Origin of the sequence: Schlesneria sphaerica, from assembly GCF_044336245.1 — a bacterium.
GTDB lineage: Bacteria > Planctomycetota > Planctomycetia > Planctomycetales > Planctomycetaceae > Schlesneria > Schlesneria sphaerica.
Genome location: NZ_CP172346.1, coordinates 6,366,784 through 6,424,454, shown reverse-complemented (window position 1 = coordinate 6,424,454; position 57,671 = coordinate 6,366,784). Strand labels below are relative to the sequence as shown.

Sequence of the window (57,671 nt, the reverse complement as noted above, 5' to 3'; positions counted from 1 at the left end):
CAGGGATCGACTGCCCGGCTCGGGCGGGCTCCAGCGCCTTCAACAAATCTTTGGCGTAAAGAATTCCCAGAACGTCATCGGTCGAGTCCCCGATGACCGGGATGCGGCTATGTCCGGATTCGATCAGTTGCTGACGGGCTTCTTCCAACGTCAGATCGGCGCTCATACAGTCCATTTCGGTTCGAGGGGTGATGATCGCTCCGACATCTTCATCCTGAAGCTGCATCACCCGCTGGATCATCGCCGTAGACCCCGATTCGAGCACCCCTTCGCGTTCCCCTTCCTCAACTACCGAGCGTATCTCTTCTTCGATCTTCGACGAATCATCCGATTCAAGTTCGCTTTGCCCGGCCAGGCGATGGACATACCGGTCCATCTGCAAAGCGATCCACAGCAGGGGGGCGAGAATCGCCTGCAGCCCCTCGATCATCGGCCAGAACCTGCAGAGGTATTCTTCCGACGCCACGCGGGCGATTGTCCACGGCAGAAGGTCCGCTGCGATGAAGGCGAGTACCGCGAAGCCAGCGTACTTCAGCAGGAATTCCAGGGGGCCGCTGTACCATGGGTCTGCGTCACTATACTGGGGCCACCCGATCCAGCAGCACAAGATGGTCGCGAGTCCCAGCGTTGACATCGTCAACATGAACTCCAGGGCAAGCAGCACCTCGCCCTGTTGTTTAAGAATCTTTCCGAACCGCTCTGGTACCCCTCGTTTCGCGCAGAGCATTTCCAGACGACTGTAGGAAAACTCGCGGAGAGCGTCGCATCCGAGGGCGCTCCAGCAGGCGATCGCCATCAGCACGAACACCATTACAGGGAGAATGATCACGTCACGTTTCCAATCCGGTCGGATAGTATTCCCAGAGCGAGAGAATTTCCCGCTCACGAGCTCGCATCACCGGCCGCGACTCGTCAGTCAAATCGTCGTATCCACAAAGATGAAGCAAACCATGAACGACATAGAGTAGCAACTCCGCTTGCAGACTCCATCCATGACCGACCGCTTCGCGACGGGCTGTTTCTAAACTGACGACCAGTTCGCCGTCGAGGAATGTGCTGTCCGGCGAGACATCGAATTCCTCCCCGTCCTCAATGTCGTCCGTGTCCGACTCGTAGAACGGGAATGTTGATTCGTCGTCCGGTGAATTCAGCAAAAAGCTGATGACATCGGTCGGATAATCGTGGTTGAGAAATTCCCGATTCACGCGGTGAATTTCGGCGTCAGTGACAATCGCCAGACTGATCGTGGCCCCCGCAATCCCTTCTTCGACCAGCACGCGACGGATCGCGTCCCGCAGCATCGCCTGATCGACGGGCGAATCGGGGAAGTGATCGTTAATCTCGATTGTATAAGCGGTCATGGGCGATCATTGGGGCACGACTGTCAGCAGTCTCGTTACGGAATCCAGGTCGGGGGTCAGCAAGTAACCTTCGCAGCAAAAGGGGCTTTTTTCAACGCCCCCCGGTCCGTTATGCCGCCAGCCGGATCTGTTCGCGCGTTTCATCTCCGTCCATGTCGTTGTCGTGATCTTCCATCATATCGTCGACTTCAGGCTTTTCGTCGTGGCCGTAGCCATAGCCGTAGCCGTAACCATAGCCGTACTCTGAACCGCTGCTGGTCGCAATATGGTTGGCGACGATCCCCACGACCTGAACGCCTGAGCCGCGGAACGACTCGACGGCGCGAAGGACCAGTTTGCGGCGATTCTTGTCGGGACGAATCACCACCACAGCGCCATCGACCAGTCGACCAATGATTGCCGGATCGGTCACTGCCAGAACCGGCGGGGCGTCGATGAGAATCTGTTCGTAATTGGACTCAGCCCAGGCGATAATGTCGTTGAACCGCTCGCTGGCCAGAAGCTCGGACGGGTTGGCAGGTCGAGGTCCAGACGGCATCACGTCCAGGTTCTCGATCCCCAGATTGAAGATGTTTTCGAGGCAACTTTCCGCGACCGGTTTCGAGTCGCGAAGGATCTGGGACAATCCTCGCGGACCTTTCAGATCCAGCAACTGTGTCATCCCCGGACGACGAAGGTCAGCATCGATCAGCAACGTCTTTTTCTTGGCCTGGGCAAAGGCAACCGCCAGGTTCGCCAGCGTGGTCGTCTTACCGTCCCCAGGCTCGGTACTGGTCATCACCAGTCGCTGGGTGTTTGCCGTCGAGAACGTAATCGAACTTCGCAGCGTTCGGAACGATTCCGATTCCAGACTGTCGGGTCGGGCAAACGTGACGATTCCATCCAGTGCATCGCCCTCCAGCGGTTCCATCTCGCGAATCATCGCCAGGATTGGCAGACCAAGCTGTGCCTGGAGTTCATCCGGTGACCGGAACCGGTCGTCCAGAACATCGCCGACGTAGATAACGCCCAGGCCGGCAATGACACCCAGGAATGTACACAGGAAAACCGTCGTCGAGATCTTCGGAGCCACAGCCCCCAGGATCACTTTTGCAGGCGAGGGGACGCTGATCGTCAGACCCGAATCAGCACCAATGTCAATCTTCTTCATCTGTTCCAGCACGAAGTCGTAGTAGGCACGGGACCGCTTCAATGCCATCTCCACGATATCAATCTGCGCGATCTGACCGTTCAAATTGAGCGCCTGTCGATTGACCGCTTCAAACTCTTCTCGAATTGCAGCTTCGTGAGCACTTGCCTGATAGAGCCGTTGCTTGGCCATTTCGAGCAATTTGGGGGCGAGCTTTTGTTCCCGGGCGTCTCTCATGCTTTCAGACACCACTTCAGCCCGTCCGTCCAGCCATTGTTGCGTCTGTCGGATTCGTTCCTGCAACTGTTTGACCTGAGGGTGCTTGGGACCGTAGATCTGCAGGCGGTTTTCAAGCTCCGCCTTGTCCATCAACAGTTCGTCCTCACGTTTTGCGACGGTGTAGGCGTCATTCGCGCCGATCCCCAGATCCCGCAGAATAAATTCTCGCGAAATGTCACCCGCCACCTGCTGCAGGAACGGCTGGATATCCGTGCCGGTTTCGAGCGCATATTCGACGGATGTCAGCAAAGCACGACATTCCAGTGTCTTCTTTTGAGCTTCGCTGAGCGCGTCATTCAACGTCATCGTCTGTTCGATGATCAAGTGAGTGCTGCGGTCGCCTCCTTGAAAGAGGATTCCGGATTCGCGTTGAAGCGTAAGAAGTTCGGCTTCTTTCTCGCGAAGCGAACTTTCGATCTTGGCCTTTTCCTGATTCAGCAGCGCCAGACTCTCTTTGGCGTTCCCTTTGTGGATTTCCCGCATGTATTCCACGTAAGAACCGACGATGGCGTCCACGACGAACTTGGCCGTCTTGGGGTTCTTGGAAACATAGCGAACCGAGATCAGGTTCGTGAGTCGCGTCGACGAGACCGAGAGGTTCTTTTTCAGTTCGGCCGGCCAGCGAGACTTGGGAATCCCTTTCAGATCGCCGCGATGAGCCGTGGGCAAGCGCGAGATCGCTCCGATCAGTACCCGATCGCTCATCAGAACTTTCTGGTACGTCGGCATGATGTCCTGAATCGAACGCTGGTTCGACTGGTTGCTTCCCTCAAGCACGTTACCTTCCGTCTTGAGCACCATGATTTCCGAAGAGGATTCGTACTTTCTGGTCGCGGTGACATACCACGCGGACCCGATAATTCCTCCCAGAATCGTGCAGACGATCAGGGTAGCGAGCTTGCGCCGTACCACCTGGAGGAAGCGGACCGCTTCGTTAAGCAGGTTTGGACTGGTCGCCGAGGGCTCGGACGATCGTGTCGGACGTTCAATTGTATTCATGCAGCTAGACCAGTGGGAGAAACAAGACCAGCAAGGGGAAACAGCAAAACCGAGCCGGGAACTTCAGCCACTGGCCCCAATCCAGGGCCAGCAGACTGACGTTCGGGGTTCGGTTATTGCGACATCGTGCATCGACAGGATCAATCAGCAAATCAAGGACATTAACTGAACCGTTAGAACAACGGTGTGCCTACCAGTGGGAAGGATCCGCCGATGTTCATACCAACCCGCTTAAACAGATCGAGTGTGAACGTCAGTGGTGTCTGTTCGACGCTCACAACATCACCCGGCTGCAGCCGGATGTTGGCATCAGCTTTCTGCTTTGCGTTCGCAAGTGTGGTTTCAATGATGAAGGTCTGGACGCGGTCCGGATTCTTGGGATCAATCGGCCCCAGGTCACTTCCCGGTTTCCGACGGATCACGTAGACCTTATTCGCCCCCAGCGAGTTCGTACCGCCTGCAAGTGCGATGGCATCCAGAACGCGAACTTCTTCGGCAATCGGGAACTCGAACCGGCCCGCACGCGTCACCAGTCCGGTCACATGCAGCGGTTCGGGATCACGTCGTTCAACGTAGACGACAGCACCGTCTTCAAGCTGGTAGCCATTCGTTCCGTTTTTCGTCGCCGAGACCAGGTCGACCGTGACCGTATCATTGCCCGCACCGGCCAGTTCGATACTGTGCCCTCCGATCGTCCCATCTTCCGAAGTATCGATGTGATTGACCGTCTGCAGACCTTGATCGGAAAGGCCAGCGAACTTGCCTCCCGCCTCACCGAACGGACTGCCCGGATTACGAATAACGACCTGAGTTCCCGCAGTTTCATCCAGACCATCCGCTTCGCTGATCGCCGCGAGCAAATCAGATTGTCCCCGCGGCAGATGATAGGTAGAAGGCTTTTTAACGGCTCCCATCACGACAATCCGGTTAGTCCGCTGACTTTTCATCGTCATCGTCACATTCGGATTTCGATAGAGACCTTGTTCGATGCATTCATAGACGATTGCCGCTTCGGCCGCTTCCAGCTTCAGACCAGCCAGTTTGACCCGTCCAATTTCGGGAATGTTGGCATAACCGTCTTCTTCAATTCGCAGCGGAATCCGGGTGGTGTCTTTTTCGTTCAGGCCTGCGGCAATCACGACCTCCACCACATCGCCCCGGTCCAGCACATCAGACTTTCTGGCAGTACTTGCCAGTCGGCTCAGATCCACGGTTTGCGGGTTCTCGCGTGCTCCGGCGATTAAGTCGGGTGGCAAGTCTTTGGTCGTATACTTTTCACCCTTAATCGTCGCACAACCCAGACTCGTCAGAGTAAGAATCACCGTGAAAAGTAATCCGATCGAAAGTCTCTTCAGTGGAGACATGGACTGTTCCTTCACGCCTGGCAGACACGGATTGATCTGCCTCGCAGGCAGGCCCCTCAACAACAAAACGTCAGTACAGCCGCGCACGAGGAACGGTCCACGAGACGACGTTGACTCAGGCGATTTTGCCAGCGGAGTCACTGTTGATGTACATCCAATTGAGGGACTGAGAGATGGGAAAAGGACCGGCCGAGTCAATGGGAAGGCCAAGTCGCGCGGAATCTAGGCGAATACAAAATTAGCGTCAATACGAGTCAGCCCGTTCAATAGTCGATCACCCCCCAATATCCTCTGCGGGATTCATAATCCCTTTCGTTTCGTCTTGCAGCGGCAGAAACTGCCGACCATCCAGCGACAAAATTGGTCGGAATCTCCCCTCATACAAGCCACAACGAGGAGTGAGAGTTCGGCGCAATGACATGCGAATCGGGGCCGGTGGGACAGAGAGCCCCAGGACGGGTCAAGCAGCGAAATCAGTAAGGCTGGGCAGCCCCCTGCAACGAGCCAAGCTGCGTTGACGAGATTGTCTTGTTGCCGAATCGAGGTTCGACGGAAAGCCCGATACCGACGTTGTTCTTACTGACGTCGACGTTCGCTCCCATATGGATGAGCAACCACTCGCCGATTCGGGTCAGTGTAAAGCCCTGACCACGGCTCATCCCTTCGCCCAGGTCGAATGCGGTTGTGGCCGTCGACACCCATTTCGGACTGAGCACGTAACTATACGTGGCTGTGGCGATCTGACTGTCGAGGGTCCCCCCCTTAACCTGCCGCAGACCAAGATAGATGCTGCCGCGAAGACTGCGCTGACTGAGAACACCCAGACTCCATAACTGCTGCCCTTCCGGGAAGAAGTCATACAGGCTGCTCGCCAGAATCGAAGTCCGGTCACCGACGTGCCACGCATATCGGGAACTGACCAGACCGATTGTCTCTCCAAAGTTGTCTCGATCAGCATCCGGGAAGATCGACGCACCAAGGTCCAGTGTCATCCAGTCTTTGATTCGTTGATGCTCTGGTGGTCCGACCTTCGTTTGCCAGCGCTGATTCCAGTTCAGGCGCACGACCTGCTGCGAGTCGACCAGTTCGCTGTAGGGTGCCGTGACCGTTGACCCGGCCCCCTGACGGACAGCGTAGAACCGTGGATCAAACTGCACAGGCAGTACACCACCGAAGGTATTCGTAACAAATCGCATCCGGAATCGTTCTTGCGCGTTGTCGTCGAATTCGTTCCACTGTGCGATGTTGTTCAGTGCCTGGTTTGAACTGGCAAATCCATACTCAGCCGCCACCAGTGACTTGTGTGCGATTCCATTCAGATTGAAGATGTCACTCTGAATGCCGGGCATAATCCGCTGGAACGAAATACTGCCCCGCAGACCCGCTCGACCATACAGACGACTGACCGAATCGCCGTTGAAGCTATCACCCCAGAACGCAGCTTCACCCAGGACGAATGGTGCCAGCCGCAGGGCTCCCAGACTGAAGGGGAGTTCCAGTTGATGGCGAGTCTGGGCAACAACACCTTGCCCGTTGATCATCCAGGGAAGGGGGGTGGCGACATCGTTCGGATCGGTCGGCGCTGCAGCCAGATTCGAAATTCCGTAGCCTGCCGAAGAGTGGCTGCTGTAGTTCAGCATTTCATTGAGCAGCGGTTCACCCAGGAAGTAAAGGTCTGCCTTAGGTAACCACTGCGTATTGTTTTCATAGTCATTCAACTGCGGACGACCGATGAGTGATCCACCGATATTATCGCTGAACCGCTGCTTAATCAGCAGTTTCGACTCGAGATCCTTCTTTGTATCGAAGTCCCTCTCGCGGAATGATTCGCGGAAGTTTCGGTCAGAGACGTCCGACAGCTCGCCAAAAATTGTGGTCCCGGACGGGGTGAAATCATGCCGGTGTTCCCACTGGAACAGGTAACGATTCTGGGTCGCGGGGATTAGAGCGCGACGATCGAAACCGAGGTTATCCAAGCCACCGTCATTGACGTACAGACCAAACAGAGAACCGGCATACGGGTTGCCGTACGCGTCCGACCCCTGATAGGTCCCCAGCGTCCCAACGCCCGGACCTCGCATGCTGTAGTAGTCTGCCAGCAGGCTCAATTTTGTCTGCGGATTTTCAGGCCGTGGAATACCGAACAGCGAGAACGCATCCCAGGTGGTCTTTACCTGGGTTCCGAACACGCGGTCGACACCAAATGTGACCCCCTGAATAGGAATCGTCGCCGTGATGTCTTCAGCGGGGACGGTCACCTGGGGAGCGGTAAACAGCGGGAACTGATCGACCAGAAACTGTGAATTGAGGGCAGTGACCCAGTAGTAGTCTTCGGGAACAAGTGCTCCGGTCCGAGGATCAACACGCGGAGGTTTGTTTGTGAACAGGCCGTGATCGCGATTCTCGACGAAGATGTCACTGGCCTGCACCCGGTAACCGGGAACGCCGTACTGACTGGTTGTAATCCAGGCATTCTGGGCGTGGTAATTCTTCATCGAGTTCTGACGAATTCGCTCTGCCCGCATCCGGATCGTGCTGTCGAGCTGCGTGATATACGTTTCCAGTTCAGCATCGATGACCAGAGCTCGATTCTCACTCGCGTCGTAGTAGGCGCGGGACGCCCGGATCACGTTACTCAGGTTGCGCACGGTGTCGTGCTGACGGATAACGATGTTTCCTTCCAGATAGACCTGGTACTTCTGTTCGGGTCGCTGAATCTTGTCCGTACTGAAACTGTCAGTCCAGATCACGACTCGATCAGCGGTGAGGTCGACAATTCCAATGTCATATCCGATTTCATCCCCTACACCTTCGATCAGAATATTCACCCCACCTGTGATGCGGGTGATCTGTTCTTCGGGTGTGGTGTCGGTCGACGGGTCACTATCAATATTGAAGGGAGAACTCAGGCTGCGCGGTGAGACGCGAATTCGACGCATCGCACCGGGGTTCTGCAAACTCACCGACTGCCAGGTGGGATCGAAGATTTCAGGAGCGGGTACGGTCAATTGAGTCTGACGCAGACTGCTGCGCGAGGCCCCCGTCTTTCGCTCTACAGCTCGTTTGAACAGCGGGTCATCACGGCCGGGACTGTCGATCCCCCGCCCGCGGACCTTCAACGTGATTCCCCGCTTGGCATCGATGTCGAGCCAGCAGGACTGATCCGTGCGCGAACTATTCGGCTCGTCAATGCGGACGTCCCCTTCCAGGTAGACCGTCAGCCGCTCGATGACTCCCGGCGAATCCTCCGATTCATGAGCCCAGACAACCATGCTGTCAGAGGTGTAGGTTGTTTCACCTTGCTCGATGCGGCACAAGCCACGGAACAGTGCGATCGTACCAAGCTCTTCCCGCCACTCCTGGCTCCACTCAGCCGAAATCCGAATGGGTGAGGTCGGACTTCCAACAAACGTTTCGTCCGACGCACCGCGCATGGGGGCGCGCGTCAGCGTGACTGCAACCGTGAACAACACGATTGACGTCGCTAACAACCAACCGGTCGTGAACTGGTGGTTTTTGCCCGACACGGGCGCTCCCAATCTGAAGTGTTTGACAGAAACGAATCGAATAACGAGTTGGAGTTTTGATCAGCACGAATTTGATCAGCACGAAACAGTGCTGAAATTCGAAGGATTCGGCCCACGAAGGGAGGCGGAGTATAAGTCGGACCTGAAAACCGGTCAATTTGGCTTCGGGCAGACCTGATGGGGGCATTTCCACACGCCACACGCAAACATCAATCGAAACGCAAGCAATTTTGTGGAAACAACTTAGAACAGAGTCATTTCGTGAAAAAGCAGTTAACGAAGGGTCCAGACAGGCCCGTTGCAGCGCTGCCGGCGGCTGAGAATATTGTCGACGCAACAGAGTCGAGAAACGAAAAGCGGAGCTTTATGCCGCTCGCACAAAGCTCCTGCCGTGGAAATGGGGATCACGAAGACAATCGACTTACATCATGCGCGGTGCCAGGACCGGCATATTCCAGGGCCGTTCCATCGGCGGTTCTCCCGGATCCCTGTCCCGGATACAGAGGACAGGACAACGGGCATCTCGCAGCACCGCTTCCGCCACACTACCGAACAGAAGATGGTGCAGCCCGGTCCGTCCATGAGTCCCCATCACAATCAGGTCGCATTGATGCTCCTGACCGATCCAGCAGATCACCGGGGCGGGGGGGCCGGCATGGAGAACTCGCGACAATTTATCCCCCAGCGGAGAGCCCACCAGCACGTCATCGAGCTGCTCCTTGATCTTGGGGTCTTCCGGATGTTTCTGCCCTTCTGCCGTCCAGTTCACAGGCGCTTCAAACGCATGGAGCAAGATCAGTTCAGCATCCAGGTCGATCGCCAGATTCTCGGCGTAGCGAACCGCCTTTTCGGAGGACCGCGAAAAATCCGTGGCACACAGGATTCGTTTCACCGATCGCATGGTTGCACCTCTGTCTAGGAAGGAAAAGTCACTGCTATCCTGAATACTCCCCCTGAGTGTACCAATTTTGGCTGCCCAACACCTTTACGAAGCACGTCACCAGCGAGCACTTGTTGCATGGTCACAATGAAATCAGGGGGTTGTGTGCCATGAAATCGGGGACGTGGGAAAACGCAGTGGCTGCTCGTGCTTTGAGGTGCGTCTGCACCGTGTGATGGGGTAAGGGTCCGCCAGTGGCACACGAACGCCGATTGCGGACAAATCACGATACCGGCCCTCTTCTCGCCGGTCACCAGAGGGATCACCCGTTCCCTCGCTGCCGGTTTCTGGACTCGCTGACGAATGTGGTTGGAGGGACCGTCCCAGAGCCCAAAGGATTTTTTTGGTGCAGAGCAGTCTTGAAGTTTCTAAAAATGCACACTATCATTTTTGAGTACTAGAAATTTCCCCCGCCAACGCCACAAAACACATTGGGGAGAATCAGGAGAAGTATGCGTCACAGAAGAGCGTTCACGCTAATTGAACTCCTGGTGGTGATCGCCATCATTGCGGTGCTCATTTCGCTGCTGCTGCCAGCGGTCCAGCAGGCCCGTGAGGCCGCGCGGATGACACAAAGTCGCAATAATCTCAAGCAGATCGGCTTGGCACTTCATAATTACGCCGACTCACATTCGGTGTTTCCGGCAGCTTACCTGGCCGACACCAGCCATCCGCAACGGGACCCCACCACCTACGATGGCCCCAACGGATTCGCGTGGGGCGCGATGATCCTGCCGCAACTCGATCAATCCCCGATGTATTTTCAGCTCAGGACGGATCGCCCCTGCTGGGACCCGGTCCAGGGGAATGTCGTTCGCATGAACCTCCCTGTATTTCTGAATCCCTCGGCGACGAATTCCACCGGCCCGTTCGACGTCAAAAATGCAAGCGGTACAGTTCTGGCCACGTTCGGCCGTTCTCACTACGTAGCGAACGCAGGCCAGGAAGAGCCCTGGGGAATTCAGGCCCTTGATTTTGGCTCGATTGCTGACGGTCCCATGTACCGAAACTCCCGAACCCGGCCCGCGGATGTAACCGACGGTTTATCCAATACCGTTTTCATCGGTGAGCACAGCATGGTCAGTGACAAGACCTGGGTGGGAGTGGTGCCCGGCGCGACTGTCTGCACGATTAATCCTTCCCGTTTCCCCATTACAGCCTGCGATCGAGCAGCGACGCTGGTGAATGTCCATTCGGGCCCCTCATCCGCTGAAATCGACCCTGTGACTGGATTCGCCCCGATTCATCCTCCCAACAGTCCACTTTGCCATGTCTGCCAGATGTATTCACCGCACACCGGCGGCGCTCATGTTTTGCTGGGGGACGGCAGCGTCCGATTCATCTCCCAGTACATCCATCAGCCCACATGGGCCGCCCTCTCCAGCTGTCGCAAAGGCGAAGTTGTCGGCGATTATTAAGTCGCCGCGACGGCTGCGTGCTGAAGTTGCCTCGCTCGCGTATGACAAAAACGGAGCAGGAACGCACCCCCCATGCAGCCCTCTGCAAACAATCCACTCGAATGACTCAAGACACCATGCGAACTTACTCGATTGATCAGAGCAACCACCAGCGACTGTGGGTTCGGAACGGGGCCATCGGCCTGCTGCTGGTCGCTGGTCTGATCTGGCTGGTCCAATGTTGGCGATATCCCCCCGTTGTCGCGACCGACAACCTCAGATACATCCAGCTCCTGCGAACGGCCATCTCCTCGGAACGTCCCGACTGGGTCGCCAAAGTGAAAGAGGCGATTGACTCTCGCTATGACGAAGGAGAGATGTCCGACAAGGAGCGAGCACATTTTGATCAGATCATCAGAATGGCCGAGGCCCAGGAATGGAAAACAGCTCATAAAGTCTGCTTTCAGTTCGAGGAGTCGCAATTAAGTCGCCGTCGCAGCAGTGCTGCCCCCCACGCGGATTCGCATGACCATTGAGCGGATCCGTTGACGCAACGGGCGCGACAAGGGATTCTTCGGTATTGGGCATGCAATCGGAAGCAGACACGCTCAGACGAGTCAGCAGCGCGCTCAGGGGACAATTTCGGCTGAAAACGCAACAGTACACCGTCCGTAAAATCAGTACCCGTTGCACTCTGTGCCAGTTTCGGCCCCGACAGTTCTCGGTTGCATGGAATTCGTTGACGAATCCGGGTTTAATCCTCGCCCACGAGGTAAATATCCATTTAATTCGATCTTAAGCGCGATTCCGGAGACGACATCGATGTCCAGCGAAAATATTCAAAGCGTTCTTCAGGAAACTCGGTCGTTTCCACCGCCAGCCGAATTCACCAAGCTGGCCAATATCAATTCGGAAGCGCAATACCAGCAAATGTGTGAGCAGGGAAAGTCTGATCCCTCCGCATTCTGGGGTGAACTGGCCAACAATCTGCACTGGTTCAAAAAGTGGGACCACGTCCTTCAGGGAACCATGCCCGACACGAAATGGTTCACCGGTGGCAAGATCAACGCCAGCTACAACTGCCTCGACCGGCACCTGACCAGTTGGCGAAAGAACAAAGCCGCGATCATCTGGGAAGGTGAACCTGGCGACACGCGAGTTCTGACGTATCAGGACCTGCACCGCGAAGTCTGTAAGTTCGCCAATGTCCTGAAGAAACTCGGGATTACCGCGGGCGATCGCGTGACGCTTTACATGCCCATGATCCCCGAACTGGCCATCGCGATGCTGGCATGTGCACGCATCGGTGCCACGCATTCGATCATTTTTGGCGGTTTCAGTTCTGATGCTGTCGCCGACCGTAACAACGACGCACAGGCCAAGCTGATCATCACCGCCGACGGTAGCTGGCGACGTGGCAAGGAACTGTTGCTGAAGCAGGCCGTCGACGCCAGCCTGGAAAAATCACCTTCGGTCGAGCGGGTTGTCGTGGTTCGCCGCATGGGCACACCGGTCCACATGGTCCCGGATCGTGACTACTGGTGGCACGACCTGATGTCAGACGTCGCATCCGACTGCGACCCCGTCGAACTGGATGCCGAACATCCGCTGTTTATCCTCTATACCTCGGGAAGTACGGGCAAGCCAAAGGGAGTGCTGCACACCACGGGCGGCTACCTGCTCGGAACAATGATGACCTCAAAGTGGGTCTTCGACTTGAAAGACGAAGACACCTACTGGTGCACCGCCGACATCGGCTGGATCACTGGCCACAGTTACATTGTCTACGGGCCTTTGTGTAACGGCGCGACCTCAGTCATGTACGAAGGGGCTCCGAACTGGCCCCACGAAGGCCGTTTCTGGGAAATTATCGAGAAGTACAAGGTCAACATCTTCTATACGGCCCCCACGGCGATTCGCGCCTTCATCAAGTGGGGTGACGAGTGGCCAAACAAGTACGACCTCTCCAGCCTGCGTCTGCTCGGTTCCGTCGGTGAACCCATCAATCCGGAAGCGTGGATGTGGTATCACAAGGTCATCGGCCAGGAACGCTGCCCAATCGTCGACACCTGGTGGCAGACCGAAACCGGTTCGATCATGATTTCGCCGCTGCCCGGGGTCACAGCGACAAAGCCGGGAAGTTGTACTCGTCCCCTTCCTGGTATCGTTGCTGAAATTGTTGACAAAGAAGGGAACCCGCTAGGCCCCAACCAGGGTGGCCTGCTGGTCATGAAGCAGCCATGGCCATCGATGCTGCGAACGCTGTACGGTGACCATGATCGCTTTAAGCAGACCTATTTCAGCACGATTCCCGGCTGTTACTTCGCAGGGGATGGTGCGCGAAAGGACGAGGATGGCTATACGTGGGTGATGGGGCGCGTCGACGACGTGCTGAACGTCGCCGGTCATCGTCTGAGCACCATGGAAGTCGAATCAGCACTCGTTGCTCACGCCGAAGTGGCGGAAGCCGCCGTGGTGGGCTTCCCTCATGACATTAAAGGTGAAGGGATCTGCTGCTTCGTTTCCCTCAAGAGCGGCAGCGGCAGCGAATCGCTCGAACGTGAGTTGACGGCGCATGTCCGTAAGCAGATTGGGGCACTGGCGACCCCGGACAAGATCCGGTTTACCCCCGCATTGCCCAAGACACGTAGCGGGAAAATCATGCGTCGTCTGCTGCGGGACATCGCGGCGGGCCGCGAATCGGCAGGGGACACCACGACACTGGAAGACATCAGCGTCCTGGCAAAACTGCGCGAGCAGGAAGAGTAATCGACGAAGATTTCGTCCAGGTTCAGTAGTGAATTGGCAGCCCACCGTCATGCCGGACGCGGACGGTGGCGCTGTCCAGATCACGCCCAGGGGTCATACAAGTTCTCCAAAGCGGCAGTCTGTCGATATTGCCAGCTCGGGGGCTGTTGATCAAATGGGGCTGATAAAAGCTGTTTCAGCCTTACGGTTGAACGCAGATCAACGTTTGTTAGTATAAGACAGTCAATTTTTGGTGATTGTCACCGACAGGTGACGTATTTCCAGAAGCAACCGGGCCGAAGATGGTTCGGAGTTGATTGGTTTGATGGCATCCGTTCTCGGTTGCCTGCCGCTTAGCGATTCATTTCGGAAAGTGCCAGGATGTTTTCATTTCTTGGCGAATCGATCGGTTTATTGCTGACCTTTCTCTGGTGTATCTCCTGGAGAACCGTAGAGAAGCTCGACGGGGCCGTGAAGGGCTTTGTTTGGCGTTTCGACACATGGCTGCGTAAGTCGTCCGATTCGCCCCAGCAAACGATGGCCTTGTTGTGGTCGTCAGTCGGTCCACCGAAGGAGCTGACGACGTGGCCATGGTCGTTGTTTTGGCCGACATCTCTGGTGCGGGTCCGTGTTCCAGCACGCCGCTCAGTCCGCTGATTTCGTGATGCTCAGCCAGTTTCTCTGAATCGCGACGCGTATTGCGATCGCGCATCGTCGGCACACGCTTACGCCGAACGAATCCTGCGTTCTGTGCGAGGTCCGGAGGCTTCTGTTGCCAGGATCGTGAAGGGCGCGTACGTATGGATATGATTTCAATTCTGCTGGGGCTGGTCCTCGGCGGTGCAGCAGGCTTCTTTGCGGAGCGAATGATTCGCGGTTCCGCGTATAAATCGCGCGACGAGATTCTCGAGCTGGCCAAACGCGATGGCGAAAACCTTCGCAAAACGGCTGAACTGGCCGCCAAGGAAGAAGGCCTGCGACGACGCGAAGAGATCGAAAAAGATCTCAACGCCATGAAAGATGAAATTCGCAATCAAGAGCGAAAACTTGATAAACGAGAAGCGTCCCTCAAGGATCAGCTGGACGACATCGCCAAGAAAGAGCGGATGCTCGAGGCGACCCAGCTCAAGCTGACCGAACGCGGAAAAGTCGTTGAAGCCAAGGAAAAAGAACTCGAAAAGATCATCAAGCAGGAACAGGAACAGCTCTATAAGATCAGCGGGCTGGACCAGAAGACCGCGACCGCCATGCTGCTGGATCAGCTCGAACGCGAACTCAAGAACGAAACCGGTGGATTAATCCTCAAGCACGAAGCCGAGCTCCGACAACAGTCCGAGAAGCAGGCTCGCGAAATCATCGGTATGGCGATTCAGAAATACGCCTCGGCCCATACGTCCGAGACCACGGTTTCGACCGTCGATATCCCCAACGACGAGATGAAAGGTCGCATCATTGGTCGTGAAGGCCGGAATATCCGGGCGTTTGAAAAAGCAACCGGCGTTGACGTCATCGTCGATGATACTCCGGGCGTTGTGGTCGTCTCTGCATTCGACAGTGTCCGCCGCGAAACGGCCAAGCAGTCGATGGTCAAGCTGATTCAGGATGGCCGCATCCATCCCACACGCATCGATGAAATCGTTCTTGAAACGCAAAAGGAAATGGAAGAGTTCATTCGCCGGCAGGGGGCGGAAGCGGCCCAGGAAGCAGACGTTCCTAACCTGCACGAAAAGCTGATCGATCTGATGGGTCGGCTCTACTTCCGAACCAGTTACAGCCAGAACGTCTTGCGGCACTCCATTGAAGTGGCCCACCTCACCGGGATGATGGCTGTTCAACTCGGCCTGAATGGAAACCTGGCCCGACGCTGTGGTTTTCTGCACGACATTGGCAAAGCGGCCGACCACGAAATGGAAGGGGGACACCCCGCCGTCGGAGCCGAATTGCTGAAACGTTACGGCGAAAAAGGGGAAGTCGTCCACGCCGCCAAAGGGCATCACGACGATATCCGTCCTGAATACATCTACACAGTCCTCGTGGCAGCCGCCGACGCCTGCTCGGCCTCACGACCGGGTGCTCGCCGTGAAACGCTCGAGAAGTACGTCCGCCGTCTTGAAGAACTCGAAACGCTCGCCTGCGGGTTCCCGGGTGTCGAACAAGCCTTTGCCGTGCAGGCGGGACGCGAAGTCCGCGTCATTGTGAATCCCGCGGATGTCAATGACCGTGAAGCCGCCAAGCTATGCCGGGACCTCGCCACGGCGATTGAACAGACACTCACCTACCCAGGTGAAGTGAAGGTGACTGTCTTGCGAGAGACCCGCGTCATCGAGTATGCCAGATAGGTCTATCGTTCAGAGTGAGGGACACTCTCCGGCCTCGAAACGGGATCAGCCCCCGTTTCAATCGGCTCGGACGTCCTCAAATAGGGAAGGTTTGAGATGGGTCGCTGTTCTGTCGGATATGTACTGCTTCAGTCAATCACACTGCTCGCGATGGGATCGTTGGCGATCGCCAAGGACTCGCCCCCGAAACTGGAACTGCGGGACGGGGACCGCGTTGTCTTTCTGGGTGGTACCTTTATCGAACGCGAAGGCCAGTTCGGCTATCTCGAGACCGCCTTGACGACAGCATGGCCTGACCGAAAAGTGACGTTCCGCAATCTGGGTTGGAGCGGAGACACCGTCTGGGCGGAAAGCCGAGGCATCTTCGAGCCCCCTCAGGTGGGATACCAGCGGATGATCGAGCTGATCACGTTACTCAAGCCGACCCTGGTTGTGATGGGATACGGACAGAACGAGTCTTTCGCGGGCGAGGCAGGGGTCGGAAAGTTTGTCGCTCAGTACGAAAAGCTTTGCAATGACGTCCAGGCAACCGGAGCTCGACTGGCTTTCATGACGCCGCACAAGTGGGAACGACCCAAGTCACCTCTGCCCGATGCGAGTCGTCAGAATGGCACGCTGGCCATCTACGCCGCCGCCGTTCGCGATCTGGCCGCCCGACGAAGTGCCCCGGTCATCGATCTGTTCGAACTGCCAAAACCGACAGCGAATCTCACCGAGAACGGACTGCATTTTGGACCGTTTGGCTATTCCCAACTGGTCACGGCGATTCAGATTCAGCAGGGCTGGCCACGCCTTTCCCCCAGTGATGAAAAAGGGGAACTCATTCGCCAGAAAGTTGTGGAAAAGAACATGCAGTTCTTCCATCGCTGGCGTCCCCAGAACATCACTTACCTGACCGGATTTCGTAAGCACGAGCAGGGTAACAACGCAGTTGAAATCGCTCAGTTCGATCCAATCGTAGCACGAATCGAAGGCGAAATTTCCGAGCTCAACAGCAAGTAACCCCTGAAACAGGTCGAATAAATGATTCGCAGCAGAATGATCTGGGTATACTTGATCGCCGTCGGCTTCATCGAAGGATGCAGCGGCGCAGCAGGGGTGAGCCATTCCGGTCCTGCCCAGACGCCCACCGAGGCAACCGCACCCGCAGCGGCAGCCGTGGTGAACGATGGTCAGGTCACGGAATCCCAATCCGTGTCCGACGAAGCGACGCAGGCCAAGCCACAGAACTCAGTGGATCTGATCGACTCCACCTGGGCCGAACTGCAGACGCTGATCGCCGAGCACAAGGGAAAGATCGTCGTCGTCGATATGTGGTCGACGGCGTGCGAACCCTGTATGACTGAGTTTCCCCACCTGATTTCATTGCATCAGCGGTTCCCGAACGATGTCGTGGCGATCTCATTCGACGTCGACTACGCCGGTATCAAGAACAAGCCGCCGGAATTCTACCGGGAACGGGTCCTGAACTTCCTCGGTTCCCAAGTCGAAAATCAGGTCCTGCACCGGATGAGTACCGTCGCGGCAGATGAATTGTTCGACGAAATTAAACTCGATTCCATCCCCGCCGTCTTCGTTTATGGACGCGACGGAGAATTGCTGAAACGATTCAGCGGATCGGTCGACGGCAGCGAAGGGGTCTCGTACGAAAAACAGGTCCTTCCCTTTGTCGGTGATCTGGTAAAGTGATCTGCCTGGCAAGTGCCGTCCCGGAAGTACGTTCCACCGATTCTTCACATCCGCCCAAAGATTATCAGATCGCTGGAATCCGTCAGGGTGCATCGTGTGAAACCGGATTCAGCGCGAGAGGGTCATCTATCATGTACCCGGATCACAGTTGGCTCCCGCCCCGTTGATATCGGGAAAGTTGATGTCGGGAAAACCGTGAAGCGGGCGTCACTCAGAAACATCGCCGAAGGAGAAGTGTCATGGACGTTCGCTCGCTTGGGTGTTTGTTTGTCTTGCTGACCGCTTCCGCCGGATGGTCTGAGAATTTTGTCCCGCTTCAGAAGTATGAAGCAGCGGATGGACTGAATGCCGGCGACGAAACGTCTGAGGACGCACGGCAGTGCCTTGTGGATCTGTCGTGGAAGCCCGTCAGGTTCGAAGTGACCGTCCAGCCGAACGAGCACCCGCTGGATCCATCGATCGTCCGATTCCCGTCGCCCCGTCCCTCGGGTATCGAAGTCAACGATCTGGTGGCGCTCGAGTGGTATTCGGCCAAGAACGAGAAGAACGAAGTCATCGAGGCCCCGGCCGTCATTGTCGTTCACGAATCCGGGTCACGAATGGAAGTCGGTCGGCTGATTGCGAAGGCCATCCACGCGCAGGGTCTGCATGCCTTCATGATCCATCTGCCCACTTATGGGCTGCGGCGTCCGGAACACACCAAGGACAAGCCCGCCGCGGAACTCGTCTTCAACATCATGAAGCAGGGGATCACTGACGCGCGACGTGCGCGTGATGCCGTCGCCGTACTGCCTCATGTCGACGCGAGGTCGATCAGCATCCAGGGGACCAGTCTCGGAGGATTCGTCACCGCCACCGCGGCAGGACTCGACCGTGGATTCTCAACCGTCCACATCATGGTCGCCGGAGGAAATCTCTATGAACTTGTGCTCAATGGTAAACGAGAAGCGGGAAAATTGCGGGAAACGCTGGCAGAAGCGGGGATCCAGGGCGATCAATTGAAAGAGCTGTTCGCTCCGATCGAGCCGATCCGGTTAGCACACCGCTATGATCGCAATAACACGTGGCTTTACACCGCCAGTCAGGATCAGGTGGTCCCCCCGCACCACGCCGAAGCGCTGCGTAAAGCCGCTGGTCTGGATGAAGATCATCAGATGATCCTGCCTGCCGACCACTACACGGGGATCGTTTATACGCCGATCATCGTGCAGGAAATCGCGAAGAAAATTCGCCGGGAATTGTCCTCACGCGAACAAAAAACTCCCTAGAATAGAGTGACCGATCGGAACGCGATCTCACTGTGCAAGCTGCAACGATACCGGCCGAACTCCTGACGGAATGGGGTTCAGCAAGTATCAACGATTCACTCTCGCTTCGGGCAATTATGAACGCACTGCAATTCAGCGACCGAATCTGGTCCCTGCCGATCATTCATGGCAGTGGTGACTTCGCCATCGAAGTCCGAAGAACGATGCTGACCGGTCAGTTCGACTGCCTGGCAGTTCCACTTCCCCCTTCGTTCCAGGAACATGTGGAACGAGGAATCGCCTTCCTGCCCAGCGTCTCGTTCGCTGTTCAGCGAGAAGATGCCGGAATCGAAGTGAAGGAATGGTCGCCAGCCGAAGAGAGCGACAGCGAGGCTGAGTCAGATGCTCAACGCCCGGTCGCCAGCTATGTACCGATCGACCCCTGCCAGGGAGTGATCGCCGGATTGCGGTTTGCCATTGAGGAACGCATGCCGCGGGCGTTCATTGACCTTGAGACAGCGAAATTTGAAGCCTACTTCGGCGTTCTGCCCGACCCGTATGCGTTGAAACACGTGTCGGCCGAAAAATTCGCAACCGCGATCCTGCCCAGCATTCCGCGAGTTCACGAAGGACAACCCCGCGACCGGGTGCGGCACATGGCGGCGCGATTGCGTGAACTGGAGCAGCAACACAAGAAGATTCTGTTCCTGTGCTCGCTCCTCGACTGGCCCTGGATCCGCGAAGCCTACGTGGAGCAGACCGTCTGCGAACGGACAGACGATGAAGTAGAACCGACCGGCCTGTACTCCGTCGATCCTTCAACTCTGATTTTTGGACTGGGAGAGCTTCCCTACATTACAGGGCTTTACGAACAGGCCCGATCCGAGTTACTTGAAGACGAAAATCTATCGATTGATGGCGTCAAGGATATGTTGCTGGCCGCCCGCGACCGGTACGAGTCGAACCTGGGCAAGCGTGCCCGCAAGATCACGCCCAAACTGCTGCGGGTGTATTTGCAGTACGTCCGAAATCTGACACTGACAGAACGCCGATTGTCTCCCGGTCTTTATACGCTCATCATTGCCGCTAAACAGATCGCCGGAGATCAGTTCGCGATCGCCCTGGCCGAAACTGCTCGCGAGTACCGGTACACCGGTCGAATTCCATTCCCCGCCATTCAGTTGGGAATCGATCGTGGTCGCCTGCCGGATGGGGAAATCTTGACCCTGAAGAACCGATTGCCGGGTCAGGCACTGGAATGGCGTAGCTGCCAATTGAAGCCTCAACCTCCGAAACCCCTGCAGCAGGACTGGCTGATGCGATGGAATCCCCACCGTCAGTGCAGTTGGCCGCCAGAGGATGTGTCCATTGAGAAATTCCGAACCCACGTGAAGGATACCGCACTGAACCTGCTGGGATCGGATCTGGCCCGGAACGAAAAATTTACCACCAGCCTGAAGGACGGCCTCGACATCCGCGAGACGCTCAGGAACTGGCATACCGGTAATCTGTATGTGAAGGTCTTGCCGCCGACTCGAGGCACACTGGACTGCGTCGTGATGTTGTTCGACAGCCCTGCAGATCCACGGGACTACCCCTGGCGAGTCACGTGGCACGCCGAACATCACGACGAATCGACTCTGGCGTTGTTCGCGACCAGTTACCTTAACGAGTTTGTCGGACCAGGAATTGGACAAGCCACCTACGGGGGCGCCGTATTCCTGTTTCCCCCCAGACCGATCCCGGATATTTGGACAGATCGTCGCTTCGACTTCACTGACACTCTGGAAGAAAGAGCGCTGGCGGCGGCTTGTTTCCATGCCAGAGAAAGACATATTGCGCTGCTCAGCCAGGGTCCACCGGGGCCCGCATGGCGGCGTCTGGCGAAACGGTATGGAAAAAAGCTGATTCATGTGCCGCTGGCAAAATTCAGCCAGGAAACGATTCAGCAGCTTCGTGTTTTCCATGTGCTGAACGGTCAGCAGGTCCGCAGTTTCGCCGCCGAGTTCATCCGGAAGGTCTGAGAAAGTTCCTCAATGTCTGAACTGGTACATTTCAATGAGCACGGCCACAGCCGGATGGTCGATGTTGGCGCCAAAGGGGTCACGTTACGCTTAGCACGCGCTGAGAACATCGTAACGATGAAACCAGAGACATTGCGGTTGATTCTTGAGCGACGGGTGGCCAAGGGAGACGTTTTTGAAGTCGCCCGACTGGCGGGGATCATGGCCACCAAGCGAACGGCCGATCTGATTCCGCTGTGTCATCCACTGGGAATCGATGGGGTGGATGTTTCGATCAGCGAAGTGGATGAATGCCGTGTCAAGATCGAGGCCACGGTGCGTGTCACAGGGAAGACCGGGGTCGAAATGGAAGCCCTTACCGCCGTGACAGTCGCGGGGCTGACCATCTATGACATGTGCAAGTCGGTAGACCGCAGCATGACTCTCGGCCCAGCCCGCCTGCTCGAAAAACTAGGTGGCAAGAGTGGCCATTTTCAAGTGGATGAGTTGTCCGCTGAGCACGCCTGACAGCCCCTGCGGGGATCGCCATGGGAAGGGCTCGTTGACCGTCAAACTCTGATCCATCTTGCTCAATCGGAGAAAATTCCCATAATCTCTCAAACTTGTTGAACTTCCGTTGATATGCCTCATGTTCGCTGGTTTGCAGGAAAAACGGTCGATATACTCAGGCAGCCCATTCCTATCGCGGGGCAATCATGAATTGCTCCGCCTCACGGACGTCTTCAGTGGCGAGTGGGATTCATCAATTGAGGTTTTTCAGGATCTCGGCAGAGTCGAGTGTGTCAGGCGATTCGCCGGTCGAGGATGCGATCCATGTACGATAGCGGTGTTTCACGATCGACTAACAGTCAGGGGAATGTTTTGGATACCCCTCCAGGAAACCTCCCGCATCGCAGCACCGAATCGAAATCGAGTTGGACAAAACGGACCCGGTCGCTTTTAGGCGTACAAGTGGTTGGTACCGGCTCTTACGTTCCTGACCAGATTGTGACCAACGCCGATCTGCAGGCGAAGTTTGGATACGATCCCGCCTGGATCGAACAACGAACGGGGATTCTCGCCCGCCGGTATGTCAGTGAAGGGCAGGCGACCAGCGACCTCTGTATCGAAGCAGCCCGCAGGGCCATGCGGAATGCCCGTGTTGACCCCCGCGACATTGATCTGGTCGTTGTCGGAACGTTTACACCGGATTATCAATGTCCGACGACGGCCAACCTGGTTCAGGAAGCGCTCGGTATCGACGCCCCCGCCATGGATCTGCACGCTGCCTGCTCGGGATTCGTTTACGCACTGACGACAGCAGCGCAGTATGTCGCCACCGGTAACAGCCGAATGGCACTCGTCATTGGCGGCGACTGCAACAGCCGTATCGTGAATCCACTCGATCAGAAGGTCGCTCCACTGTTCGGTGATGGTGCCGGCGCCGTCCTGCTGACCCGTGGTGATTCGCATCAGGGTCTGATCTGCTACCAGCTTGGTTCCGACGGCGGGGGTGGTTGCATGCTGGACCGGCAGGCGGGGGGAACGAAGAAGCCGATTACTCACGAAGCACTGGATGCGGGAGAGCACTTTCTGCAGATGGACGGCCGTAACGTCTTCAAGTGGGCCGTTCGTGCTGTCGCTGACAGTATTGAAGTCGTGATGCGCAAGACGGGACTGTCACCTCATGACGTCTCACTCTACCTGCTCCATCAAGCCAACATGCGCATCATCAATAACGTTGCCGAACAACTGGCCATTCCGGTCGACAAGATGTTCAATAACCTGCCCAATTACGGCAACACCTCGGGCGGTTCAATCCCCATTGCCCTCGACGAAGCTTATCGAGCGGGCAGAATCTCGCGCGGCGATACGTTGCTCATCAGTGGCTTCGGCGCTGGACTCACCTGGGGCACTTGCCTGTTCCGCTGGTAAGTTGTTCAACCAACGAACCTCGCTTTTCGATAGGCCTACTCTCTCTGCATTGAGCGAGTAGGCTTTTCGTTTTACGGCCGGGACACTTGCTTGCTTCAGCCAGTCAACAGAACGTCTCTGCTGCTGACCGAAGGCGCCCGAGGAGGTACATGCCCAGCACTTCAGCGAACCTATTCCCGTCCAACCTGCGACTGGAACGGCTTTGCGAGATGAGTAAACCGCTTGGCCGGTTGAAACTTTCTTTCGCTCAACGGAGTCTCGGGCTGCTCACGTGGTCCCTGCGTCGGCTGTGAATCAGCCTGCTGCCCTGCGGAGAGGGGCGGGGCGAGCACCCCTGGTTTTTCCTCTTGAACGGTGACGCCTGCGGTGGCTTCTTCGATGTCGATTTCTCGAATGGTCACAGGTGATTTTGAACGGGCATCAGGCAGAGACGGCCCCTGGACTGCGCCGCGCGACGAAACGTCCTGAGCTTCGGGAAGCCGTAATGTCATGCCAACGCGAACATCATTCGGATCTTTGAGCTGATCCTGATTCGCGGCGAACAATTCCTGAAAGCGACTTGAGCTGCCCAGCACCTTCGAGGCGATCGAGGAAAGGGTCTCGCCCCTCTGAACAACATGGACGCGACTGTGGGACTCGGTGTCGTGCAGTGGACGCGCAGATCCGGAACGTCCCTCGGGGGGATCAGTAATGGCGTTACCACGACGGACCAGCCCTTGTGGAACAGGAACTCGAATGGGTGCCAGCTCTTCCACATCCGCGTCGATCAGGCTGGCCGTGGGGCCTCCCCTACCGGTCAAATTCTTGCTCTTTTTACCTGTGAAAGCGTCGACTGGGCTCCAAGACGATCCGACATGGTCCTCAGTGCCGTCAACCTCCTGACCGTACTGGGAAACATGGCGTGTCCGGGGCTGGTTGGCCGCTTCAACAATTTCGATCCCTTTGAGATAGGGCCGTGTTGAACGTTCCGCAATCCAGTCGTCCAGTTCCTGGGCTCGTTGCAGTCGAGGCGTTGCAGGCAATTCGCGGGTCTCATTTCGAAAGAAAAGAGCTGCGCATGCTCCGATAAGGAGCACTCCAAGTGCCAGACCGATTCGTTGATCCTGGTGCATCCCTAACTCCTATAATTGTCCCGATTCATTACAAGAATGGGTCAAACCCCGGAGATGTGCTCCGAGAACTTGCTAAAAAAATGGGAGAGGGGCACGTTCCTTGAGAACTCTTGATTGATTTAACGATCAGCCCGGACAGAACAGTTGGAATAGGGATGTCAGTTGGTCCGATTGAAGCGACGACACATGAAAGTCCGTCCAGCACACTGCAATTCGCAAACGAAGAGGGGATTCGGGGCATTTTCACTAATGAGACGACGGTGCCGCACCACGGGAATTGACGGACGAGAAGACCGCAGGTAACGAAAAGGAGGCCGACTGAGACGGGGCTGACTAGAATCCGCTGAGATGTCAAAAATTGATTCAGGTCGCCGTCGGTGAACTGCAGGGATTCTTGCACAGACGATGGAATCAGATAATGGACAGAAGGATGAGCTTTTTATGCAACTGACTGAGGTTCATCGTGGTCTGAACGCAAAGCAGTTCAAGTGGATCGTGTTTGATGCCGTCGGAACTCTGATTCGGCCAGAACCGTCCGTTGCCACAGCGTACCATCGTATTGGCAGCCGTCACGGGTCTCGTCTCTCCGTCACGGAAGTGAACGAACGATTTCGCCGGTCGTTTCGACGCAGCGAGACAGAATTCTTTCCCAATCGTCCGGTCTCTAACGACATCTGGTCATCGAGTGACGAGATCGAACTCGCACGGTGGCGCTGGATCGTGGCCGAGGTCCTGCCGGACGTCAACGATGTGGACCACTGCTTTCAGGAACTTTGGGACCACTTCGCAGACCCCGTCTCATGGTTTTGCTTTGACGAGGTCGGCGTGAGTCTCCAGTCGCTGCGCGATGCCGGTTGCCGTCTGGCGATTGCATCGAATTTTGATTCGCGTCTGCATTCCGTTTGTGAAGGACATCCCGCGCTCCGGTTGATCGAGCAACGGTTTGTCTCATCAGAACTTGGCTATCGGAAACCCGCTCAACAGTTTTACACGTCAGTCATCGGACAATGCGGTGTGGAACCGGGTGACATTCTCATGATCGGCGACGACCCCTCCCATGACGTTTCAGGACCGATCGCAGCGGGCATGAAAGCACTTTTGATCGACCGCAGTTCCACCGATTCAAGTCCCGATACGATCCGTTCACTTTCGCAACTCATTCCTGCAAATCCTGCATGAGATCGGTATGGACAGGATTCTTTCGATCCAATATACCCCTCGCCTCTCTAGCACAGTTCCTATCTCAATTCTCATGGTTCGGCCAGAACGGTCGTGAGTGTCGCGTTGTCTCCAAACGCGCCCGTCACGGTCTTCTTCTGTCTCGCAATCTCCCTTCGAATTCGATTCAGAGAGTACCACTCGATGAAATATCGACTCGTTGCTACATTGCCAGTCTACCTGGCACTGTACACGCTATCACTCGCAGCGGCATTCTTCCTCCGATTCGACTTGGAGATCAGCGAAGATCTGACCAGCCGATTGTGGGAGTCACTTCCCATCGCGCTTGTGGTCAAGGGGACCGTGTTTACTGCCACGCGAGAATGGCGGCGGCGACACCGCTACACGACGATGAATGATATCGTCTCAATCGTAGCGACAGCCAGCCTCAGTTCGGCGATTCTGCTCACTGCTCACCTGATGGACCTGATCGGTACCAGTCTGCCTCGATCTGTCATCGCCATCGATTGGCTGCTCACAGTAGTTGCGACAGGAATGCTGCGAACCACTGTCCGTGTCGCAATCGAAAGTTCTCACTACCGTCCGTCTCGACCTGAAAAGCTGCGGGCGATTGTCTTCGGTGCTGATCCCAATTCCATCTCGATTCTTCGCGCGCTGCAGTCGGCCAAATCCGAGTACAAAGTCGTTGCCATGTTGGATCAGACCGGGGCAACAGCCAAGTCATTGATTGGTGGTGTTCCCGTCGTCAATGCGAAACGCGGGATCGCCCAGATTGCCGATCGGTTCAGCGCCAGCCACTTGCTCATCCCCAGCGGAGTCGAAGGGAAGACCGTCCGCGAACTGCACGCTGTCTGCCAGGAAAATGAACTGACCGCCCGCGTGATTCCTGATGTGAACGAAATTGTCGCCGGTCGAGTCAAGCTGACGATCCGCGATGTGACAATTTCGGACCTGCTGCGGCGTGAACCGACTCTCCTGGACATGGCCAGCATTACCGGCTGCATTGCCGAGAAAACCGTCCTGGTCACCGGTGCGGCGGGGAGTATCGGATCCGAATGCTGTCGACAGATTGTCGATCTGAAGCCCAGGAAACTGATCCTGGTTGATCAGTCCGAATTCGGGATGTTCCAGATCGAGCAGGAACTGGTCGCACGAAAAATTACCGATGTCGAATTGATCTACGTGATCGTCGACATCAACGATCAAATCACACTGGGACGTGTCTTTGCAGAACACCTGCCCGATCTTGTCTTCCACGCTGCGGCATACAAGCATGTGCCGCTGATGGAACACAATGTTCAGATTGCCATTCGCAACAATATCCTCGGCACCAAATCGATTGTCGACCTTGCAGACCGGTTTGGTGTCGATCGATTTGTCATGATCTCGACCGATAAGGCAGTTCGTCCTACCAGCATCATGGGATCCACGAAACTGGTCGGCGAAAAATACCTTCAGGCTGTCGCCAGCAAGTCCCAGACAAAGTTCATCACCGTTCGATTTGGGAATGTGCTCAACTCTGCTGGAAGTGTGGTACCGACATTCCGTCGCCAGATTCTGGAAGGGGGACCGATCACGGTGACCCATCCCGAGATGACGCGGTTCTTCATGACCATTCCCGAAGCCGTTCAGCTGGTCCTTCAGGCCGGTGCGATTGGCGGTAACGGACAAGTGCTGATTCTGGACATGGGCGAACCTGTGAAGATCGTCGACCTTGCTCGCGATATGATCAGCCTGTCAGGACTGCGCTATCCGGAAGACGTCGACATCGTGTTCACCGGACTGCGACCAGGTGAGAAGATGTACGAAGAGCTGTTCTACGGAAACGAGACCACGGCGAAGAAAGTCCACGAAAAGATCTTCTGCGCCGAACGTGAACCCATCAACGCAAGTGCGGTCAAACGGCACATTCTGGAATTGGAGCAAGCGTCACGTGGCAGTGCCGACGAAGCACGGCAGGCAATCCAGGCGGTCATTGCGGACTACGTCGATCAGGACGAAGCCACGCCGATGATCCATCAGTTCCAGCCATTCGCTGCTCCGACGCGCAAAGCCGCTTGATATTGCGAGTCGTGTCCGGCCCCTCATCACTTCTCGCCATTCGGGAGGGGGGGGGCGGGACCGGGCATCACATCCGGCAAGTTGAGGTCGTTCGAATCCGGGTGTGGATTCCCTCGAGGCACGACTGCCGGTCTCGTAAAATCGACCCCTGCGGAGTGGAGGCGAACTCACGCGAGCGATATGGTGCTTACGGTTCGAGAAATCATTCCGTAAGGGTACCCCATGAATCGACTCGCGATCGCAGCCTGCCTCTTCCTTTTCGGCACCTTGCCACTGTTTGCGGGATCCGACGATGGTCGGCTGGACCTGTACTTCGTGGACGTCGAAGGGGGAGCAGCCACGGTGATCGTCACTCCACAGGGAGAATCGATCCTGATCGATTCTGGCTATCCCGACAACGGAGGACGTGATCGCGATCGAATTCTTGACGTCTTGAAGAATGTCGCCAGACTGGACCACCTCGACCACGCCGTCGTCTCTCACTGGCACCTGGACCATTTCGGCAACCATGCTGAAGTCGCCTCGCTGTTCAAGATCGCTAACTTCTGGGACCGCGGAATTCCGGACTTACTCTCAGAAGACCCCGGATTCACCAATCGCGTCGCCCCATATCGATCAGCCAGCCAGAATCGTTCCAAGACACTCAAGGCGGGCGATTCGATGCCGCTCAAAGCCGGGGTCACTCCATTGACGGTCAAGGTGCTGACCGCCAGCGGCGAAGTCATTCCCAACACGGGCGAGCCTAACCCTTTCGCAGCCGAGCATCATCCTCAACCCGAGGATACATCCGACAACGCGAAGAGCATCAGTCTGCTGCTCACCTTCGGCAAGTTCAAGTTCCTGTGCTGCGGCGACCTGACATGGAACACCGAAGCCAAGTTGATGACGCCCAACAATCCCGTCGGTCCGATCGAACTGTTCATGGCAACCCACCATGGACTGAACGTCAGCAATAATCCGGTGATGGTACTGGCGCTCGATCCACGAGTTTGTGTCACCTGCAACGGACCGACCAAGGGAGCCGATCCTGAAACCATCGCAACGTTCAAGCGGATCAAGTCCCTTCAGGCAATGTACCAGTTACACCGAAATGTCCGACTGGCGGAGAAAGATCAGGCTCCCGCCGAGAACATCGCCAATCAGGTCGAAACCGCCAAGTGCACTGGAAACTGGATCAAGGCGTCAGTGGCAAAAGACGGAACGTCCTATACCATCCAGGTCGGCCCCCAAGGGAAGCCACGCACATTTGAAACACGATAGCGACGCCTCGTGAAGAAAGGTTTCTGCGGAACAATTGTGATTGATACAGCACGTCTGCTCGCCGAAACCTGTGTACGCAAAGTCGAATGGTTGGATGAAGTTGGCTCAACCAATGATCGCGCATTGCAGCTCTCCATCGGTCCCTTGATCGAAACGCCTTATCTGGTCGGGGCAGATCGTCAGTGGGCTGGCAGGGGGCGAGGATCCAACCAGTGGTGGGGTGCGGATGGATCACTCATGTTCTCCATCGTCGTGGGGATGTCTGCCCTGAATCTGACACCAGCCGACTGGCCGCATTTTTCACTGGTCACCGGACTGGCCATCGCAGAGACGCTCTCGAAAACGCTTCCAGGGGCGAATGTAGGACTGAAATGGCCTAATGATGTCTGGCTGGAAGGCCGCAAGGTCAGTGGGATCCTGATTGAACAATGCGAACGTCAGTCCGATCGCCTGATCGTGGGGGTGGGACTGAACGTCAATAACTCGTTCGCAACAGCCCCCGCTGAACTGAAAGGAATCGCGACGTCGATGGTCGATGCGGCCGGAGGAACGGAATTCTCGCGAACCGACGTCCTGATTACGTTCCTCACGTGCTGGAGCGAACTGACGGAGCAACTCGCCCGGAACAAGTTGAGTCTCGTGGAGCGCTGGTCACGACTGTGTGTGCTCACTGGCCATCCTGTCACGCTGACAAATGGAAACCAGGAGACGATGGGCGTCTGCGCAGGGATCGACGCCGACGGCGCCCTGCTGTTACGAACCGCGTTCAACCTGGAACGACACTATGCGGGGACAGTCCGGCGACTGGATTAGTACCATGAATCTGGCTTGATGTCGCTGATTCTGCGTCACAGTCCGCGAACCGTGATCGGGAACAAATCGGGTAGGGAGACTCACGCTCAATCAATTCCGAAACCAAACTGTCGACAAACTCGCCAGAGTCACAAACACCGCCATGCAGTTGACCGGTTTCCGAAAGTGAGGTGGCGACGTTCGGGCGAAGGAATGATCCTTCGATTGTGCAATTGAGGACTGTCCCGAATCGCGTTCCCTGATGAACAAACCTCAGCGAACGGCAGACCGCTCTACTGAACAAAACAATCCCCGCCGTTGTGCTGGGTTGTGCTACCTTTGTAAGATAATGTTCCGCCCGAATTCTTCGCCCCATATGCCCCGACGTTGCTCTCGGAGTGGTGACGGCCGGTGCTCAGCGCTGACGAGGTCATGCCCGCCATGAAATTGAGTTCCTCTGTAGCACGGTCCATCCTGAGTCCCGGCCTATTTGGCTGGATGTCTCTGCACCTGGTCACGGGTCTCGCGCAAGCCCAGACCATCGACTATCAGCGAGATGTCCAACCCATCCTGGCCGAGCACTGCACTCACTGCCACGGCGGTGACGAAGGAACAAGACACGGCAGCCTGAGACTGGACGTGCGCGAGACGGCATTGAAGGGAGGAGATTCGGGAACTCCTGCGATCGTCCCCGGTCAGCATGACCTCAGCGAACTGATCCGCCGCGTGACCTCGACCGACACCACGCAGGTCATGCCTCCACCAAAAGAAAACAAACCGCTTTCCCCTCAGCAAATCGACACCCTCAAAAAATGGATTGATGAGGGAGCCAAATACGCGGCACACTGGGCCTTTGTCCCGCCACAGAAAATCAAGCTCCCGGAAGGTGGTTCCCCTCATCCCATCGATGCGATCGTGGCTCAGCATCTACAGAAACGAGGTCTGACACCTTCACCTCGTGCTTCGAACGAAGTTCTCTGCCGCCGGCTGTATCTGGACCTGGTCGGATTGCTCCCCACCCCCGCTGAACTCGACGCGTTTGAGAAGAACGGCGTCGAAGCGACAATTGAAGGATTGCTGAAGAGTGACCGATTCGGAGAGAAGTGGGCTCGCCACTGGCTCGACGCCGCTCGCTATTCCGATACGAACGGGTACGAAAAGGATCTGTCACGTGACCAGTGGATCTGGCGTGACTGGGTGATCAAGGCACTCAACAAAGACATGCCGTACAACCAGTTCGTCATCGAACAGATCGCGGGTGACCTGCTGCCGGGTGCAACGCAGGAACAGATCATCGCCACCGGCTTTCTCCGTAACAGCATGCTGAACGAAGAAGGAGCGATCATCGCCGAAGAGTTCCGGATGTTTGAAATGTTTGATCGAGTCGATTGTGTGGGAAAAGCCGTTCTGGGCCTTTCGACGCAGTGTGCCCAGTGCCACTCCCACAAATTCGATCCCATCTCGCATGACGAATACTATGGGATGTTCGCATTCCTCAATAATTCCTATGAAGCCCAGTCATGGGTCTACACACCCGAGCAACAGCAGCAAATCGATCAGGTCACCAATTCTCTTCGCGTGATTGAAGATCGAATTCGGACTCAGCGCCCTCAATGGCAGCAGGAAGTTGCTCAATGGGAAAAAGAGGTTCTTGCCAAACAAGTCGACTGGGCGCCGCTGATCGCGATGGAAATGGGAAGTGTCAGTGGCCTGAATCACCCGACGCAATTGAATGACCATTCATTCCTGATGCGCGGACACCCCAGTAACGACGTCTTCTTCGTGGGTCAGCCAGACCTCAAAGGTGTTACCGGCATCCGTCTGGAAGCCCTGACTCACGGGGACCTGCCCTTTGGCGGTCCGGGACGCGGGCCAGCGGGGGTGTGGGGCGTGACCGAGATTCATGCCTCGATCCAGAAGCCCGGAAGTAGCGAGTGGGAAAAGCTGAAACTCGTTAACGCCACCGCAGACTTCTCGGAACCAGACCAGAAAGAAGATAAGAAGTCACGCGGACCCGTCGCCTATCTGATTGACGGAACCGATGACACGTCGTGGGAAGCAGACCGTGGAATTGGCCGTCGCAATCAGCCGTCCGTTGCCATTGTCCAATTTGAACAACCACTCGATCTCCCCCCCGGAACCAAGTTCAAATTCGCGATGAATACGAACGACATGCTGGTTTGTGCCCGGATCAGCACGACGACGGCTCCCGCACCGGCCGCATTGCCGATCGACTACGCGGCCATCCTGGCGATCAAGGTTCCTGCAGAGCAACGTACCGCCGAGCAACAGGCCGCGATCTTCTCGGCTTGGTCTCGCTCAATCCCCGAACTCAAACCGATCACCGACGAGATCGACGCCCAGTGGAAACAATTTCCGACGGCTCTCACCTCCGTCCTTCATTTGAAGGAACGCCAGAACAACTTCGTCAGGCCGACATCTCTGCTCGATCGCGGTGGCTGGGACCAGCCGAAGCACGTTGTTCAGCCGCATACTCCCGCTGCCCTGCACCCGTATAACAGTGTCTACCCGCCCAGCCGGCTGGGGTTTGCTCAGTGGCTCGCGGCACCCGAGTCTCCCTTGACCGCTCGCGTGGCCGTCAACCGCGTCTGGCAGGCGATCTTTGGCGAGGGGCTGGTCGAAACGTCAGAGGACTTTGGAACCCGGACGGTGGTCCCTGAGTACCGGGATCTCCTGGACTGGCTGGCAGTCGACTTCATGGAGCATGGCTGGAGCCAGAAGCATCTGATCCGAACGATTGTCACCAGCACCACGTACCAGCAGAGTTCGACCATGTCGCCCGAACTTCGTGAGCGGGATCCACGCAATCAGTGGCTCGCCCGGGGACCCCGGTTCCGCGCCGAAGCCGAAGTCGTTCGCGATATCGCTCTGTGTGCAGCAGGACTTATCAGCCACAAAATTGGAGGACCGGGAATCATTCCTCCCGTTCCTCAGAACGTACTCGATTACAACTATGTCTATCCGACGTTCTGGAAGCCGGCTGAAGGGCCGGAACGATACCGGCGGACGGTTTACGTCTTCCGCAAACGGTCGATGCCTGATCCCGTGCTTTCCAGTTTCGATGCACCGAACAGCGACTTCAGTTGTGCTCGGCGTGTGCGGTCCAATACTCCGCTGGCGGCGCTGGCAGGACTGAACGAGATCATCTTCGTCGAGTCGGCTCAGGCCATGGCCCTCCGCATCCTGCGAGAAGGTGGTCAGGACGACGCCCAACGGGCCGACTACGCATTTCGTCTGTGTACCGCGCGAAAACCTACAGATGAAGAACGGACCGAGATTCTTTCGCTGCTGAAATCGAGGCGGCAACGATTGGCAGATGGTTGGCTCGACATTCGCGAAGTCGCGACAGGCGATTCCACAAAGCTGCCAGCAATTCCCGCCAACGCAACCCCTCAGGACGCCGCCGCCTGGACGCTCGTTTCACGAGTCCTGCTGAATCTGGACGAGACGATCAATAAAAACTGACAATCAATCCACGGTTCTCTGATCCCGAAGCAGACTGGGCCAAATTCCTGCGGAATCACATTTAACCACGAGGCTGGTCGAGATGACACAACAGAATGAATTGAAGACTGCGATGGCCCGGTATCTCAGCAGACGCTGGTTCCTGCGTGACTGCGGCGTCGGTCTGGCCGGGATCGCTGCCGGTGCTTTGGCGGCTCGTACCGGATTGAGTGCCTCTTCTGCGCCCAATCCGCTCGCGGTCCGGCAACCGCACTACCCCGCCAAAGCCAAACGTGTGATCTACATGTTCAACGCCGGGGCTCCGAGTCATCTGGAGTTGTTCGACAACAAACCGGAACTGAGTAAACGGGATGGCCAGCTGCCTCCGGCAGACTTGCTCAAAGGCTACCGGGCTGCGTTCATTAACCCGAACTCAGCCCTGCTGGGACCCAAGTTCAAGTTCGAACGACACGGCAAATGCGGCATGGAACTGAGCGAAGTTCTTCCGCACACGGCCAGTATTGCCGACGACATCTGCCTGATTCGTTCGATGCAGACAGATGCAGTGAACCACGCACCTGCTCAGATCATGATGAATACCGGGTCGCAACAGTTCGGCCGCCCCAGTTTCGGATCGTGGACTGTGTACGGTTTAGGGACCGAAAGCCAGGAATTGCCCGGTTTCGTGGTACTGACGAGTGCCAAAGGAACCAGCGGCGGCGCGAGCAACTACGGCTGTGGCTTCCTCCCAACCATGTACGGCGGAATCCCATTCCGCAGCGCCGGGGATCCCGTCCTGTACCTCTCCAATCCTCGCGGAATCGATTCCGAGACACAGCGTGCATCACTGGATGCTCTGCAGCGGCTCAACCAGTTGAATCTGGAAACCGCGGGCGATCCTGAAACTGCGGCCCGGATCCAGAGCTACGAAATGGCCTATCGACTTCAGTCGAGCGCACCGGAACTGATGGACCTGAAGAGCGAATCGAAAGAGACGCTCGACATGTACGGCGTGAAAGACCCCAACGAATCCAGCTACGCCCGCAACTGTCTGCTGGCGCGTCGCCTGATCGAACGGGGTGTCCGCTTTGTACAGCTCTTCCATGAAGCGTGGGATCATCACGGAAACCTCACAGCAGGTGTCAAACAAAATGCCATCGACACCGACAAGGCCAGTGCGGCTCTTGTGCGTGATCTCAAACAGCGGGGATTGCTCAACGATACCCTGGTCGTGTGGGGGGGCGAGTTTGGGCGGACCCCGATGGTGCAGGGGGGGAACGACGGTCGCGATCACCACAACCGCGGGTTCAGCATGTGGCTGGCGGGCGGGGGCATCAAAGCGGGACACGTCCATGGTCAGACGGATGAGTTCGGCTTCAACGTCGTCGCCGACCCCGTCCACGTCCACGACCTGAACGCCACACTGCTGCATCTGCTGGGTTTCGACCATACCCGGCACACTTACCGGTTCCAGGGTCGCGACTATCGCCTGACAGACATCCACGGCAACGTCGTCGAGGGGATTCTCGCCTGACAGGAGACCCCTGGATGCCCTTCGATTTCGTCATCCGCAGAACGTGCGACGATGGAAACGGGGGCCCGTGCACCTGCGCAGTAGTACGGGAGCCTTGAACCTACTTTGAGCGTAACTGTCGGATCAACCAATCCAGCGCGTACTGCTGAGACTCGGGAGTGACGGCATGTCCCACGTTGGGCTGCGACCGAAACTCGAAGTTCTGCGAAGCATCCTGCTGCCCGTACGCTTCGCGTGCTGCATCAACGCAGAGCTTCACACCGGGGCCGGGGGTCCGATCGTCACGGTCACCATTGATCACCAGTAACGGCCGAGGGGCGATGAGGGGCAGCATCTGCGGTCCGTCGAAGTCGCTTTCAATCCCCGGTACGACCCGCTGATAGAAACGACGGACAAATGCAGCATCAACGGTACTCTGTTGAAGTTCCCGGGCTGCGCCATCCACGGCAGACTGAATCGTCCCGACACGAGATTGCCAGGCGTTGTTTTTGAGAGCCCAGTCAAAACTTTGGACTCCGATACAGGGAACGCTGGCGACGATCCGGTGGTCAACCGCTGCCGCCAGGTAGAGCTCTGTTCCCCCCTTGGAGAATCCGATTCCGCCGATTCGCTCGGGATCGACGTCAGAGCGAGTTTCCAGGTAGTCGAGCAGTCGCTGCAAGTCCCAGACGGTGTCGTAGTAGAAGGGAAACCTCTCCCCCGACTTCCAGGTTTCCAGAATTGCGGCGCGGTAATCTTCGCTCCCTTTGCCGTGCTTTGCCCGTTCCCCGGCGTATCGGGCGTCGAAAGCGACTCCCATCACGCCACGGCGTGCCAGCACCTGCAGCAAGCCCTTCATGGCTTCCTTGTTTCCGCCGGTACCGTGAAGCACGATGACAACGGGCAGGGGTCCCGGCGCCGATGTCGCTGATTTCACCAGCAGACAAGGGACGCGTTCATCCGCTTCCGTGTCGAACTCGAATTTCACTTCGAGAACTCCGTCATCGATCACCGCTGATCGTTCGATGGGGTTCAGAGGAACCCGTGCTCGATCGATCAACGCTGAAAAACGATGACGTAGAGAATCCCCGTCGGGAATCGCTCGAGGTGCGCGCTCGACCGCTCCCAAATTCGTCGCCAAGAAGACAAAGAGCAACTGGCAGAGAAGATCACGTGCAGCGGCGCTTGAATTCGCCCGTCTCGGTATCAATTTCAATTTTGTCTCCGATTTCGACAAATGCAGAGACCTGAAGCTCATGCTTCGTTTCCTTGAGGATCGCCGCCTTGGTGATCTTGCCCGAAGTGTCACCACGAGTCACTGGCTCGGTGTATTCCACTTCGCGAATGATCGTCTTGGGGAGAACGACCGAGATCGAACGACCTTCGAAGAACGTCACTTCACAGACATCTTCCATCTCGGAAACAAGGTACTTCTCGAGATCAGAAATACTCTCGGCGTCGATTTCGTATTCGTTGAAATCCGAGTCGACGAACACATGGTTCGGGGGAGAGAAGTACGAGTACTTGCACTCTTTCTTATCCAGCATGACCCCTTCGAGCTTTTCATCTGACTTGAAAATCAGTTCCGAGACCCGGTTGGTCAGCAGGTTCTTGGCTTTGACTTTAACGACCGCCTGGTTACGCCCCGACTTGTTGATTTGAGCCTTGATGACGACCACAGGCTCGTTCTCAAGCATAATGACGTTGCCGGACTGAAGGTTGTTGGCGAGCTTCACACTCATAAAAGATTTCCCATCTTGCCTATCAAAATTGTTAGTGCGCATCTGCCAAACCTGGACACGACGCGTCGGCAACGTGCTGGACTAGTAACTCACTTTTCCTGGACGAAGCGGACCAGATTGTCGACCAGATCAGGCATTCGGTCAAGTTGGCTGGACCATTGTTCTGTCTGACTTTGAATTACGCCCAAATTTGCCAGGAAATCGCCCCACTCATTTCCCGGGGAAACGGCTCCATTCCACACGTACCACAGGTTTCTGACTGCCTGACGAGCCACATCGGGCATGAGTGACAGATATCTGGACAGAAACGCTTCTAATTTTACCAGATGAGTGTTCTCGGACTGAGGATAGATCTGCCAGACGAACGGGCGTTTCGCCCACTGAGCACGGATGAATGAGTCCTCGCCCCGCACAAAATTCAGGTCGCAAACTCGCAACAACCGGTCGTAATCCGTGTGAAGGAGAAACGGAATCGGGTGTACGGTCAGCGTGCCTCGCGTCAGCGGCATCCCGTCGACAAGCTCCGTCTGGAACCAGTCCGCCAACAGCTTCCGGGCCGCCCCCGGTGACGCCAGCACGCGGATGGGGACCGAATTGTGTGCCCAGGCGGACAAAAGATCTGGCAGGATTGGGTTTTCGTAGCAGAAGAGCGACAGTCGCACCTCGTGCGGCTGGCGGTCAGGTACCACCAGTTGATTCAGAAACAGGGCGTCATCAGCGGCCGACACCCCCGCATGTGACGCGAGCAACCCCCGTTCTCGCAGCAGCCCCCCCGTTTTCTCCGTAAATCCGGGGTAGAAAAAGTACTTCTTCATCGGGAGCCTGGGATGGGGTGAGACCAGTCCGTGACACTCTTCAACCCACGATTCGGCACTCAGATACTCCAGGTTAATCCAGACAGGAGTTTTCTCACGCTGCACCATGGCGTTCAGGTAATTGTCGGAAAGTTCGCAACCGAATGCCTCGATCACGACATCCGCCGCCGAGTCGACGATGCAGTCTGGAGTCCAGTTGAGCACCTCGACTGATCCCAGCTTTTGTCGCGCCAGCAGCGGCGAAAGCTCGGAGGACATGACGGCAAACGTCTCGAGATCATCAACCCATAACCTCACCTGGAAGCGATGTTCCTGACTTAACTGCCGTGCAAGACGCCAGCAGACCCCGACATCTCCAAAATTGTCAACGACGGAACAGAAGATATCCCAGGACGACATGGGAGGGGTCACTTTCAGACTTCGATATGCAAGGGCAGGATCGTCAAGACAATATCTGGCCCCCACCCCTGTCGTCCACTCGATTTGCGGGCGACTGCCGCGAAGGGTAGCATCGAGCGCAATTCCGCCGCGGGGATAGACTCCTGTGGTACGACGATCGAATCAGATTACGTGATGATTTTCCTCAGGGCACCGGGGTCAGTTGAACGGGCGTGGATACCACACACATCAGTTTGCTGGAACGACTTCGTTCTCGGCCGGATGAGGAATCGTGGCGGAGTCTGGTCGAAATTTATGGACCTTTCATTGAAAGATGGCTGCGACACAAGCGGATTCCTCCCCAAGACGCGGAAGATATCTCGCAGGAAGTTCTCACCGACGTCCATCTCCGACTGCAAGAGTTTGTTCATTCTGGACGGACGGGATCCTTTCGGCGCTGGCTCGGCTTGATCGTCTATCATCGCAGCGTGGACTTCTGGCGTAGGAAACGTCCAAATTCGGTCTCCCCGACAGAGATCTCAGAATTGTCGGATCTGGAGGATCCCGAGAGCCGCTTAAGCCAGCAATGGGATTGGGATCACGATCTGTATGTCATGCAGCGATTACTGAAGCAGGTGGAACCCGAGTTCACTGCGACCACCTGGCAAGCCTTCCGCCAGATTGCCATACAAGAAATTCCCCCCACTTTGGTGGCTGCCCAATTGGGACTGACCGTCAACGCAGTGCTGCTGGCAAAATTTCGCGTGTTGAAGCGTCTCAGGGAAGCAGGTTCGGGACTTATTGACTGATGCCACGTGAGATTCTTCGTAAGATTTTGACAGAATCTCAAAATTACGCGAAATGCTGAGAGTCATGACAACGTTCTCCTGAAAGTTCACCCCGCACCGATTGCACAGGGGGTTGCTCCTCTCGTTCGATGAGAGAGGAACAAGTTTACTCGAGTGATTCTCGAAGTCAGGAGACGGACATGCAGAAGTTGAATTGGTTGCTTAGCACGACGGCGACGATGGTTGCGATGGCGTTCTTATCACTGTGCACTGTCGAGAAGGTTCACGCCGGCTTTTTTACCGGGTCTATCAGCGCTCACTTCGAAAACCCGAGATTACAGGGAAACATCCGCAACCCGGCCTCATTCTACAACAACGCATCGACAGCGGTCAGTCAGGCCTATGGAGGCGGAGCGACTGCCACAATAGTATGGGGAGCCCCCGGATACAGCGTCTTAAATTTCTTCGCGAATCAGGATATCCAGGTGAATAGTGACGAAGTTTTCACCTTAGGTTCGATTACCTACTTCAACGGGACAAGTGAACTGAATTCACTAATTTTCGGCATCGACCTGGTGCTGCAGTTTGTGGGCAATCCTAACGTTGACACTTTGACCATTCCGATCTCGATCGGAACGACCAATAATGTCGGCGATCAGATCATCGACTCCGATTTCATCAGCTTTGGATCGGCTTTACCCTTGTCATTTTTCGCATTTGAAGGGGTTGGGGCCTCGGCCGAATTAAAGGGGTCCATTGTCGGAGACCCGTACTTCGTCCTGTCGGGACTGAATGTCAAAGAAAACTTTAGTGTCTACTCTGGTCCCAGCCCTCAGGGAACGATCCCGTACGATCCAAGTCAATACACGACCTATGATTCGCCTGGCTTCGCAGGGGGGTTCGTCGGCCCGACGCCCTCTGCTGTACCAGAACCTTCGAGTCTGCTGCTGACGTGCATTGGGTTGGCTGGTATCATTCGAGTGAGACGCTGTCACCAGGGCTGAGCCCTCTCTACGACCACTGAGGAATGAAGCGGTTTCGCCCTGCAAAGGGTCATCATGGAATCGGACGATACCTGCCGAGAAGAGTCACATCCATCCGCTTCAGACCTGCAAGCTTTCGGGCTCGGATTGCTGACACTGACCGACTTCGAATCGATCGCAGAACACCTGGATCGATGTCCGCAGTGTGAACAACTGGTGACGAACATTCATTCCGACGGTTTCGTTCGTCTCCTTAAACGGGCCGCGCAGAGTGCAGATCCGGGCACGCACGTGTCTCATCGAGTCGCACTGGGATACGAGATACTCCAGGAACTTGGGCGGGGCGGAATGGGAGTTGTTTTCCTGGCCCGCCAGCCAGGTCTCGGGCGACTCGTCGCTCTCAAACAACTCCGGTCCGGCACACTCGCCAGTCCTCACGAGATCAAACGGTTCCGCAGTGAAGCGGAAGCGCTCGCCCGACTGGATCATCCCAATATCGTCCGTGTCTATGAATCGGGAGAGCAGGAGAATATTCCCTTTCTGGCATTGGAGTACGTCCCCGGAATTACGCTGGCCCAGCGACTGAAGACCGGGCCGATTGATCTTCACGAGGGCGTTGAGTTATTGCTCGCGGTCGCCCGCGCCGTCGCATATTCCCACTCTGAAGGAATCATTCACCGCGATCTAAAACCAGGGAACATTCTTCTCCAGCGGGACCCGAAACATCCCGACGGGCCTGGCATACCTCGAATCACCGACTTTGGACTCGCTCGACCCACAGATCTGTCATCCGACACAGTCTCTGGTACCTTAATCGGCACTCCTGCCTACATGGCGCCAGAACAGATCGATGGGACCATTGAGGAAGTCGGACCAACTGCAGATCTCTTCTCAGTCGGTGCGATACTGTACGAGTTCCTCACGGGTGCACCCCCATTTCGTGGTCGCAGCACCATCGAAACTCTCGACCTCGTCCGGAACATGGCCCCTGTCCCGCCCGCGAGGATCACTCCTTCGATTCCACGCCGCTTGGAAGAGATTTGTCTGCGTTGTCTGGAGAAACGTCCCTCCAGTCGTTATCGAAGTGCCAATGAACTGGCCGATGATCTTGAGCGATTTCTCCGCAATGAATCCATTACTGAAGTCGTTGCTCCCCCAATTGGCCCGATCAGACGTATGTGGCACGAACACTTTTGGGTCGCCTGGGGGCTGATGGCGATTCTCATCGTCAGTGCATTGGGCTTTTGGTATGGCCAGAACTGGCGCCATCCCCCGGATCACCGCGCGTGGACTTTGACGGTTTCAGAACTCCACAACGTGCCAGGCCTGACGCTCTGGTTGCGCGCCGATCGTGGAATCGAACTCGACTCGAAAGGCCATATTCGGCACTGGCATGATCAGTCTGGTCCGAAGGCTCATCACGCGGCTCAACTGATCGCGGAGTATCGCCCGCAACTTGTAGAAACGGGAGGGGCTTCGTTCCCAGTTGTCCGATTTGATGGCGAGAACGACTTCCTGGATCTTGCGGGGCAATGCTTGGAATCCCAGACATTCACGATCGTCGCTGCAGCGAACTACCAGATTGGCGACGTGGGTTCACACATACTCTTGTCAAACTGGGACTCGGGCAAGACACGCAACTCGGTCTTTCTGGGAGTCATGGATTCGGAAGGGGTCTTTCCGAGATTCACGGACGAAATCGGCGGCATGACCGACGAGAATATCCAACTCACTCGTCGCGCCCTGATTCCACAACCCGGCCAATTGTTTCTGATCACTGCACGCAGTTCCGCCACCAATTCCGAAGTCTACATTAATTCAACGCGTCTGCTCTCGATGGAACGGCCACTGGCAAAGCGAGATCTTTCTGGAGTATGGCGAATTGGTACGCAGGGGGGCGGCTGGGAATTCTGGAAGGGAAGCCTCGCCGAGCTCGCGTCCTATGACCGTGCACTGGATGATCGCGAGTTGCAGCAGGTATGGGACACACTTCGCCGGCGATATTTCTCCAATCGAATCCCCTGACTTGAGAGCAGGTTGCGCCCCCCAACCATCACAAGGAATTTCGTCCCGCCTGTTGAACTTTTGAAAATTACCGCTGGCAAAAAAACTGCACAGTCGCCCACTATCGCTGATTGACATGTGATTCTGTTGCTGGCGAGCGAGATCGAATCGATGTCATCGTGCCGAATGGACCCCAGCATGGCGTCGATACAAAGCAACGTAAAGGGGAGGAAAGAGTCTGGCGCTGCAGACCGGATCGTCGCCAGATTGACGACGGAAGAATCTGCTTTTGAACACGCTCACCGACAGTTTTGTTCGTGAGAAAAGGTTGCTTTTAGCTCGTATCAATCCACTGGAAGGCCCAAATCCACGGGGGAAATTCGCCCCCGTTCTGGCATCACTTGCTGTGAATCGGTGAAAAAACTAATTAAGATCAGTGATTGCTACGGCAGAGTGACTGCCGCACATGGTTTCTACCACAACAATGATTGCCGCATCTTAGCCATGCCGCCAGGAGAGACGTATGAGTCGAAAAACGTCACGTCGCGAGTTCATTCAAAACACATCGGCGATCGGAGCCGCCCTCTTTGTTGGCGGTGCGGTCGATCTGCGTGGTCAAGAACGCTCTGCGAACGAGCAACTCAATGTTGCCTGTTTCGGAGTTGGTGGTAAAGGGGCAAGCGATTCCAGCAACGCTGCAGCGTTCGGTAATGTCGTCGCCATCTGCGACGTCGATCGCAACACACTGGAAAGCAAAGGCAAATCCAAGGGGTTCGAGAACGCCGAAAAGTTCACTGACTACCGGGAATTGCTGGCCAAGTACGGCAAGAAGATCGACATCTGCAACGTCAGCACCCCTGACCACATGCACGGCCCGATCACGCTGGCCGCAATGCGACTGGGCATCAGCTGCTACACGCAGAAACCACTGACCCGCACCATCTACGAAGCCCGGTTGCTCGCCCATGTCGCGAAGGAAACCGGCGTCTGCACTCAGATGGGTAATCAGGGTACGGCACTCGATTCCTCACGTGAAGCGATCGCTCAGCTACAGTCAGGCGTACTGGGCCCCCTGAAGGAAGTGTTTGCATGGTCAAACCGTCCCGTCTGGGCTCAGGGTCCTGGTCGCCGGATGACCCTCGAAAAGTTCGCTGCTCAAGCGAAGGAAGCGGATCCCGAAACCGCACCAAAGCTGATCGAAAAGAAGAAAGAAGAAATCGCCAAGGCTCTGGAACGCGTTGACTGGAAGAACTGGCTGGGTGTCGCTCCCACACGCGAATTCTGGCCAGGTCTCTACCACACCTTCCAGCACCGTGGCTGGTGGGACTTCGGAACGGGGGCCTTGGGCGATATGGCCTGCCATCAGTTGACCGTTCCGTTCGCCGCTTGCGATCTCCGAGATCCCGTCTCCGTTGTGGCCAAGTCAACGGGACATGACTTCGACAGCTTCCCCGCAAGTTCGATCATCAAGTTTGAATTCCCTGAAACGTCGCTTCGTCCTGCCATCCCCTTCTGGTGGTACGATCGCCGCGGGAACAAGCCGCCGATGGAAGTCTTCGAGAAATACGGGATCACGAACGTCTCTGACAGCGGCGTGCTGATCATCGGTGAGAAGGGTGTCTTCTACAGTTCTGACGACTACTGTGCTGTCTACGAACTCAAGGGCGTCGACAAAGTCAAAGTCGACTACGAGAAGGCAGAAGACAAGGGTAACAACGACCTGAACAACATGTACGAACTGTTCAAGGCCAAACGACTCAGCGATCCCAAGATCTGTAAGTCGAACTTCATCGACCGAGCCGGTCCTCTGACCGAAACCATCCTGTTGGGCAACCTCGCTGTCTGGGCTGCCGCCAAGGGTGGAGCTGACGGTGAAATGGGTGACTGGGGTGAAAAGGTGGAATGGGATGCCAAGAATCTCAAGGTCACCAATCTCGCCAGCCTCAAGACCCCCGGTGTTGCCGATCTGATCAAGCCGGTTTACGCCGAAGGCCACCGACTCGACTAGTCGCTGTCCGAATACCGCAAGGGGCGCATGTCGCAAGACATGCGCCCTTTTCGTTTACGGACTTCATGCTGTCACGCTCCACGGGACCTTTGCTGAAACGTGGCGCCCGCTGCCACCAGAATCGCTCCTTCATGCCCCAGGATCATGGAGTCCGGCGACCTCCATCGTTGCCGGAGCGAGGAAAAGTAGAACCTGTTTCCATCGTCGCTTGAATCCCGCTCTGTCAATCATCCCCCTCCTCACTGCTTCAGAATTTGTATCCGGCTCGATACAGTAGGAAATCCGCTACTGACGATGCCGTTTGGAAATAAGACGAGAAGAATCATGAACGTTAGTTTTTCACAGTTGACGAAAACCGGAATCACCATCGGGCTGTTAGTGGTGTCAGGCTGCGCCAAGCCCCAGGATTCCAGCACGCAGACCGGCACACCTCCAACCGGAGCCGATCCGAAAGCAACGACTTCGGCCACGCCCTCGACGCCGGCCGCCAAGCCATCCAAACCCTCCACCGCCGCGGCTGATGACGTCAATGCAGCACGCACGCGGATCGACGAACTGGGTGCTCGGGCAAAGTATTCGCCGAAAACGGGCGACCTGTTGACGGAAATCATCATTCAGGACGGATCGAACCTGACGGCTGCTGATGTCGCACTGTTTGGGAAGCTGAGCGATCTCGAAAAACTGCAGATCTTCAATTGCAGGGCACTCAACGAAGAAATGGCCTCGACGCTCGGTTCCTTGAAGGGCCTCAAGAGTCTCGCGCTGACGAACTCGGCCATCAATGACTCGGCGGTCGAGATGATTGTGAAATCGTTTCCAGAATTGACCGAACTGGATCTCTCGTCCAATACCAACATGACCAATGGTGTTGTCAAAATCCTCAGCACTTTGGACAAACTGCAGCGGTTGACGCTGGTCCAGAACAAGGTCAACGATATTGGTGCTCAGCGGCTGGCGAAGCTTCAGGAGCTTCGGTCGCTGGACCTGCGCGGCAACATGGAAGCGGGGAACATGGCTCTGGACGTGGTCGGGGATCTCCCCAAACTGACGTCCTTCAAGCACCGCAGTACGGCCGTCGATGATACGGGCCTGGAAGCGCTCAGTCGTAATCAGTCGATCGAATCGCTGCTCTTGCAGGACTTCGTCATTACGGACCAGTCTGGACCGCATCTGGCCAAGCTGAGCAAGTTGTCGCAACTCGAAATCTTCCGCTGTCAGGGATTCGGCACAGAAGGGGTCCTGGCGCTCAAAGGAATGGGACTGACCCGCTTCACGCTTCGCGACCTGCCCAACGTCGACAATCGTGCGATGGAAGTTTTCGACGATCTTCCGAAGCTCAAGCGACTCTATCTGCATGAACTTCCCTCCGTCGGTGATGAGGGGCTCAAACACCTGGCTGCACTCTCCTCGCTGGAACTGCTTGATATCTGGACCGTACCACAGATGACCGATGCCACGGTCGAAGTAATCGCGTCGCTGCCGAACCTTAAAGAACTATCCATCCGAGCAACGGGAGTCACCGATAAAGCCATCGACAGCCTGCTGAAGATTCCCAGCCTGCAATCCTTGACGTTCAAAGAGAACGGAAGCGTCACGGCGGAAGGCATCAAGAAGCTCAGTTCGCGAAAGTGGCAGAAGCTCGACATCGGCTCTTCGGACGCGGCGGAAGGGATTGACGGTGCAGGGCAGTAATCCCGGCCAAAGGGTCACCCTCGCTCACGAGAACTGAAAGAGAAAGAAAGCCGCTGCCAGCCCCGGCAATGTTGCAATTTTGTCCCCTGATCCTGATTCGAACAGTCGAACCAGGATCAGGGGATTTTCTTTTGATGACTCACCGATGGCAATCGAGAGGTGAGCTGCAAGAGCCGTCCAAAGGTCCATACATGCAGATTCGTTGAAACATTCTCGTCTGCATCGGTAGAATTTCGGTACTCCGAAACTCCATTCCTCTGTGATTTCCACGTCCCCTGTTTGGGCGTTCGTATCGATTCGACGTATTGTCCCTCAATCCAACCGGAAGGCAGACATGCGAACTTGCTCAGTCCGAAACGCTTGCCTCGCTTCGTTTGTTTGGCTGTTCGTTCTTTTGTCCCTCTCGCCCACGCCAGTGATGTCGCAGGACGACTACCGCACATGGTCAGACTCGACCGGAAAGAACAAGATCAAGGCCAGGTTTATCAAGGTAGAGGACGACGTCGTCACCCTGGAAAAACAGGATGGAGACGAAGTTGAAATCGAGTTGAAGAAACTGAGCAGTGCGGATCAAAAGTTCGTATCCAACCTGCAGAAAGAAGAGGAAGACAGCCCCTTCAAGACCAAGCGCGACGACCCCTTCAAAAGCAAATCATCGGGAAAGAAACCGGCTTCCGGTAAAGCGAGCGCTGATGATTCAGAGGGCCCCCGGACGGTGACTGTGGACCTCTCTGGGGTCGAACAGATCAGTCTGGCCGCAACCGGTGAACCGTGGAAGCTGGATATCGTCGCCCCCGAGTCATCCCCTGCAGCGACCCGCTTGAAGTCGATTCCGCTTCCCTCGAAGACCAACTTTTTTGAGGGCTTAAAGGGGATGGCGATCAGTCGCGGAACGACATCAAAGTTTGCCGTAGTGGGGTATCTCCTGGATAAGCACGGGGAAGGGGGGACGATTCGAGTCGCGATTTGCGACCTGAAAACGGGCAAATGCGGTACCCCCGCCGTCGGCGTCGGCAAAATGGTTCCCATTGCCCTGCATGATGATGGGCAGCAAATCATCATGCGCCGCGAAGAATTTGGATTCGGCAATCAGGATCGGCTCGAGGTCTGGATCCCCAAAGGAAACAAGGTCACTAAAAAGGTTTCATGGACTCCCTACGAGGCGGATCAGGGCGCCGCCCGTGATGTCCTCTGGGCCGAATTTGTGAATGCGGAAACGCTGGCCACGTCGAGTCGCGACGGGAAAGTCGTGCTCTGGAAGTTCCCCGAAATCGAGCCTGTCTGCCAGTTCGACACTGCCAACGGTGCGGTTCCCGCCCTGAGTCCAGATCGGAAATGGATCGCCTTCTCTAACGGTTCCGACATCGGTGTATTTGACATTGAAAAACAGGAGGTGGTCGCGATTCAACAAACGCCGACGAAGCTCCAATGGCCTTACATGGCTTTCAGTCCCACATGTCAAAAGCTGGCCTGTCTTGCCTTCGACAAAGTCCTGGTCTGGAACCTCGCGACGGGCGAACTCGAGCGGACGATTCCCTGTACGGGACTTAACGTGCATGGAAGTATTGAGTTTCCCGATGATGCCTTTGTCCTGGTAGGCAATCACTACCTGCTCGATCTACAGAATCAACTGAAACTCTGGACGTACGAGGGGGCCGAGCAGGTTCGCTCGGCGGATGGAATCACCTATTTCGCAGTGACCGAAGGCGAAAAGAAAGCCGGTGCACTCGTCCCGCTGCAGATTCCACACCCCGCCGCCAAAACACTCCTGAAGAAGGCACTGACCGATCCTGACCTGTTTGTCTTACGCGAGGGGACGACAGTCAAAATTGATGCCAGCGGGATCCCCGATGCCACACAACGGGACCGCGTGGTCAAAGGCCTGACCGGGCAACTCGAAGCCATCGGCTGCAAGGCAGGGGCCAACGGGTCCATCAATCTGCTGGCCAGTGTTGAAGGACCCAAAGACACCGAAATCAATTTCATTGCCGTCGGGACTTATAAGTTCAAAGAATACGTGAGTCAGGTGAAATTCACTTACCGAGACCAGCCGGTCTGGCATTCCGCTCAGACGAACGCACCCGGGATTGTGCAGTTGCAGAAGGGTGAGAATATGGACAGCCACCTGCGCGCCCGGGAAAAGCCGAGCTACGAATTCTTCGAGAACGTCCAGTTGCCGAAGTTTCTACAGAAACCGAGTGCAGGACAGGGCCCGGGACATTCACTGACACTGGGCCAGTCAAAGGTTTCCACCACAGGGATTCGCTGAGAGTCGCATCGAGGACAGCAGATCTTTACACTGCCGTATTGAGGCTTTGGAAAACTTCTTGAATTGCTTCAATACGGCCTAAAAGGAGCCCCATGACCGAATCGACCCCCTCGACCATCACACTCGCGATGATGCGTGAGTCGCTTTACAGTGCAGTCGTCAGCGATGCACTGGACGCACTTGGCTACAAGCGTCAATCGCCTCGACTTCCGATTCGTCCCTTCACAACTAGCAGCCTGCTGGTCGGACGCTGCAAGACTTCCCTTTGGGTCGACATGGCTCATGTAGATCCCCGCCCGTACGAACTGGAACTCAAGGCCGTTGACGAATGTCAGCCCGATGACGTCCTGATTGCAGCGGCCGGTGGATCAGTCCGATCAGGGATCTGGGGCGAACTCCTCACGACCGCGGCCCTCAATCAAGGATGTGTCGGAGCGATCATCGATGGTGCGATTCGTGACGTCACCAAGATTCGTGCGTTGAACTTCCCCGTCTTCGCACGTGAAACCTGCGTGTATGACAGCTTCAATCGCCAGCGAGTCGTGGATATCGATATCCCGGTGGAAATCGATGGGGTGACGTTCTGTTCCGGAGACCTCGTCTTCGCCGACGAAGACGGCATTGTTGTCGTTCCTCAAGCCATCGAAGCGGAAGCAATTCAGCGTGCCTGGAATAAGGTCCACGCCGAAAACGAAGTTCGCGATTCGATCCGCAACGGATTGAAAGCGGGCGAAGCTTTTGCCAAATACGGTGTTCTGTAAGCGAGATCAATGGTCCTGCGGCTGGAGCCGGTAAGCCACGGACTCGTTTGTGTCATGGCTTCAGCCGTTTGTATTTGGTCAGCCTTGATCCAGTGACGAAGGGCGAACCCTTCTGATGATTTGCGCGGTGCCAGGTTGCACGGGCAGATTGTTTCAGCAGGCTGTTCGCCCTGATCGTTTTTCTGCCGGGATGCGTACACGGCTTAGTACTGTCGCGCGAAACGACCAGTCGTCCGGCCGTGGCCCGTGCAACAGAGAAGTTGCTACAATCGCAGTTGGTGCCTGTGATTCGCGTGTATCGATCTTCAAATGACATTCCACGCCCGCAGGGGTGACACGTCTTGGGCTTCTGTGCAAACCGCATCGACTGCACAACCGGAAAAGTCTGCGACTTCTGACAGGATTCTGTCGCGCGCCCGCCGTTAGTCACTTCCCCTGCGGATGCGTCGCAAGGACCATGAAATCCTCAAGGGAAATTACGTCCGTGAAGCACGGGTCAAGAGTCTGAGTTGAACGGGGCGAGTAGGGACCGCGTTGGCACGGTCGTGAGCCATCATTCCAGGGCCAACAGCCACACTGGTAAAGCGATGACCTCTCCGCACAACAGTCCGACCATGACCCGCTCGTCACGATGCGACCACAAGATTCGGGAAACATCCATGTCAGCTCGATACCTCTTTTTGATGGGATTTCTTGTTGTGACCAGTTCTGTCACAGCGTCAGAAATTTACGTCAACAATGTCGTTGGTCGCGATTCAGACGATGGAGTGACCCCGACCGGACGGGAAGGAAACGCGGGACCGGTTCAATCTCTCAAGCGGGCGCTACAGCTTGCGCGATTCGGGGACATCATCATCCTCGCCAACACGGGGACCCCTTACTACGACTCGATCTCCCTCACGGGCAGCCGAAACAGTGGCACTGCATATACTCCCTTCATGATTCAGGGAAATGGGTCCACCATCAGCGGGCTGAGAAGGCTCCCTCCCGGAAGCTGGCGACGCGAGAGTCGCTCATTGTGGAAGGTGACGCTGACGAGAAAGGGCTTCTATCGACTGCTGCGGGACGGTAAGCCACTTCCGGAGTCTATTCCACAGAGCGGCCTGGATCCTCGACCTCAGCTTCAACCCGGTCATTGGGCTGCATGGCAGGGGAGCGTGTACTTTCGCCAGGATCGCCCCGAGCTACCTGAAGATGAACTGTTTACCTACGCAGCGGATCAGACAGGAATCTCTCTGCATCAGGTGAGCAATGTCGTGATCTCTGATGTGAAGATCGAGCACTTCCGCTTCGATGGAATTCACGCGCAAGGGCTCTGCGACGGAATCAAACTGGACAACGTTGTCGCCGTCGAAAACGGCCGTGCAGGTGTCGTCTCGAGCGGTGCTTCACGGATTGAAATTTTTGGCGGGCAGATCCGAAGAAACGGTCGCCATCAATTGCTGATTCTGGATCGGTCGAAAGCGACCCCGTACGAATCCGATATCGAAGAGTCTGTTCCGATGGCGCCCCAACCAGCCGTTGGCAGGAGGATTAACGGGGAAGTGAAAATGACCCTGCGTCCATAGAATCGTTCAACAGGTTGTCGTCATGGGGATCACTCTCATCAACCCGAAAGGTCACTTCGCCATTCTCGATATCGATCACTGTGACAGTGGTGTTACCGAGATGCAGGATATCACCGACGTTCAGATCGAATTCGTGAATCTGCACCATTAACCTCCGTGTATCAATGGGATAAATCGTGATCCGTGACTGAAGCACTATAGCGGCCCATGCAGTGCCCCGCAACGACAAACACGACCCTCCGGTTACTGTTCATCTCGTGCGGATTCTTCAAAACTTGCCAGTTGTTTCGTAAGGACTTCGGGGATTTCGGTCAGACGGTCTCCTGCGGTGATCTTCCCGTTATCAGCATCCGTCACGAAGAAAACGTCCAGCACCTGATCGAAGTGCGTGGCAATCTTTGCCAGCACCACGCTCAGCTTCAGCTCATACAACGCTTTGGTAATGGCATACAACAGGCCCGGACGATCGTGTGCAAAAACATCGATGATCGTGTACCGGTCTGACGACTCATTGTCGATCACGACGCGCATCGGCAGGTCGGACACCGGACCGCTCAGTGCCGACAGCGCAAATTTACCTCGTGACCTGAGTAGCGTTTCGACCTCTGCCTCACCGCGCAGGACCTTGCGAATCGATATAGCCAGTTCATCGACACGCCAGCCGGGAATCTCGCCGACATGGTCCGTGTCACGCACCCGGAACACATCGATGATCACGCCGTCCTGCGTCGTATAAATTGCGGCGGACAGAATCACCAGCCGCTTTGCTGACAACACTCCTGAAACTTTGTGAAAGCAGCCAGATGCCAGTCGCTCGTGCGTGATGATGCGATACTCGACAGTGGAGGTCTCGGCATCATAAACCGCTTCAACAAGGATCTGATCGGGGCCGCATGACTGGATCAGTCGGTAATCGTCTGCGATCCGGGCAGGAGGAGTTTCCAGCAGGTAATGGGCTGGAAACTGATCGAGTTCCTCGGCCAGTGAATCTTCATTATGGTCCGGGGGAGTCGTTCCATTGGAAGGCTCGATCGGTTCAGCCCCGGCAATCAGCTTCGCGACCTGTTCCTTGATTGCCATTAACCGGGTCGGTTCATCGAACAGATGACTTTTTCCGCTGAGCCACAGCATGGTCCGTTCGTACAACGTCGTGGTCAGTTCGGCTTTCCACTGCGTCCAGACCCCCGGACCCACTGCAGAGATGTCTGCCGCAGTCAGAACGAACAGCATTCGCAGTGATTCAGGACTACCGACCTCGTGACTGAACTTCAGCAGAACTGCCGGATCATTGATATCCCGTCGCAGAGCCAGGTCGGCCATCTTCAAGTGACGATGGACCAGAAACATGACCAGTTCACGCTGATGAGCTGGCAATCCGAGTCGTACGGCGACGTCCGCAGCAATCCGACGTCCGACCTCACTATGATCTTCTTCGTAACCTTTTCCAGCATCATGCAGCAGGATGGATAGGTGAAGTAATTCTTTATGATGGATTTCCCGATAGGCCCGTCCCACCGCCCCCGTGTCACCGAGAAACCCTTCTGCCGCTTCGATCGCCCGCAGAGTATGCTCGTCGACGGTGTAATGGTGATACTGATTGAATTGAAGCAGACAGCGAATATGCTGGAAGCACGGAAGAACCGCTTCAAGCACACCATTCTCGTGCAGACCGCGTAGAGCCTCTCCCAATTTTCCCGTGGTCTTCAAGAGTTCAAGAAACAGTTGTGACGCCTCGGGCGATAGAACTGCTGGCGTCTTGATCTTTTCACTCTTGATCATGGCAGCCAGCCGAGGCGCGACCGTCCGTCCATAACGGGAGGCGGTCAGATACAGATGAAGCACCCGTTCGAGATTTCCGCAAACAGCCCGGCGGGTGCGACCACTCGGAATGTCGATCTGTTCCGGCCCCACGCGATAGATCTCGTCAACGCGATAGGACATCAGGTAATCGAAGGCCTGATCCAGAATCTTCTTATGCTGTGTCTGCTCCATGAACTGACGCGCGACATCGGCGATAAAGGAACTGTGCTGAAAATACTCCTGCATGAACCGCTCGACCGGCCGCAGACCGTCAATTGCAGGAATGTTCCGGGACCGGGCAATCCTTAACTGATCATCGCGAGAGAGAGTGTCTTGCTCTTTATTCGCAGCGAAGTGCAGATTGATGCGGATGGCAATGAGGAATTCATGGGCTTGCGAAAGCCGGCGGGCATCTTCGGCATTGAGCGCACCATGACGCTGTAACGCGTCAATTTCGCCGCTGCCGTACAAGGCGAAACCGACCCATCGAATGAAATGCAGATCCCGCAGTCCGCCGACCGAACGCTTGACATCTGGTTCGAGTTGCTGAGTGGAAGCCCCGAACTCGGTTCTTTCCTTGCTGCGGGTCGCCGCGACTTCGGCCAGGAATTCACTGGAGCGAGATTTGATGATCGTGCGAGCGAATCGCATCTGCAACTGCTCAAAAATCGCCTGATTTCCCCACAGCAGTCGCGTATCGACAAGTGAAGTGGCGAACTGAATTTCCTGCCGGGCCCACGAAAGTGAATCGGCCACCGTGCGCACGCTGGCACCGATTTTGAGACCGGAATCCCACAGATCTCGCTGCACCTGTGACGCGATCTTTTCAAACTGTGACGCGCAGGAGGGTGAGTGCAGAAACAGCAGGTCGATATCCGAATACGGACAGACATCGCCTCTTGCCGTTCCGCCGGTTGCAACGAGAGCAGTCTGCCCCCGCAACGTATCGACCAGCGCAGGATCAGCTTCCGACAAGACTTCTTGAAACACCTGTGTCAGGAAGGCATCGAGGTGCTGAGACAGATAGGCCGCTGTCTGCAGGCCCGTCGCACCCTGCTCAAAATGTTTACGGGCCTGTTGTCTCAGCCCGTCCACTCGCCTTCTCAGCGTGCCGATTCTCTCTGTGCGCGGCACCGCCTGAGACGGCTCAGGCTCACCAATTCGAGAACGAACCTCAGGAATGGTGGCCTCCCTCTACTTTACTGGCCTCAACCCACATCATCCGTGCGACCAAGAAATGTGTCCGAATGGGCAAGCCGGTGACTGAAAACTATTCGTGCGGCTTCACCCTGTAGCGCGAGGGGTATACCGACCGCAGAATTCTTCAGGTGACATGCATCCGACGAAGGATTGAGTAGAGCGCTACCCTGAACTGTTGCTTGAGATCAAACAAAGAAGTCGAACCGGCAAAAACCGCAATTCGACTTCTGTAGTGGCGACCTCGTCAGACCGAGAACTTCGAAAGGCCCGGTAAATTGGACAGTGGCGATCAGATCGCTTCCGGACCAGTTTCACCCGTGCGAATACGGACAATTTCTTCGAGACTGGTGATGAAGATCTTGCCGTCACCAATCTGACCCGTTCGCGCGACATCAGAAATGGTTTTGATTGCCTTGGTGACGTCCGCGTCCGCCACGACAACTTCGAGCTTCACTTTGGGCAGGAAGTCGACCGTGTATTCCGCACCACGGTAAGTTTCTTTATGGCCGCGTTGCCGACCGAAACCACGCACTTCCGTCACAGTCATCCCCTGGATTCCTGCCTGTGTCAGCGCGTTTTTGACCTCTTCCAATTTGTAGTGGCGAATCACCGCTTCAACCTTCTTCACGTTCGGCTCCTTTGATAAATCTTTCGGGTCTATTCTGCAGTTCTCGGCGAGCGCTACTTCACTGATTGTGAAGCCTCTTTCCCAGTGCGTCAATCAAGTTCAAAACATCAGTTCAGGCATCAATAGAAGATGTAACCTTCTTCGCCATGGTCATGAATATCCAGTCCCTGCATCTCACCGGTCTGGGTGACACGGAGACCATTTACGGCGTCGACAAGCTTGAGAATGATCACCGTCCCGACAATCGCCAGCAGCATGGCGGCTCCCGCACCGATCGCCTGGTTCACGAGCTGTGCCGGATTTCCTTCGAGCAGGCCGCAAGGTTCGGTGGTACCGGGGATGACAGCTCGAGTCGCGAACACGCCGGTCAAAAGTGCGCCCAGAGTTCCACCCACGCCATGGACACCAAATGCGTCCAGAGAGTCATCGTAGCCAAACTTGTTTTTCATGGTCGTGCATGCAAAGAAACAGACCATCCCGGCAGCCAGCCCCAGACAGATCCCGCTAATCGGGGTTGCTGAACCGCTGGCGGGCGTCACACAGACCAGCCCCGCCACGGCACCGGAACATGCGCCCAGAATGCTGGGCTTACCACGGAGCAACCATTCCAGCCCGGCCCAGGCGAGCGTCCCCGCTGCAGCCGCCATTTGAGTCGTTACGAAAGCATTTGCAGCCCGCAGATCGGCAGCACCAGCACTCCCTGCGTTAAAGCCAAACCAGCCGACCCACAGCATGGTGGCACCGATATAGGTGTAAGTCAGATTGTGCGGCGGCATGGGCTCTTGTCCAAATCCAAGTCGCTTTCCCAGCAGCAGGGCGCAGACGAGGGCAGAGATTCCGGAAGTGATATGCACCACCGTTCCGCCCGCAAAGTCGTACGCCTTAAACTTCGCACTCGGATTGAATTCCGAACACCAGCCAAAGTCAGACCAGACCCAGTGGGCCACGGGGCAATAGACGAACGTTCCCCAGAGAATGGAAAACAGCACCATCGAGCTGAACTTCATTCGTTCGGCAAAAGCTCCGCAAATCAGTGCGGGAGTGATGATAAAGAACATCATCTGAAAGACCATGTGAATCGATCGAGGGATCCCGGTTTCCCCGTACATCGGATGCACTGCCTGCTTGAGGCTTTCGTTCCAATAAGGGGAGACTTCCTTCAGCAGGGCATACTTGAAATCCCCGATCAGCCCCATCCCTCCGACAGAGTCTCCGAAACAGAGGCTGTACCCGTACAAGGCCCAAATCACCGACATCAATCCCATGAGGGTGATGCATTGCATCATCACACTGAGAATATTCTTCTTCCGGACGAGGCCGCCGTAAAACAACGCCAGACCGGGTGCTGTCATCATTAGCACTAATGCTGACGACGTCAGCATCCAGGCGATGTCACCTGAATTGAATGCGGGAGCGGCAGCGGGCGCCACAGCTTCGGAGATTTCGACGGCAACTTCCTGCGCTAAACCGATCGATGGCAGGCTGCAGCATAAAACAAGGAAGGAAAGCGCGGTCCAGTGTCTGAACGTCACAAAATTTCTCCTGAGTGCGAGGATGAAAATCGCGAATACCAAAGCTTCAGTGGTGCCACGACGTGGTGGAAAAACTGAGACGGGCAGCCACAAGGCAAACTGCATGCCGCAGTTTTTGGCACTGAATGCTTCGTGTAAGGCAAAACCCTGCTGCAATGTCAGAATCCGGAAGAACACGTATACTGCAGCACAGATTTCTTCAGGGCTCTTCACTCGCGGAACGGACCGGTGTCTCTCATTCTGACTGCACTCTTCGCCTTTTTAGTCAGCAGCGGGCTCGCGTGGTGGTTCGAATGGCTGAGTTACCATGAGCGGCAGTCGCTGAATATTCCTCTGCCCACCCCACAAGCCCGTCGCCTGAGAAGCATTGTGGTGGTGATCGCCAGCGCGTTGCTTTTCGTGCTCTTCCATTGGGCATCAATCGAGAACGGGTGTCTCGAGACGCCGGAAGTCCAACCATCCGGGACCGGTCGGACATTGCGCTTGGTCTTTCACCTGACCCTGCTCGCATTTCTCGTCGTCGCGACGTCGATCGATTTTGACTGCTACATGATTCCGGATTGGATCACCTTACCCGGGACACTGATCGGACTACTGGGAGCAACGCTGATCGGCGAAGCTCAGATCTGCCACTTGTGGGTTGACTGGACGGTCTCCATCCCGCAACTGAGGGGGCCTTATATCCCCGCATGGTACGACGCCCATCGACACTGGCACGGGCTGGCCTGGAGTCTGGCCGGAATGATCACTGGGGCAGGGCTGACCTGGAGTGCGAGGAAAGTCAGTTCGCTCGTCCTGGGACAGGAAGCGATGGGAACCGGAGACATCACTCTCATGGCGATGATCGGCAGTTACCTGGGCTGGCAGGCGACGACACTGGTCTTTCTTCTCGCCCCCCTGTTGGGACTGACGGTCGGCGTGGTGATTCGGACCGTCTCGGGCAAGACATACCTCCCCTACGGACCCTGGCTCAGCCTGGGGGCGGCCGTGGTGTTATTCAGTTGGAGCTTTTTCTGGGGTCAAACCCGCATGATTTTCAGTGACTGGCTGAGCATCGTTACCCTGGGGGGCGTTGGCAGCATCGGCTTCGTTACGTTGCTGGCCCTGGTACAGCTCTACAAGTCGATCCCCGCACGAGGTCGATCGACGTGACCGGTCTCCCGCAGTCCCATCCCATCGGTTCGTTCAGGAACCGACGGTCATCAAGTAAAGGAGAGGGGGCGCGTTCAACGTCGCGGGGATCGGAAGCCCCTGGTACGGCCATGTCGGCAGCCACCTTCTGCATTCTGAGATTTCAACGCACTTGTTCGGCGTGCCCCGCAGAGTAACTGCAGGGCACGTTGCGTACGCAGGTCTACCGAACCATTTCACCGTCAGCAATCTGGATCAGGCGTCGTAACTGCTCTGCGGGGGTCTTCTTGTTCAGGGTGATTACTCTACCGTCAGCCATTTGAGCAATGAAGCTATCGGTTGTCAGATCCCCGAGCGCAGCGATCGGGTTCTCAGGGTCAAAGTCGAGGCCCCCCGGCTTGGTCCAGATTTCCGCTTTATCAGGACCTGCGAGAACGGCGAGAATGGTGTTGGAAGCCCCATCGGAAAAATCAGGGATAGGGGGGGCGGCATCGTCTGCAAATGGAGCTCCGGCACCGACAAAGACATGCATGGCTGTTTTACCGGGTTCAGTGACATCTTTTGACTTGAACACCTCAGGCATCTTCTCGATCAGCAGCTTGTTGTGCTCACTATCCCAGGCTTCGTCCAGGTTGAACTGGTCGTAGAGTTCCTTCTGACCGATGTAGGGCAGCAGAGCCACGCGCCAGCTAAGGCCCTTCGGATTGCCGGGCAGCACGCGACTGGCCGACGGGAACGCGCCATGAACATCATGATACTGGTGAAAACCCAGACCGATCTCACGGATAGCGGTCATCTGGATCGCCATGCGCGCCGTCTTTTGTCCCGAAACCAAAGCGGGCTTCATGATCTCTGGCATCTGATCGAAATTCTTGGGAACTGGCACGCCGAAGTGAATTTTTTCGCCAAGCTGTTCCAGCGTCGTAGAGGCAACAAGCTGCTTCGTCAGCGCCATCATCTCGCGGTCTTCGTTACTCGCATTGGGAGCCAATGGTGCCTGTGCGATATTCATTTTTCCCTGGTTCAGGGCCATCGACGAAATGCCGAACAGGCTTGCCGCTTTTTCAGAACTCGTTGCCGTGATGTCCAGCGCCAGCATGGGATCTGCAGGATCACCCGTTCCCGAGAACTGCATCGCAATCGTCTTGACCTCCGACACCATGCCCAGCATCGGGTTAAACTGGGCGAGAAAGCCCAGAATCGACGCCTGTGATTCGAGATCGACAGCAGCACTGATGCTGGCAGCCAGATTCAGTTCCTTGACGAGTGGCGAGGTGCTGCTCTTGCCCGCCTGTTTCGCCGAGATCATCTGTTTCACAGCCTCAATCGGTGCCACGACGACCGTTTGAGTCGCGGGGAACCAGACGGCCGTCGATTGATTTCGCGAGTAACTCACCCCTTCAAAAGTCTCTTCCTTCGACTCACCGAGAACCGATTTCACCAGTTCCGCCTGAGGTACCTCTCGCGACAATTCGATAATCGTTGTCGGTAGCGGGGGCGTCTTGGGCGAGTTGACCTTCCATTTGTTTAAATCAACGACCGCTCCGTCCCGGGGGTGGATCATTGCGGCAAGAGTTTTGTCATCGATACCTACAGGTAGTCGAAGCACTTGACCGTCTCCCATGGCGACCAGAAAACCTTCTTCGGGCTCTTCACCCAAAGAATCGCGCGGTGAAGCGAGGTCCACTTCCAATCCTCCGGGTTTCGTCCAGATCTCAGCCTTGTCAGGGGCCGACTGTATCGCCAGAACGGTATTCGACGTTCCATCCGTAATGAGAGAGAGATGGGTCCCGGAATCCCCGTGGAAGGGCGTATTCTCGCCCGTGAAGACATGAAACGCCGTATGGCCTTCTTCTGTCACTCCCGGCGATTCAAAAATCGCGGGCATCAGAGCAATCAGAGTTTTGTTGTGGTCACTGTCCCACGGTTCGTCCAGATGAAATTCATTGTAAAGCGGGGCCTGCTCAAGGAACGGAAGAAGATGGACACGCCAGCTCAGGCCCGTTTTACGTCCATCTCCGTCCCCATTCGCG

The 57,671-nt window shown here is 56.1% G+C and carries 41 protein-coding genes (2 of these 41 only partly in view); 26 read left to right on the top strand and 15 right to left on the bottom strand.

Features of this window, described 5'->3' with window-relative positions; translation table 11 throughout:
- From ACGY09_RS23075 to ACGY09_RS23050, 6 genes are all read right to left on the bottom strand, one after another.
- On the bottom strand, nucleotides 1-829 hold the 5' portion of the coding sequence (locus ACGY09_RS23075; protein WP_373652619.1) for a hemolysin family protein. The gene continues 503 nt to the left of window position 1, outside the view; only the first 829 of its 1,332 coding nucleotides appear in the window; the start codon lies at nucleotides 827-829; its stop codon lies beyond the left edge, outside the window.
- A gap of 1 nt (nucleotide 830) precedes the next feature.
- The gene (gene ybeY, locus ACGY09_RS23070; RefSeq protein ID WP_397569606.1) at nucleotides 831-1,361 is read right to left on the bottom strand and encodes an rRNA maturation RNase YbeY; all 531 of its coding nucleotides are present in this window, start codon (nucleotides 1,359-1,361) and stop codon (nucleotides 831-833) included.
- 109 nt (nucleotides 1,362-1,470) lie between these two features.
- On the bottom strand, nucleotides 1,471-3,768 hold the full coding sequence (locus ACGY09_RS23065; protein WP_397569605.1) for a GumC family protein: 2,298 nt from the start codon (nucleotides 3,766-3,768) through the stop codon (nucleotides 1,471-1,473).
- Between the two features lie 173 nt (nucleotides 3,769-3,941).
- Entirely contained in the window at nucleotides 3,942-5,132 is a 1,191-nt protein-coding gene (locus ACGY09_RS23060) for a polysaccharide biosynthesis/export family protein (protein ID WP_373652622.1), read from the bottom strand.
- Nucleotides 5,133-5,605: 473 nt separating this feature from the next.
- The gene (locus ACGY09_RS23055) at nucleotides 5,606-8,659 is read right to left on the bottom strand and encodes a hypothetical protein (protein ID WP_373652623.1); all 3,054 of its coding nucleotides are present in this window, start codon (nucleotides 8,657-8,659) and stop codon (nucleotides 5,606-5,608) included.
- Between the two features lie 421 nt (nucleotides 8,660-9,080).
- Nucleotides 9,081-9,560, bottom strand: a complete 480-nt coding sequence (locus ACGY09_RS23050; RefSeq protein ID WP_373652624.1) for a universal stress protein — start codon at nucleotides 9,558-9,560, stop codon at nucleotides 9,081-9,083.
- Nucleotides 9,561-10,051: 491 nt separating this feature from the next.
- Here ACGY09_RS23050 and ACGY09_RS23045 point away from each other — a divergent pair, with 491 nt between their 5' ends.
- The 10 genes from ACGY09_RS23045 (at nucleotide 10,052) to ACGY09_RS23000 (ending at nucleotide 22,957) form a co-directional block, all read left to right on the top strand.
- Entirely contained in the window at nucleotides 10,052-11,017 is a 966-nt protein-coding gene (locus ACGY09_RS23045) for a DUF1559 domain-containing protein (RefSeq protein ID WP_373652625.1), read from the top strand.
- Nucleotides 11,018-11,118: 101 nt separating this feature from the next.
- The gene (locus tag ACGY09_RS23040; protein WP_397569604.1) at nucleotides 11,119-11,532 is read left to right on the top strand and encodes a hypothetical protein; all 414 of its coding nucleotides are present in this window, start codon (nucleotides 11,119-11,121) and stop codon (nucleotides 11,530-11,532) included.
- Nucleotides 11,533-11,818: 286 nt separating this feature from the next.
- On the top strand, nucleotides 11,819-13,765 hold the full coding sequence (gene acs, locus ACGY09_RS23035) for an acetate--CoA ligase (RefSeq protein WP_373652627.1): 1,947 nt from the start codon (nucleotides 11,819-11,821) through the stop codon (nucleotides 13,763-13,765).
- Between the two features lie 779 nt (nucleotides 13,766-14,544).
- Nucleotides 14,545-16,083 (top strand): ribonuclease Y, encoded by a 1,539-nt coding sequence (gene rny, locus ACGY09_RS23030; RefSeq protein ID WP_397569603.1) that lies wholly within the window; start codon nucleotides 14,545-14,547, stop codon nucleotides 16,081-16,083.
- A 96-nt stretch (nucleotides 16,084-16,179) separates the two neighbouring features.
- Nucleotides 16,180-17,085, top strand: coding sequence for an SGNH/GDSL hydrolase family protein (locus tag ACGY09_RS23025; protein WP_373652629.1), 906 nt, complete (start codon nucleotides 16,180-16,182; stop codon nucleotides 17,083-17,085).
- Between the two features lie 36 nt (nucleotides 17,086-17,121).
- Complete coding sequence (locus ACGY09_RS23020; protein WP_397569602.1) at nucleotides 17,122-17,772, top strand: TlpA family protein disulfide reductase; 651 nt, start codon at nucleotides 17,122-17,124, stop codon at nucleotides 17,770-17,772.
- Between the two features lie 239 nt (nucleotides 17,773-18,011).
- On the top strand, nucleotides 18,012-19,040 hold the full coding sequence (locus ACGY09_RS23015) for an alpha/beta hydrolase family protein (RefSeq protein ID WP_397569601.1): 1,029 nt from the start codon (nucleotides 18,012-18,014) through the stop codon (nucleotides 19,038-19,040).
- 116 nt (nucleotides 19,041-19,156) lie between these two features.
- Nucleotides 19,157-21,043 (top strand): hypothetical protein, encoded by a 1,887-nt coding sequence (locus tag ACGY09_RS23010; RefSeq protein ID WP_397569600.1) that lies wholly within the window; start codon nucleotides 19,157-19,159, stop codon nucleotides 21,041-21,043.
- Between the two features lie 12 nt (nucleotides 21,044-21,055).
- Nucleotides 21,056-21,550 carry a cyclic pyranopterin monophosphate synthase MoaC gene (moaC, locus tag ACGY09_RS23005; RefSeq protein ID WP_373652633.1) on the top strand — a complete coding sequence of 165 codons (495 nt, stop codon included), beginning with the start codon at nucleotides 21,056-21,058 and terminating at the stop codon, nucleotides 21,548-21,550.
- Nucleotides 21,551-21,856: 306 nt separating this feature from the next.
- Complete coding sequence (locus ACGY09_RS23000) at nucleotides 21,857-22,957, top strand: 3-oxoacyl-ACP synthase III family protein (RefSeq protein ID WP_373652634.1); 1,101 nt, start codon at nucleotides 21,857-21,859, stop codon at nucleotides 22,955-22,957.
- 170 nt (nucleotides 22,958-23,127) lie between these two features.
- On the opposite strand, the gene ACGY09_RS22995 is transcribed toward ACGY09_RS23000, so the two are convergent.
- On the bottom strand, nucleotides 23,128-24,069 hold the full coding sequence (locus tag ACGY09_RS22995; protein WP_373652635.1) for a LysM peptidoglycan-binding domain-containing protein: 942 nt from the start codon (nucleotides 24,067-24,069) through the stop codon (nucleotides 23,128-23,130).
- Between the two features lie 441 nt (nucleotides 24,070-24,510).
- Here ACGY09_RS22995 and ACGY09_RS22990 point away from each other — a divergent pair, with 441 nt between their 5' ends.
- The 6 genes from ACGY09_RS22990 to ACGY09_RS22965 all read left to right on the top strand — a co-directional run bounded on the left by ACGY09_RS22990 (nucleotide 24,511) and on the right by ACGY09_RS22965 (nucleotide 34,360).
- Nucleotides 24,511-25,248 (top strand): HAD family hydrolase, encoded by a 738-nt coding sequence (locus ACGY09_RS22990; protein ID WP_373652636.1) that lies wholly within the window; start codon nucleotides 24,511-24,513, stop codon nucleotides 25,246-25,248.
- Between the two features lie 183 nt (nucleotides 25,249-25,431).
- The gene (locus ACGY09_RS22985; protein WP_397569599.1) at nucleotides 25,432-27,309 is read left to right on the top strand and encodes a polysaccharide biosynthesis protein; all 1,878 of its coding nucleotides are present in this window, start codon (nucleotides 25,432-25,434) and stop codon (nucleotides 27,307-27,309) included.
- 222 nt (nucleotides 27,310-27,531) lie between these two features.
- Nucleotides 27,532-28,569, top strand: coding sequence for a ComEC/Rec2 family competence protein (locus tag ACGY09_RS22980; RefSeq protein WP_397569598.1), 1,038 nt, complete (start codon nucleotides 27,532-27,534; stop codon nucleotides 28,567-28,569).
- Nucleotides 28,570-28,605: 36 nt separating this feature from the next.
- Nucleotides 28,606-29,382 (top strand): biotin--[acetyl-CoA-carboxylase] ligase, encoded by a 777-nt coding sequence (locus ACGY09_RS22975; RefSeq protein WP_397569597.1) that lies wholly within the window; start codon nucleotides 28,606-28,608, stop codon nucleotides 29,380-29,382.
- A gap of 390 nt (nucleotides 29,383-29,772) precedes the next feature.
- Complete coding sequence (locus ACGY09_RS22970; protein ID WP_373652640.1) at nucleotides 29,773-32,847, top strand: DUF1553 domain-containing protein; 3,075 nt, start codon at nucleotides 29,773-29,775, stop codon at nucleotides 32,845-32,847.
- A gap of 82 nt (nucleotides 32,848-32,929) precedes the next feature.
- Nucleotides 32,930-34,360 (top strand): DUF1501 domain-containing protein, encoded by a 1,431-nt coding sequence (locus ACGY09_RS22965; RefSeq protein ID WP_373652641.1) that lies wholly within the window; start codon nucleotides 32,930-32,932, stop codon nucleotides 34,358-34,360.
- Between the two features lie 100 nt (nucleotides 34,361-34,460).
- Here ACGY09_RS22965 and ACGY09_RS22960 read toward each other — a convergent pair whose 3' ends face one another.
- The 3 genes from ACGY09_RS22960 to earP form a co-directional block, all read right to left on the bottom strand.
- Complete coding sequence (locus ACGY09_RS22960; RefSeq protein WP_397569596.1) at nucleotides 34,461-35,327, bottom strand: alpha/beta hydrolase; 867 nt, start codon at nucleotides 35,325-35,327, stop codon at nucleotides 34,461-34,463.
- Between the two features lie 181 nt (nucleotides 35,328-35,508).
- On the bottom strand, nucleotides 35,509-36,075 hold the full coding sequence (locus ACGY09_RS22955) for an elongation factor P (protein ID WP_373653802.1): 567 nt from the start codon (nucleotides 36,073-36,075) through the stop codon (nucleotides 35,509-35,511).
- A 95-nt stretch (nucleotides 36,076-36,170) separates the two neighbouring features.
- Entirely contained in the window at nucleotides 36,171-37,295 is a 1,125-nt protein-coding gene (earP, locus tag ACGY09_RS22950; protein WP_397569595.1) for an elongation factor P maturation arginine rhamnosyltransferase EarP, read from the bottom strand.
- 212 nt (nucleotides 37,296-37,507) lie between these two features.
- Between earP and ACGY09_RS22945 the strand changes: the two genes are divergently transcribed.
- The 5 genes from ACGY09_RS22945 (at nucleotide 37,508) to ACGY09_RS22925 (ending at nucleotide 44,749) form a co-directional block, all read left to right on the top strand.
- Nucleotides 37,508-38,083, top strand: a complete 576-nt coding sequence (locus ACGY09_RS22945) for an RNA polymerase sigma factor (RefSeq protein ID WP_397569594.1) — start codon at nucleotides 37,508-37,510, stop codon at nucleotides 38,081-38,083.
- A 179-nt stretch (nucleotides 38,084-38,262) separates the two neighbouring features.
- Nucleotides 38,263-39,066, top strand: coding sequence for a choice-of-anchor K domain-containing protein (locus tag ACGY09_RS22940; RefSeq protein ID WP_397569593.1), 804 nt, complete (start codon nucleotides 38,263-38,265; stop codon nucleotides 39,064-39,066).
- A 54-nt stretch (nucleotides 39,067-39,120) separates the two neighbouring features.
- A complete protein-coding gene (locus ACGY09_RS22935) occupies nucleotides 39,121-41,070 on the top strand; it encodes a protein kinase (protein WP_397569592.1) in 1,950 nt (649 codons plus the stop codon).
- Between the two features lie 502 nt (nucleotides 41,071-41,572).
- Nucleotides 41,573-43,057 (top strand): Gfo/Idh/MocA family protein, encoded by a 1,485-nt coding sequence (locus ACGY09_RS22930; protein ID WP_397569591.1) that lies wholly within the window; start codon nucleotides 41,573-41,575, stop codon nucleotides 43,055-43,057.
- Between the two features lie 324 nt (nucleotides 43,058-43,381).
- Nucleotides 43,382-44,749, top strand: coding sequence for a hypothetical protein (locus ACGY09_RS22925; RefSeq protein WP_397569590.1), 1,368 nt, complete (start codon nucleotides 43,382-43,384; stop codon nucleotides 44,747-44,749).
- Nucleotides 44,750-44,773: 24 nt separating this feature from the next.
- Here the strand turns inward: ACGY09_RS22925 and ACGY09_RS22920 are convergent, their stop codons facing one another.
- Nucleotides 44,774-44,938: a hypothetical protein gene (locus tag ACGY09_RS22920; RefSeq protein ID WP_373652646.1), complete on the bottom strand. Its 165-nt coding sequence runs from the start codon at nucleotides 44,936-44,938 to the stop codon at nucleotides 44,774-44,776.
- Between the two features lie 145 nt (nucleotides 44,939-45,083).
- On the opposite strand from ACGY09_RS22920, the gene ACGY09_RS22915 reads away from it, so the two are divergent.
- The 4 genes from ACGY09_RS22915 to ACGY09_RS22900 all read left to right on the top strand — a co-directional run bounded on the left by ACGY09_RS22915 (nucleotide 45,084) and on the right by ACGY09_RS22900 (nucleotide 49,498).
- A complete protein-coding gene (locus ACGY09_RS22915) occupies nucleotides 45,084-47,018 on the top strand; it encodes an SHD1 domain-containing protein (protein ID WP_397569589.1) in 1,935 nt (644 codons plus the stop codon).
- A 92-nt stretch (nucleotides 47,019-47,110) separates the two neighbouring features.
- Nucleotides 47,111-47,779 (top strand): RraA family protein, encoded by a 669-nt coding sequence (locus ACGY09_RS22910; RefSeq protein ID WP_397569588.1) that lies wholly within the window; start codon nucleotides 47,111-47,113, stop codon nucleotides 47,777-47,779.
- A 659-nt stretch (nucleotides 47,780-48,438) separates the two neighbouring features.
- The gene (locus ACGY09_RS22905) at nucleotides 48,439-49,347 is read left to right on the top strand and encodes a right-handed parallel beta-helix repeat-containing protein (RefSeq protein ID WP_397569587.1); all 909 of its coding nucleotides are present in this window, start codon (nucleotides 48,439-48,441) and stop codon (nucleotides 49,345-49,347) included.
- 22 nt (nucleotides 49,348-49,369) lie between these two features.
- Nucleotides 49,370-49,498: a hypothetical protein gene (locus ACGY09_RS22900; protein WP_397569586.1), complete on the top strand. Its 129-nt coding sequence runs from the start codon at nucleotides 49,370-49,372 to the stop codon at nucleotides 49,496-49,498.
- Nucleotides 49,499-49,590: 92 nt separating this feature from the next.
- Here the strand turns inward: ACGY09_RS22900 and glnD are convergent, their stop codons facing one another.
- The 3 genes from glnD to ACGY09_RS22885 form a co-directional block, all read right to left on the bottom strand.
- Nucleotides 49,591-52,242, bottom strand: a complete 2,652-nt coding sequence (glnD, locus tag ACGY09_RS22895) for a [protein-PII] uridylyltransferase (protein WP_397569585.1) — start codon at nucleotides 52,240-52,242, stop codon at nucleotides 49,591-49,593.
- 394 nt (nucleotides 52,243-52,636) lie between these two features.
- The gene (locus ACGY09_RS22890) at nucleotides 52,637-52,975 is read right to left on the bottom strand and encodes a P-II family nitrogen regulator (RefSeq protein WP_373652652.1); all 339 of its coding nucleotides are present in this window, start codon (nucleotides 52,973-52,975) and stop codon (nucleotides 52,637-52,639) included.
- A gap of 119 nt (nucleotides 52,976-53,094) precedes the next feature.
- Nucleotides 53,095-54,507 (bottom strand): ammonium transporter, encoded by a 1,413-nt coding sequence (locus ACGY09_RS22885; protein WP_397569584.1) that lies wholly within the window; start codon nucleotides 54,505-54,507, stop codon nucleotides 53,095-53,097.
- Nucleotides 54,508-54,735: 228 nt separating this feature from the next.
- On the opposite strand from ACGY09_RS22885, the gene ACGY09_RS22880 reads away from it, so the two are divergent.
- Nucleotides 54,736-55,659 carry a prepilin peptidase gene (locus ACGY09_RS22880; protein WP_397569583.1) on the top strand — a complete coding sequence of 308 codons (924 nt, stop codon included), beginning with the start codon at nucleotides 54,736-54,738 and terminating at the stop codon, nucleotides 55,657-55,659.
- A gap of 202 nt (nucleotides 55,660-55,861) precedes the next feature.
- Here the strand turns inward: ACGY09_RS22880 and ACGY09_RS22875 are convergent, their stop codons facing one another.
- Nucleotides 55,862-57,671: the 3' portion of a DUF1559 domain-containing protein gene (locus ACGY09_RS22875; protein ID WP_397569582.1), read on the bottom strand. 494 nt of this gene lie beyond the right edge of the window; only the last 1,810 of its 2,304 coding nucleotides appear in the window; the start codon falls outside the window, past its right edge — the gene reads right to left on this strand; its stop codon occupies nucleotides 55,862-55,864.

Bases quoted from the DNA above. Each gene is read 5' to 3' on its own strand.
- ybeY (WP_397569606.1), bottom strand. From the start codon at position 1,361: ATGACCGCTTATACAATCGAGATTAACGATCACTTCCCCGATTCGCCC.
- ACGY09_RS23065 (WP_397569605.1), bottom strand. From the start codon at position 3,768: ATGAATACAATTGAACGTCCGACACGATCGTCCGAGCCCTCGGCGACC.
- ACGY09_RS23060 (WP_373652622.1), bottom strand. From the start codon at position 5,132: ATGTCTCCACTGAAGAGACTTTCGATCGGATTACTTTTCACGGTGATT.
- ACGY09_RS23050 (WP_373652624.1), bottom strand. From the start codon at position 9,560: ATGCGATCGGTGAAACGAATCCTGTGTGCCACGGATTTTTCGCGGTCC.
- ACGY09_RS23045 (WP_373652625.1), top strand. From the start codon at position 10,052: ATGCGTCACAGAAGAGCGTTCACGCTAATTGAACTCCTGGTGGTGATC.
- ACGY09_RS23040 (WP_397569604.1), top strand. From the start codon at position 11,119: ATGACTCAAGACACCATGCGAACTTACTCGATTGATCAGAGCAACCAC.
- acs (WP_373652627.1), top strand. From the start codon at position 11,819: ATGTCCAGCGAAAATATTCAAAGCGTTCTTCAGGAAACTCGGTCGTTT.
- rny (WP_397569603.1), top strand. From the start codon at position 14,545: ATGGATATGATTTCAATTCTGCTGGGGCTGGTCCTCGGCGGTGCAGCA.
- ACGY09_RS23025 (WP_373652629.1), top strand. From the start codon at position 16,180: ATGGGTCGCTGTTCTGTCGGATATGTACTGCTTCAGTCAATCACACTG.
- ACGY09_RS23020 (WP_397569602.1), top strand. From the start codon at position 17,122: ATGATCTGGGTATACTTGATCGCCGTCGGCTTCATCGAAGGATGCAGC.
- ACGY09_RS23015 (WP_397569601.1), top strand. From the start codon at position 18,012: ATGGACGTTCGCTCGCTTGGGTGTTTGTTTGTCTTGCTGACCGCTTCC.
- ACGY09_RS23010 (WP_397569600.1), top strand. From the start codon at position 19,157: ATGAACGCACTGCAATTCAGCGACCGAATCTGGTCCCTGCCGATCATT.
- moaC (WP_373652633.1), top strand. From the start codon at position 21,056: ATGTCTGAACTGGTACATTTCAATGAGCACGGCCACAGCCGGATGGTC.
- ACGY09_RS23000 (WP_373652634.1), top strand. From the start codon at position 21,857: ATGTACGATAGCGGTGTTTCACGATCGACTAACAGTCAGGGGAATGTT.
- ACGY09_RS22995 (WP_373652635.1), bottom strand. From the start codon at position 24,069: ATGCACCAGGATCAACGAATCGGTCTGGCACTTGGAGTGCTCCTTATC.
- ACGY09_RS22990 (WP_373652636.1), top strand. From the start codon at position 24,511: ATGCAACTGACTGAGGTTCATCGTGGTCTGAACGCAAAGCAGTTCAAG.
- ACGY09_RS22985 (WP_397569599.1), top strand. From the start codon at position 25,432: ATGAAATATCGACTCGTTGCTACATTGCCAGTCTACCTGGCACTGTAC.
- ACGY09_RS22980 (WP_397569598.1), top strand. From the start codon at position 27,532: ATGAATCGACTCGCGATCGCAGCCTGCCTCTTCCTTTTCGGCACCTTG.
- ACGY09_RS22965 (WP_373652641.1), top strand. From the start codon at position 32,930: ATGACACAACAGAATGAATTGAAGACTGCGATGGCCCGGTATCTCAGC.
- earP (WP_397569595.1), bottom strand. From the start codon at position 37,295: ATGTCGTCCTGGGATATCTTCTGTTCCGTCGTTGACAATTTTGGAGAT.
- ACGY09_RS22940 (WP_397569593.1), top strand. From the start codon at position 38,263: ATGCAGAAGTTGAATTGGTTGCTTAGCACGACGGCGACGATGGTTGCG.
- ACGY09_RS22935 (WP_397569592.1), top strand. From the start codon at position 39,121: ATGGAATCGGACGATACCTGCCGAGAAGAGTCACATCCATCCGCTTCA.
- ACGY09_RS22930 (WP_397569591.1), top strand. From the start codon at position 41,573: ATGAGTCGAAAAACGTCACGTCGCGAGTTCATTCAAAACACATCGGCG.
- ACGY09_RS22925 (WP_397569590.1), top strand. From the start codon at position 43,382: ATGAACGTTAGTTTTTCACAGTTGACGAAAACCGGAATCACCATCGGG.
- ACGY09_RS22920 (WP_373652646.1), bottom strand. From the start codon at position 44,938: ATGGACCTTTGGACGGCTCTTGCAGCTCACCTCTCGATTGCCATCGGT.
- ACGY09_RS22915 (WP_397569589.1), top strand. From the start codon at position 45,084: ATGCGAACTTGCTCAGTCCGAAACGCTTGCCTCGCTTCGTTTGTTTGG.
- ACGY09_RS22910 (WP_397569588.1), top strand. From the start codon at position 47,111: ATGACCGAATCGACCCCCTCGACCATCACACTCGCGATGATGCGTGAG.
- ACGY09_RS22905 (WP_397569587.1), top strand. From the start codon at position 48,439: ATGTCAGCTCGATACCTCTTTTTGATGGGATTTCTTGTTGTGACCAGT.
- ACGY09_RS22900 (WP_397569586.1), top strand. From the start codon at position 49,370: ATGGGGATCACTCTCATCAACCCGAAAGGTCACTTCGCCATTCTCGAT.